The following is a 54,145-nucleotide window of genomic DNA, read 5'->3' as shown; positions in this document are numbered from 1 at the left end:
AGGCGACGATGATGCAGTCGTCGCGCTCGAGGATGGCGCGGGTGGCGGCGTGGCGCATGCGGTCGATCTGTTCGTTGATCGAGCTCTCCTTCTCGATGAAGGTATCCGAGCGCGGCACATAGGCTTCCGGCTGGTAGTAATCGTAGTAGGAGACGAAATATTCGACCGCGTTGTCGGGGAAGAAGTTCTTGAACTCGGAATAGAGCTGCGCGGCGAGCGTTTTATTGGGCGCGAGGATGACGGCGGGGCGCTGGGTCGCCTCGATCACCTTGGCCATGGTGAAGGTCTTGCCTGAACCGGTGACGCCGAGCAGGACCTGGGTGCGGTCGTCATTCTTCAAGCCCTCGACGAGGTCCTTGATGGCGGTCGGCTGGTCGCCGGCGGGCTCAAAGTCGGAGGCCATGCGGATCGCCACGCCGCCTTCGGACTTTTGCGGCCGGGCCGGGCGGTGCGGCATCCAGAGCTCGCCGTTCTTGAACAGCGGATTGCCGCTTTCGATCAGCTTGGACAAGGCGTCGACCGTGGCGGTGACGGCGCCTGTCGCCAGCGACTCGGCTTCCTCGAGCGAAACGTCCATGCCGGCGATCGGATTGAGGCCGGCGGCGGCGCGGGTCTTCGGATCGTTGGAGGCGCCGATCGATACTCCGCGAGAGGTCTTGGTCGAGGTGGTGTTTTTCGCAGTCGTTGGCTTGGCTTTTTCCAGCGCCACTTTTTCCGCGTGGCGGCGGGCCTCGATCTCGATCTTCTTGCGATGCTTGCCAGCTTTCGAGGCCAGCTCCCGCTGGCTCTCGACGGTGGACGCCTCGGCTTCCGCCTCCAATTGCTTCACCCAGTCGGAGACGGAGCCTGAGAGCGGCTCGCCTTCGAATGCGGTCTGCGGGGCTTCCTCGAAGCTATCAGAGGGGGTGGAGGATTTGGGAGACTTGGCCATGGGCGGAATATGGAGAAGGGCACCGGCAAAGGGAAGGGGCGGGGCCAGGATAATCAGAACAAAAACGCAACGGGAAGAGGTGGTTCTTGCCAGCGTGGTGGCAGGAGGGAAAGGGCGTCAGTGCTTGAAGACGTTTTCGCGATGCCAGCCGAGGTAATGGGGATGCGGACGCAGATGTGGGGCGGTCGGGACCCGCGCCTTGCCGTCCTTGACGAGCAGGTGGGAGATGTCCTCGTTCAACTGGCGGGACCGCAGGATGGTGAAGTCGTCGGCGAGTGACAGGAGGCCGCGGAACATCCAGTGCACAGTGCCTGAGAGGGCGATGCCGTTCTGGACGGAGTCGTTTCCGCCGCGTTCGACGGGCACTATATGGGCTGCCTCCACTTCTGGACGTCCTCCGCCGTTGATCAGGCGAAGGCCCGTGAAGGCGCAGGTCCTGTCATAGACCTGCCGGATATGTTGGCGGAATTTCGCGTCGCGGAACGGACGATTGATCGTCTGCTGCAGGATCGGCCGTTCATAGCCGTCTGCGACATACTCGGCTTGACCGGGCTCATCGAGTTCGAAGTAGGTCAGGGGGGCGGCCGGCAGATGGCTTTCGCATGCCTGGTCGATCCTTTGCGGCCACTCATCGGGTTCGGACAGGCCACTGTTCACCAGGGCAGCAAATTCAGCGCCACTGATCACGCGGACAGCCTGTACACTGCGCCCAGGGTTGACGCTTCCATCGGGGCTTACCAACTGTCGCTCGACCCGCCGTTTTCGCGGTAGTCCAGTGGACGGTCAAAATCGATGTAGTCAGCCAGCCTGGCGTAATGGTGGTCCGGGAGCTCTTGGTCGTCATCGATTGCAGTGACCCTGGCAAGACCGGAATAATAGCGACTCGGCATGCCTGTCAGTGGACCGTAATAGACGATCCAGTCACCTAGAGCCTGCTGCACTCGGGAGAGGTACATTTTCGGGAAGTGATAAAGCTGTCCTCTGACATCTTTATAGCCGCTGCCGTCCTTGTGGTAGAAAATCGCTTTAGCCATGGCCGTCCCGAGTCATTTCGCTTGGCCACTATGCAGCCGCGACCCGCAGATGCAACCAGCGTTCGATCACGCCACCGACAGATGTTTCGCTCTTGTCTTGCGCTTGAGCGCGGTCGGCTGGTGGTCGGTGATCCAGGTGTCGAGGGCGCTGGCGGGCATGGGGCGGGCGAAGAGGTAGCCCTGGGCGATGCTGCAGCCGAGGCGGGCGAGGATGGCAGCGTCTTCGGGCGTCTCGACGCCCTCGACGACGATGTCGAGGGAGAGGGACTGGCCGAGGCTGACCATGGCGGAGATCAGTTTCTGGTTGGTCTCGCTGCGGGCGACGTCCTTGACGAAGCTGCGGTCGATCTTGAGGCGGTCGACCTTCAGGCCGATCAGATAGGCGAGGGATGAGTGGCCCATGCCGAAATCATCGACGGCGAGCTTGTAGCCGTCCTGTTCCAGCTGCTTCAACTGTTCGTCTGCCAGAGCAGGATCGAGAATGGCTTCCTCGGTGATCTCGATCTCGAGACCAGACGGCGCCACGCCATGGGCGCTGGTGACACGCTGCAGCATGCAGGGCACGGAATAGAGCGCGAATTCGCGCGGCGAGACGTTCAGCGCCACCGTCACGTCGCCGAGGCCGAAGTCGGGCAGGCGGCGGGCGAGAAGGCAGGCATCGCGGGCGATGCTCGCGGTCAGCTGTTCGGACAGATGCACCGTGCGTGCAGCGTTGACGATTTCCGGTGGTGATACGAAGCCGAGCTGCGGATGCTGCCAGCGGACCAGCGCTTCGAAGCCGGTGATGCGGCGTGTCGTCAGGTCTACCTGGGGCTGGAACCAGGCGCCGATGGCGCCGGACTGGATGGCGCGGTCGAGGTCCTGCTCGATGATGCGTTTGCGCTCGGCATTGCGGCGCAGGTCCGGGTCGAACTCCCGCAACTGGCGACGATCGCCGCGCTTGGCATCGTAAAGCGCCATGTCTGCGCAGGCGAGCAGTTCTTCGGCATTGTCGGCGTGATCGGGATAGGCGGCGAGGCCGACGCTCAGTCCGACGACGGCCTGGCGCTGGTGCCAGTGGATCGGCCGGCGGCTTGCCTCGAGCACGGCGGCAGCATGGGTACGGGCGCGATGCAGGGCGTCCGGACCGCTGACGACCACGGCAAATTCATCGCCCCCGAGGCGCGCAATCAGGCTGCCGTCCTCGACGATCGAGGAAAGACGGTTCGCGATCTCACGCAGCAGGGCGTCGCCGGCGCTGTGGCCGAGCGTGTCGTTGATCGACTGGAAGCGCTCGACGTCGAAGATCAGCAAGGCCACCTGTTCCTTGACGACGGCGGCGCGGGCGATGTCGCCGGCGAGGCGTCCGTGAAAGAACATGCGGTTGGCAAGGCCGGTCAGCGTGTCGCGGTTGGCCAGGGCTTCGAGCCGAGAGTTCTGTCGAAGTATGTCACTATTGGCGCGGGTCAGGCTGTCCGCGAGCGCGGTCGCCTCATGACGGGCGACCTGGCTGTTAACGAACATGCGCTCCGCCCAGAGGCTGCGGCGAATGAATACGAAGATCATGAGACTGAGGCAGAGGCCGACCACCACGTCATTGAAGCGCCAGTTGCCGATCAGGTTGATCATCAAGGAGAGGAGGATCGGGATGGAGTAGTTCAAGGCGAGCGGCGTATAGCCGATCTGCTTGATGACCGATCCGGCCGCCATTCCGCCCATCATCAGAAAGAGCGGGGCGTGTCGTCCGAGCGGTTCGAAGTCGTCGACGGTCCAGGGTAGGGCGGCCCAGACGACGCCTGAGGCGAGCGCGCCGAGCGAGAGGATGGTCAGGCTGCTCTGCGGCGCCGACAACAGCTTGCCGCGCCGATTGAGCGCATTCAATGCATAGGCCCTGCACGCGACAACGACGACCGCCGCCGCGTACCAGACAAAGTTTGTCCATCCTGCCTCATTCTGGATGTGGAGGATGAACAGGCAGACTGTGAGTGTAATCAGGTTCAGGATGAGTGTGGAGCGATAGCCGTCGGCGATGTCCGCCACCTGGGCTTGCAGCACTGCCGGCACTGTTCTGCCGCTTCGGCTCTCGTTCAACCACATAAAACAAAACCCATACCAATCGCAATAAAACATCAATAACAAGAGCGACTTAACGGGGTGTTATCGCGGCTCTGCGCAATTTAACTAGAAATCATCGGCAACTTTTTGGTGGTGCTAAAATGTGAGTTCGCGTCGCTTTTTGTACCAATTCGCCCTGGCCTTTCCGGGCGCAATTCCCTCCTCAGGTTGTGAGGGCGCGCGCGGGCAGGGTGTTGGCGGCGGACGAGAATGACCCGCCCCATATTCGAGCCAATTTGATATGTAGGTATTTGCAGGCGACTCATCGGTCGTCTGCATCTCCCCCTCCATCTCACGAGTTCTCCATGCCGAGCCTCTCTCCCGCCGCTCTCTGGCCGATCCTGCTCCTGTCGCTCTCGAACGTCTTCATGACATTCGCCTGGTACGGGCATCTCAAATACAAGACGTCCGCCCTCTGGATCGCGATCGTCGCGAGCTGGGGCATCGCCTTCTTCGAATATTGCCTCGCCGTTCCTGCCAACCGGATCGGCGCGGAGGTCTATTCGGCAGCGCAGCTGAAGACCATTCAGGAGGTCATCACGCTGATCGTGTTTTCCGGCTTCTCGGTCTTCTTCCTCAAGGAGAGTCTGACGATCAATCATGCGATCGGCTTTGCCCTGATCGCTGCGGGCGCTGCCTTCGTCTTTCGCGGATGAGAAAGGCGCGGCCAATTCTTGGTCGCGCCGTCTTCTACCCTGCTTCCTCGCTGCCTCCCTTCCAGCCCGCCGTGGCGACGCGGACTGCGCCGATACGCCAGGCGGGAAGGACGATGGCTGCCAAGAGGAGAGTGTTGAGCAGGACGTTGACGCTCGCGCCGGATACAAAGGAGCCAGTGCTGTCGACGAGATACCAGGCAAATGTCGCCTCGATCATCAATAGACGGGCAAGCTTTGGATCGGCCGGCAGCAGGCGGTCGATGATTAGCCACATCATGACACCCCAGCCGACCATCACCCCGCCGCCGATCGCGGCGAGCACTCGGGCGGCCTGGGTGTCGATGGTCTGGGCGCCGTCAAAGGGCCAGAAGACCGCGTCGGCGAGAAGAGTCGCCGGCAGGGAGGTGGCCGGATGGGCGCCGAAGGCGACAAGCAGGCCCAGCAGCATGATGAAGAGGCTGGTGAGTTTCAGCCAGGTGGCGGCAAATTCATGGGACATGTTCGATCTTCCTCTATGGTTGCGATGACGTGACCATGGCGACCGGCCGGACGTCTCGCAATTACTCCCGAGGTAAGTGACGAGGCTTGTTGCGTATGTCAGATGTTCGGGCGGTTACGCGCTGTTGCGGTAGCGAGGAGGATGTCATGACGGGTGATTTTGGTGGTCAGCTGCGCAACTGGCGCGGCAAGCGACGGATGAGCCAATTGCAGCTGGCGCTGGTCGCCGATGTCTCCGCACGGCACATCGCCTTTCTCGAAACGGGGCGGGCGAGGCCGAGCCGACCCATGGTTCTGCGGCTCGGCGACGCGCTTGACGTGCCGCGGGCCGAGCGCAACCTGATGCTGGATGCGGCAGGCTATCGCGCGGCCTATGCGAAGCGGCCGCTGGACAGCGCGACCATGGCGCCGATCCGCAAGGCGATCAGCCACATGGTTGCCGGGCACATGCCTTACCCGGCCTTTGTCTTCGATCGCCACTGGACCGTGATGGACGCGAATGCCAGCGGTCATGCCATGTTGTCAGGCTTTGGGCTTGCGGCCGGCGACAGCTTCATCGACTTCCTGCTGAAGCCCGGACAGGGCGCCGAACTGGTGGAGAACTGGCATGAGGTTGCCGGGCATCTGGCGGCCCGTTTCAGACTAGAAAGCGCTCATCTCGGCGGCGATGCGATGCTGGAGTGGGCAGCCGAGGGGCTGGCTTGCGAGGCGGGAGAGGGCGATCACGGCGGAGGCGGCGACCTGCCGCCGGTTCTGGCGGTGCGATTTCGCTTCGGCGGGATGGTCTATCCGATGTTCTCGACGATCACGCAGTTCGGCACGGCTGATGACATCGCGCTGGCCGATATCAAGATCGAAATGTTCTTTCCGTCGGACGAGACCTGCGAAGCTCTCTTCCGCAGCATGGCGGGCTGAACGCGCTCAGGCCTCAGGCACCGGCGTCGGCTTGCCATCAGCATCAAGCGCGACCATGACGAAGGTCGCTTCGGTCACCTTTTCCATGACATGGGTCAGATAGCGCTGGGCCCAGGTCTCGACCTTGAGGGTCATGGAGGTGCGGCCGACCCGGCTGATTTCCGTATAGACGCAGAGCGTGTCGCCGATCTTTACCGGCATGGCAAAGGCCATTTCCTGGACGGCAGCCGTGACCACGCGACCACGGGCACGCTCTGCTGCCCGGATGCCGCAGGCAAGGTCCATCTGGGCCATGACCCAGCCCCCGAAGATATCACCTGCCGCATTGGCATCTGCCGGCATGGCCAGTGTTCTGAGCGTCAGTTCTCCGGTGGGTGTTTGCGTGCTGGCGATCATGATTCTGTTCAAACTCCATGGTGCGGACACAGAGAAGATCGTGAAGCGGCCCACGCGCCACTACTAATTTTAATGGGTGAAAATGAACCTGTCAGATTTCGCAGGTCCGCATTTACGGAGTTTAGAACTGATAAATATCAAAATTTAGCATTCCAATCAAAATGGGGGTGGAGAATATGAAATCGGTGTCTCTGTCAGTGCGGCTTTATGCACTGGTCGCACTGGCTCTGGCGGTTCTGGTGGGCGCGCTGACCTACAGCCTGTTCCAATCGTATGACACGCTGGTCCAGGAGCGCCGCATGGGTCTGGCGCAGATCAACGACAATTCGGTTGCGATCCTGAACAAGTATTACAAGATGGAGCAGGACGGCACGCTGACGCGCGAGGAGGCGCAGGAGCGAGCCAAGGACGTCATCGGTGCGATGCGCTACGAGCCCGATGGCTATATGTGGATCAACGACATGCAGCCGGCGATGGTGATGCATCCAATCAAGCCGGAACTGAACGGCAAGGATCTGAGCCAGAACAAGGACCCGAACGGCAAGTTCCTGTTCGTTGAATTCGTTAATACCGTGAAGGCCGGCCAGGAAGGCTTCGTGGATTATTACTGGCCGAAGCCGGGCTTCGAAGAGCCGGTCGAGAAGCTGTCGCATGTCATCGGCTTCCAGCCCTGGGGCTGGGTCGTCGGCACCGGCGTCTATTCGGACGACCTGGCGGCGCTCTTCCGCCAGACGGCCATTCAGTATGGCGTACTGATCCTGGTTGCGACAATCGGCATGGTGCTGTGCGCCTATCTCGTGGTCCGCAGCGTTGTGCTGCCCATCAACCGTCTGAAGGCGGCGATGAGCGATATCGCCGAGGAGCGGGTTGATATCGAGGTCGGTGGAACGGAACGCCGTGACGAAATCGGCGGCATGGCGCAAACGCTGGTAGTGCTGCGGGACAGCGTGCGCGAACGCATCGAACTGCGCGACCGCGAAGTGGAGCAGCAGGCGAGCCTGAACGGCGAACGTGAGCGCAACGAGCTGAACCTACGCACCTCATCCGAGCGGCAGAACCATGCAATCAACGCCCTGGGTTCGGCACTTGAGCGGCTGGCCGAGGGTGATCTCACCGTGCAGATCGGTGTGATCGGCTCCGAATACGAAAAGCTGCGCGACGACTTCAATCGCGCGGTGGAATCGCTCGGAAGCGTTGTTGCCGCCATTAACCAGACGAGCGATATCGTGACCTCGTCGGCCGGCAATATCAGCGAGGCGACCAACAACCTTTCGAAGCGTACCGAACAGCAGGCGGCGGCCCTCGAAGAGACGGCGGCGGCCCTCGACGAGATCACCGCAACCGTTCGCACGGCAGCTGAACGCGCCAACGAGGCACGTCAGATGGTGGCCGAGACCAAGTCGAGTGCCAACCGCTCGGGCGAGATCGTGCGCAGCGCTGTCGATGCCATGGGCCGGATCGAAGGTTCTTCGCAGAAGATCAGCCAGATCATCTCGGTGATCGACGAGATCGCCTTCCAGACCAACCTGCTGGCTTTGAACGCGGGCGTCGAGGCGGCGCGTGCGGGTGAAGCGGGTCGTGGCTTTGCGGTCGTGGCGCAGGAAGTGCGGGAACTGGCGCAGCGGTCTGCGAATGCGGCAAAGGAGATCAAGACGCTGATCAGCGCATCGGCTGCCGAAGTCGATACCGGCGTCGGCCTCGTGCGTTCGACCGGCGAGGCACTTATCGAGATCGAGGCACTGGTCAACCGCGTCAACGAAAGCGTCAACACGATCGCGACCGCTGCCAAGGAACAGGCCACGGGCCTGGCCGAGATCAATACCTCGGTCAACCATATGGACCAGATGACGCAGCAGAATGCGGCCATGGTCGAGGAAACCTCGGCTGCCGGCCAGTCGCTGGCGGAAGAGAGCTACAACCTGCGTCAGCTGCTTTCGCGCCTGAAGGTCAATGCTGCGCAGGCCGTGGCCGGACATCGCCGGGCGGCGTAAGCGTCAGGCTTGACGAACAGATGGGGGCCGGCGGAGCAATCTGCCGGCCCTCAGTTTTTGCCCTCAATTCCTTCCCCATTTCGTTCATGGCGCATTAAGCCGGGCGGTCCTATGTTGTTGGAAGTTGTCCCATAAGGGACCATCGAGGGTGAAATGAGTGTTGCGTTTTCGTCCCTTGGCAGCCGACTGACGGTTGCCGTCCTTTCGGTGCTTTTCGTCGCCGGCTGTTCCGGCAGCGACCGGATTCCTTTCGCTGACGTTGGAGGGCCGCGCGCCGGCGACCAATTGATCGGCAAGGTGGATGCCAAGCGCGACGGGCGCGTGCTTGTCGGGCGCGTCGGCGACCCGCAAGCGCAGGCTGCGGCCTATGCACCGCCGGCCGGGCCAACGAATGGCGGGGCGCAAGGGCTCGACTATCTGGACAGTCCCAACCTCGCCGACAGCGATGCGCCGCAAGCGGCGCCGATGATGGCGGCCGGCGCTGAGGCACCTATCGACAGTCAAAGCCAGACGATGGGCGCGATGGCCATTCCGGAAGGCGGCGTCAATATCGACGGCGCGCTCGGCATAGGCGCCGAGCCCGGAGTTTCCGATGTCACTTATGCGGATGCGACGAGCTCGGTCGGGGTGCAGCCGCATGTGGTGACACAAGGCGGGGCGATGGCGATTGCCGAGGGCACGACCAGCCAGCCGGTGGTCGACGGTATCGGTTTCGACGAGCCAACCCAGATCGTGACGGGGCCAAGCGCGGCACAGCAGCCCGCCATGCAGGAAACGCAGGTGGCCGCAATGCCGGAGGAGGGCGGGATCCTGCCGCTTTCGGTGGATAGCGGCAGTTCCGGCATGGATGATCCTGGTCCGGTATCGAAGCGGCGGACGGCAGCGTCTTCGAACACTTCGCCTGCGGGCAAGGACTGTTCGCTTTATCTCGACAAGCGGAACTGCCGCTGAGATCTCCGCGAGTAATTTCCCTATTTTGCGAAAAGCCTAAGCCCGGTTGGGTAAGCGCTTGCTGACGCTCTGCCCGGGCCTCGGTGATGGCGCGGGACGGTGGCGCTTGGACGTCATGTCTGGACTGTTTCGGAAAGACCCCTCCCAACCCACAAGGGGAAAGACGTCACCTGGCGGTGGGGTGTGTGTTGCTGGCAAGCTTGGAATGGCTTAGGCGTCTCGTTTGCCGATGAGGACGGCTGACGGGCGCCCGCCGTACCGGCTGAGGCTGCGGAAGGCTTGCGGGCGGGGCGGTGAGCGCCTAGAGGCTTCGAGAGGTGTGGGTTTCCAGCGCAGCCGCAACGCGCAGGGCCCATGCCCGATCCTGCCGCTTTCCTCACCGCCCGGCCGGGCGGTCTAATCTCCGGAGTGAGCCCATGCCGCCGATTGCCGATATCCTGTTTTTTGTTGCTCTTCTGGCGGTGGCGGGCGCCGTGGCGGGGTTGCTTGCCGGCGTGTTCGGCATTGGCGGCGGTGCGGTGCTGGTGCCGGTTTTCTACCAGGTCTTCGGTTATGCCGGGATCCCCGAAGAGGTGATCATGCATCTCGCCGTCGGTACCTCGACGGCGCTGATCGTGCCGACCTCGCTCCGCTCGTTCCAGGCGCATCGGAAACGCGGGGCTGTCGATATGGACCTTCTCAAAGGCTGGTTGATCGCGGTGCCGCTCGGCGCCCTTCTCGCGACCGTGGTTGCGGCCTATGTCTCCAGCGCGGGTCTGAGGCTCTTCTTCGCGGTCATGGGTCTGGTGCTCGCTGCGCGTATGCTCTTTCTCTCCAACCGGATGCATCTCGGCACCGAACTGCCCGGCCAGCCATGGCGCTTCATGACGGGCACGGCGATCGGGCTGTTTTCCGGGCTGATGGGGGTCGGCGGCGGGGTGTTCAACAACACCTTCATGACGCTCTTTGGCCGGCCGATCCACCAGGCGGTGGCGACCTCCTCGGGCGTCGGCGTGCTGATCTCGATCCCGGCCTTTTTCGGCTTCATCTATGCCGGCTGGGGCGAGGCGGGCCTGCCGCCGTTTTCGACCGGCTATGTCAACTGGATCGCCTTTGCGGTCATCTTTCCGATCGCCATGCTGGTCACGCCCTATGGCGCGCAGCTGGCGCACCGGCTGAACAAGCGGCAGCTGGAGCTGGGCTTTGCGGTGTTTCTGCTGTTTGTGTCGGCCAGGTTTTTCTGGAGTTTGGTGGGGTAAAGGGGGCGGGGCCTCGGTCCTTCGAGGCCCGCTTGCGCGGGCACCTCAGGATGAGGGGTGACGTGGGCTGCGTGGCGTCCCGTACGATCTGATTGGGCGTAGGCGCTCGGGGCAATATCCCCTCCCAAACCCTCCCCACAAGGGGGAGGGCTTAACCCGGCCTCCGCCCTGTGTGGCTCGCGCCTTTACACCACCACGCCCGTCCGATTGCTCGACATCGTGAGCTTGCGCTCCGCGCGCTCCTGCTGGGGGGAGCGGTTGTAGAGTTCGCGGTAACACTTGGAGAAGTGGGAGGCGGAGACGAAGCCGCATGCGACGGCGACTTCGACGACGGGCATGGAGGACTGGACCAGCAGGTGGCGGGCGCGGTCGAGGCGGATTTCGAGATAGTAGCGGGCGGGGGAGCGGCCCATTTCCTGTCTGAAGAGGCGTTCGATCTGGCGGCGGGAGAGGCCGGCGTCGTCGGCGATTTCCAAGAGCGACAGCGGTTCTGCGAGATTGGCTTCCATCAGCTCGATGATCTGCAGCACCTTGGAATTCTGCACGCCGAGGCGGGCCCGGAGCGGCAAGCGCTGGCGGTCGTTGGCGGAGCGGACGCGGTCCGTCAGGTGCTGTTCGCAGACACGGTTGACGAGACCTTCGCCGAAATCCTGACCGATCAGGTTCAGCATCATGTCGAGCGAGGCGGTGCCACCGGCGCAGGTGTAGAGATTGCCGTCGACTTCGTAGAGGTCGGCATAGACTTCCGCTTGGGGGAAGGTTTCGGAAAAGCCGGGCAGGTTTTCCCAGTGGATGGCGCAGCGCTTGCCATTCAACAGGCCGGCCTGGGCGAGCACATGGGCGCCGGTGCAGAGCGAGCCGACCGCGACATTGCGGTTATAGGCTTCGCGCAGCCAGGCATTGACCGACTTATTATTGAACTCCTCGACATAGATGCCGGAACAGACGATCGCCATGTTCGGGCGGTTTTCGCCGCCGAGATAACGGCGCTCGTCGGCGAGCGAGCCGTTGACCTCGATGCCGATGCCGGAGGAGGAATAGACCTTCTGGCCATCGACCGAGGCGAGGCGCCACTCATAGGCGGCATAACCCAGCATGCGGTTGGCGATGCGCAGCGTCTCGATGGCGCCGGCAAAGGGCAGAAGGGTAAAATGCGGGACGAGGAAGAAGACGATGGATCGCTTCTTGGTTTGCGGCTGTATCTTGCTCATGATGATGCCCTGATGTCCTTGCTGCCGTTCCCTTGTTTTCCAGCATGCTCCGCCTGAATCGATCGGCGCGATAGTCGTTTTACGACATTGTCATCCTATCGCGCGCCGTGACCGCATCGGCAATTGCTAAAGAACGACATTTTCCGACTTTTTTCAGGCTGCGACGCCGTGGACCAGGCGACTGCGGTGGGCAGGACGCAGGCAGTTGAAAAGCTTTGATTTCAGAGAGCGGGGTGGTCTGGGATGGGAAACGGGCGCTGCCCCGTTTGCGACGTTGTGGGCGGCTGCGTCGCAAACGGGGTGTCGGGGCGGGTGATTTTGCCGCCGGGGTGCCTGGCGCGCGTCAGTCGTTTGTGTCGCCGGCAGGCCAGCCGAGATCCTTCCGCAGGTCAAAGGGCAGGGCTTCGAGGGCGGCCGCGTCAAGACGCTGGCGGCGGTGATCTGCGAATGCGCGTGCGAGGACTTTCATGGCCGTCGCGATGCGATCGGCGGCGCGGCTGGCGCGCTCACCGAGCGTCGAGGCGGCGGAGGCGATGCGGGCGCGCTTGGCGCCGGCGATCATCCGCGGAATCGGCCGGGAACTCGACCGAGGCAAAGGGGTATCGCAGCAAACCATGGTCATGGTCGTTATCCTCTTGGTGGCGGCCCGTCTTTCGCTCTGTCGCCCGGGCCTGGCTTTGTTTTGCTCGCCTTCGTTTCATCAATCAAGCGAATGTTTCTGATGTTTGTCATTCTGAAAACTGATCAATTGCCGATGGCGGGTGAGGCCGAGATCGTCGCGCAGCGCGGGGCCGAGGATGGCGAGCGCTTGCCGAGTCTGCTTGCGCACGGCGTGGCGGCGGGTGTTGCTGAGCAGCGTCTCAAGCTTCTGCTGGACGGTCTGAAAACCCTGCTGGGTCATGTGGCAATCCTCCTCTTGGCGGTCGATGACGAGAAGGATGCGCCCGGATTGACATTCAATCAAACGCAATAGTATCGTTCTCAAGTTCAATTTTGTTGAAGGTCAACCGCCATGACTCTCATGCTGCGCCAGCCGCTTCCGCTTCTCGACAATGACGTGCTCCGAACCTTCGTGGCGATTGCCGAGACTGGCAGTTTCACCACAGCTGCCGATAGGGTCTATCGCACGCCCTCGGCCGTCTCGATGCAGATCAAGAAGCTCGAGGAGCAGCTGAATGTGACGCTGTTTCTCCGCGATGCGCGCTCGGTGACGCTGACGGAGAGTGGTGAGGTGCTGCTTCCCTATGCGCGGCGGATGCTGGCACTGTCGAACGAGGCGGTGGGGCGGTTTCGCATGCCGGAGATGAAGGGGGTCGTTCGGCTCGGCGCGCCTGATGATATCGGCGAGCGCTTCATGCCGACGATCCTCAGGCGCTTTGCCGAGCTCTATCCGCTGATCATGGTGGACCTGACGGTCGACACATCGGGCGCGCTTCGTCGCCGGCTGGCGGAGCAGCGGCTCGACCTGACACTGGTCAATTGCGCGCCGGGCCAGGTGGTGCATGAGGGCGAGGTGATCCACCAGGAGCAGCTGGTCTGGGCGGGCGCGAAATGCGGCACGGCGCATCTGCGCGATCCGCTGCCTGTGTCGATCTGGGAGGATGGCTGCTGCTGGCGGGCGGACGCGCTGGCGCGGCTCGACAAGGACAAACGGCCGTACCGGATCGCCTATCTCTCGGCGCATACAATGGCGCAGCGCGCGGCCGTGATTGCCGATCTCGCGGTGGCGCCCTTGCCGCGCAGTTACCTCACCGACGACATGACGGCGCTGGGTTCCAAGCATGGACTGCCGGAGCTGGGGTCCTTCGAGGTGCGGTTGCTGACCGGCAAGGAGACGTCGGAGACGGTCCAGGCGGTGGCCGACAGCGTGCGATATGCGTTTTCCGAGATGATCGGGATGGCGGCATGAGCGGTGATCGCTTCGGTGGTTAGGGAATTGGCTAACTAGGGATTGGCCGTTAGGCGATAGGCAGTAGGATTTTAGTACGGATGAATGGTGAGACGACAGGGCTACGGCTCGAGGATTTTGCAGGCCAAGCTTACGATAAGCTGCGTTATGGCGACACGGACCGGCAGGGGCATGTCAACAATGCGGTCTTTGCGACCTTCATGGAAACGGGTCGTGTGGAGCTGATCTACAACCCCGATGATCCGTTGCTTGAGGAGGGCTTCTCCTTCGTGCTGGCCAAGCTTGACATCAATTATATCGCCGAGGTGCTGTGGCCTGGCACGGTGGAGATCGGCACGCTGGTGACACGGGTCGGCCGGGCGTCGGTCTCCATGCAACAGGCGGTGTTTCAGGCGGGCAAGCTCTGCGCCTCGGCCGAGACGGTGGTGGTGCATTTCGACCAGACGACGCGCAAGTCGCATCCGTTTTCGGAAGGCCAGCGGGCGAAGCTCGAGGGGTGGATTTCGGCGGCGTCAGCGGTCAGCTGATGGCGGTTGCGGCAAGATGCGACCGCTATCAACGAGCAAGATCGCGCTACGGATTGACCGAGAGTGCATCGGCCAGAAAGCCGGATACGAGAAATGCCGTTTCCCGGTGGATTTCCTCGCGGTTGCGGCGTCCTCCATCCGTGCAGACGATGCCGTCGCCGGGCGTTTCTTCTTCGATCAGCGCCACCGCATTCGGCTTGCAAAGTTGCATAAAGCTGAAATGCATGGCGTCGGGAATTGTCACATAGGTGGAGGATGCTTTTGGCAGATGTTCTGCGAGGTAGCCGCTTTCGAGCTGTGCGGGCAGATCGCGTATGTCGGTGCCGGCCGCGATCACCAGGGCGGGAATCTCTATATCGGCCAGGCTCTTCTGAGAGAAGCCACGCGCCAGACCGAGGTCGAGTGAGACGAAGGCCTTGATCCGCGGATCGGCCATGTTGTGCTGCAGTTGCGGGTTGGCAAGGCCGAGCTCCGTTGAAAGCGCGCAGGCTCGAGGGCTCGTCTTCGTCCGGCAATCCCGCTCGAAACCTGCCGTGTCGAACCGCGCGCCCGCCAAGGCGGCGACGGTCCAACCGCCCAGCGAATGCCCGATTGCGGCGATGCGTTGCGGGTCGACCGTGATCTCGGTGTCGGACGACAGCGCATCGATCACTCGGCTCAGATCGCGGGGACGCTCCCATAGTCTGGCGGCCTGATCCGCATCCTTGTTGAACGTCGTCGTTCCCGGGTGATCGGGCGCGGCCACGACATAGCCGCGCTCGACCAGCGCTTTCGCCAGCCAGTTCAGATTGCGCCAGCTGCCGCCATAGCCATGCGAGAGCACCACCAGCGGATGTTCTCCGCGTGACGCGGTGGCGTTCCTGATCGCGTGGACCCCATGGAAAACGGGATTTTCTCCTATCACTTCCAGAGGGGATTGGTCGTCGGTCGGATACCAGATCACCACATTTAGCGGGCGGTTCGCGTCCTGACCGAGTTGGACGTCGCGATAGCCGATATGGTCGGCGGCGCAGGCAAATGTGGCGATCGACAGCCAAGCCAGGCTCGTCGACATCAAAGTCTTCAGCATCTTAAACTCCTCGGGTGAATGCGATGGCGACCGACATGCACCCGTCCTGGGCTGTCGGAGACCTCGAACGCGATCGAGGACGGAAAAAAGTCCGTGGCCGGGGCTAGGCGCCGATGAGATGGTCTCTCTCGCCCAGCGTCACCACGGCGCGGCTCTTCCACTGGGTGTTTTCTGCGAGATGGCTGATGCTGCCGGAGGGGACGGGGAAACTGACCCGACCGAGGCAGTCGATCGGCATGCCGATCCACCAGGCGATGACGAAGGTGAGCGCAAAGCCGTGGGTGACGATGACGAGCGTATCTGCGGGATCGGCCTGCAGCGCATCCATGGCGCCGTAGATGCGGGTGCCCGTCTGGCGGCGGTTTTCGGCACCCTCGATTCCACCGGTGTCGTCGAGGCTGCCTTCGTCCGGGACCGGCAGGCGGCGGCTGTCGAGCCAGGCCTGTGGCTTTCCTTCCGCCACGCCATAGCTCATCTCGCGCAGGCCGGGCAACAGGCGGGGCTTAAGACCGAGGCTGCGGCCGATGATTTCGGCGGTCTCGCTGCAGCGGAGGAGGTCGGAGGAGACGAGCGACGGGGTCTTACCAGCGCAGAGTTCGGCGATGCGGGTCGCGATCGCTGTCGCCTGACGCTGTCCGAGATCGGTGAGGCCGGTATCGTACCAGCCGCCGACGCGGTCTTCGACATGGTGGATCGATTGCGGATGGGTGACGACGTATAGGGTCTGCATGCGGGGCCTCGCTTTCGCTGCGCGCGCCCCGCAAGAGGGGGCACGTTCACCCCAGCTTTTCGTAGAGGCCCTGGCTCTCCGTCAAGACCTCGTCGAGGCGTCGGCCCGCTTGAAAGTGGGCGAGGTGGTCGGGATAGGTCACGCCTTCCGGCACCTTGGGGCAGATTTCGGGCGTACCGAGCCGTGTCTCGACCGGGATGACGCCGGCCCAGACGCGGGCGTCGACATCGGCGGGATCGTCGGACACGCCGCCGGCGCGGACCTTGGCCGAGGCCTCCTCGATGCGCATGCCGATGACCATGGTTCCCTTGGCTTCCTGTGGGTCGTTTTCGCGCAGCACGTTGGTGCGGTCGGGATAGAAGCGGTCGACGACGGCTTTGAGCGCCTCGGCCTTTTCCTCCGGATCGTCGATGATGTGGGCCGTGCCGAAGCACATGGCGGAGCGGTAGTTGGCGGAGTGGTGAAAGCCGGAGCGGGCGAGCACCAGGCCATCGAGATGGGCGACGGTGAGGCAGACGGGGATACCGGCCTTCTGGGTCTTCAACATGCGGCTCGCCGACGAGCCGTGCCAGAACAGCCAGTCGCCCTCGCGCCAGTGGATGGTCGGCGTGCAATAGGGCTGGCCGTCGATGACATAGGCGACGTGACAGAGAAGGGCCGCATCGAGCACGGCATAGACGGCGTCGCGGTCGTAAGCTGCGCGCTCGTGCAGGCGTTTTGCACGGTTGCGCGGGGTGACGGGGAAGGATTGCGGGTCGGGTCTGTCGTTCATGCTTGCCTCCTGACGGCTGATGCGGCAGGGATAATCGCAGTAATTGGTCCGAAGAAGATCCATGATGGCCAAAATTATCCGAACCAATTCTGACTGGTCGGCGAGCACGCCGATGTTGCCGGCGCAGGGGCCGCGGCGGCTGGCGCTCTATCGTTCGCTGCGAGGGCTGATCGAGAGCGGTCAGATGAAGCCCGGCGACAAGCTGCCGACGACGCGGGACATCGCGAAGCGTTTCGGCGTGTCGCGCGGGGCGGCCGTTGCGGCCTATGAAATGTTGGTGGCGGATGGTTTCGCCGAGGCGCGGGTGGGGGCGGGGACCTATGTGGCCGAGGCTGTGCCGTTGTTGCAGGCGGTGCCGGAGCCGAAGGTGATCGAGGTTCAAGAGGTGTCTGCGCCGCTGCCCGGGGCGCTCGGTTGTTCGACGGCGGACGAGACGACGCTCCGGATCTTCCGCATGCTGATGAACCGGCATCTGACGCAGCCATCGGCGCGACATTTTCATTATAACGATCCAGCGGGAAGCCATGCGCTCCGGGTGGAAGTGGCGGCCTACCTCAAGGCGGCGCGCGGGGTGGTCTGCGAGCCGGACCAGGTGATCATGACGGCGGGCACGCAGCAGGGGCTGGATCTGGCGGTCAGGGCGCTTCTGAAGCCTGGCGATCCCGTGTGGATCGAGGATCCTTGTTATGCGGCGGCTCGCGAATTGTTTGACGGCACGGGGCTTGCCGTGAACCCAGTGCCTGTCGATGGCGAGGGGATTGACGTTTCGGCCGGGATTGCGGCTGCGCCTGAGGCGAAGGCGGTCTATGTGACGCCGTCGCATCAATATCCGCTGGGTGTGACGCTTTCGATGGCGCGGCGGCTCGCCCTGATCGACTGGGCGCGGGCTGCGGGCGCCTACATCATTGAGGACGATTACGACAGCGAGTTCCGCTTTGCCGGGCCGCCCTTGAGCGCGCTGCAGGGCATCGATGGCGAGGGGCGGGTGATCTATCTCGGCACGTTTTCCAAGACGCTGCTGCCGGGCTTTCGCTTCGGATATCTCGTGGTGCCCCGGCATTTGCGTGAGCGGGTGCTGACCATTCGCCGGCTAACCGATCGCTTTCCCTCGACGCTTGCCGAGGATGCACTGACCGAATTCCTGCGCGACGGGCATTTTTCGGCGCATATCAAGCGGGCGCGCAAGCGGGTGAAGGCGGCGCGGGATGCGCTGGTGGAGGCTTTGGAATGCGCCCGGCTGACGGTTAGCGTGCCGGAGCAGGGGCTGCATCTGGTGGCCGAGCTCGACGGGGCGGAAGACGATGTGGCGCTGGCGGGACAGGCGCGGTCGGTCGGATTCGGTGTCAAGGCATTGTCGCCGCTTTATCATGGCGAGACGAAACGGCGCGGGCTTGTCATCGGCTTTTCCGGTTTTGCGCCTGACGTGCTGACGCAGGCGGCCCGGCGTTTCGTGTCAGGCCTTCAGAGTTTGCCGATGCGCGACGCCGTCGACCCAGATCGTCAGCATGCGGGATAACAACTCTTGCGGTGGTGCCGGGTTCGGCCGCGACTGCTTGAGCCCTTCCGACATTTCGAAGACGATCACCTCATGGAACAGCGCCTGGACACCCCGGGCATAGAGGCGGGCTTCGTCCGGCGTGAGAGCGGGATAGGCGCGGGTGAAGAGGGCGGCGACCTGATCTTCCACCTCGAAGCAGAGGCGCATGAAGGTTTCGGTATAGGGACCGGTGACGATCGCCGCCTGGCTGAGATAGAGCCCGGCAAAGGCCGGCTCGCGGCAGAAATAGGTAAGCCAGGGACTGAGCAAAGCGACGAGCTGGGTGTCGAGCGGTGTTTGAGGATCAATGCCGACGCCCTTGCGGCCGGCTTCGGCCAGCTGCTCGATCTCGGTCAGGCCGAGGGCCGCCAAGAGATTGGTCTTGTCGCCGAAATGGGCAAAAACGCTGGATTTCGCGACTTTCGCGGCCGTGGCGATCTGGTCGATGCTGGTCTGCTCATAACCCTGACGGGAAAACAGATCTGACGCGGCGGCCAGGATCTGATCCCTGGTCTGACGGCTGCGGGTTTGGCGAAGCTTCATGCGCGAATCCTTTTGGTCGAGCCTACGCCAAATATATGTTGACCACGGTCAATTTCATGTTCATAAAATGACCGTGGTCAAAAATACGAGTGTTCCTCATGTCCTTTCTGTCGCGCGATGCTCAGCCCTCGAGAGTTCTGGTCCTGAACGGCAATCCGGCCAGGGATGCCCTGTGCGGTGCCATGGCGGAAAAAATCGCCGAAGAGGCGCGGCGGCGCGGCCAGACGGTACGGCTGGTGCATTTGGAGGATCTCGATTTCGACGCCAATCTGAAACAGGGCTACCGTGCGCGCATGGAGTGGGAGCCGGATATCAAGGCCTTTGCCGATAGCCTGACCTGGTGCGACCGGCTGGTCATCGTGCATCCACTCTGGTGGGGATCGGCGCCGGCGCAGCTCAAGGGCCTGCTGGACCGTGTCCTGATGCCCGGTTTCGGCTTTGAGTATATCGAGGGCAAGGCGCTGCCGAAGCCGCTGCTTTCAGGCCGCAAGGCGCGCGTGGTCATCACCTCGGATACGCCGACCGTCTTTCTCAAATGGTTTTACGGCAATGGCTGGGTGAAGGTGCTGCGCCGGCAGATCCTGGCCTTTTGTGGCTTTAGGGATTTGAAGGTGAAGTATTTCAGCCCGGTGCGCGGGGCGAAGCCCGAGGCTCTGGCGAAGATGGTGGAGGATGCGGCGGGGATTTTGGGGTGAGGGTGAGGCGTACGCCACTGACGTCAAACGTCAGGTGATCGCCTTCCTCACCTTGGCCGAGATCCATTCCGACACCACGACCGTTCCGAGGATGACGATGAAGATCATCGTCACCTGCGGCCAGGCGAGCATGTTGAGTGAGGACTGCAGCTTCAGGCCCAAGCCGCCCGCACCGACGAGGCCGAGGATGGCCGATTCACGGATGTTGATATCCCAGCGGAAGATGGAGATGCCGAGGAAAGACGGCAGGACCTGCGGAACGATCGCATAGTCGATCACCTGCATCCGGCTCGCGCCTGTCGCCGATACCGCTTCCACCTGCTTCTCGTCGATTTCCTCGATCGCCTCGTAGAGCAGTTTGCCGACGAAGCCGATCGAGCGCAGGGCGATCGCGATGATCCCGGCCAGAAGCCCCGGACCGAGAATGGAAACCAGCAGCAGCGCCCAGATCAGAGAATTGATCGAGCGGGAGGCCACGATCAGGAAAAGGGCGATAGGGCGCACGAAAACCGCGCTCGGCGTTGTGTTGCGGGCGGCGGCAAATGCAATCGGCACGGCCAGCAGGGTGCCGGCCAGGGTGCCAAGCGTCGCCATGTTGATCGTATCCCAGAGGGGTACGAGAAGTTCGCCGATATAGGACCAGCGCGGCGGCATGGCGCGGGAGAGGATATCGCCGCCCTGCTTCGGCGCGTCATAGATGAAGGCCCAGATCGTGTCCTTGGTCATCACCTGCCAGCAGAAAACGAAGGCTGCGATGAGGAACAGCCAGGCCGCCCATTGGACGAGATCGCGGCGGGTCGACTGCTTGCGCCAGATCGGAGTACCGTCAGATGCGTGAGAAACCGGCATTCAATTGATCCGCTTGCGAATGATGCCGGAGCCGTATTCGGCGAGCATCACGATGACGATGATGAGGATGAGCACGGCGCCCGCGCTGTCGTATTCATAGCGGTCGATCGCCGTGTTCAGGGTGGCGCCGATGCCGCCGGCCCCGACGATGCCGATCACGGCGGACTCACGGAAATTGATGTCGAAGCGATAGAGAGACAGACCGATGAGGCGCGGCATGACCTGCGGCTGGACGGCGTAGTTCACCAGTTGCATCCAGCTCGCGCCCGTTGCGCGGATCGCCTCGGCCTGGCCTTCGTCGATCTCCTCGATGTCTTCCGCGAGCAACTTGGCAATGAAGCCGATGGTCGCGAAGGCCAGCGTCAGAAACCCTGCAAATGGCCCGAAGCCGAACATGGCGACGAGCAAAATAGCGATAATGATCTCCTGAAATGCCCGCGACAGCGCAATGATCGAGCGGCAGACATAATAGACGGGTGGTGGCGCGAGGTTGCGGGCCGCACCGATACCGATCGGGATCGAGATCAGGACCCCGACAATGGTCGAGCAGAAGGTCATCGTCAGGCTCTCTTCAAGCCCCTTGACGATATCGCGCCAGCGCGAGGTGAAATCGGGAACCAGAAAGCCCTGCAGAAAGCGCCAGCCCCGGTCGAGGCCTTCATAGACGCGAGCCCAGTTGACCTCGACGGTCCAGAGCGCTGCGACGAGGTAGACGAGCGCCCCGCCATAGATCGCCAGGCGCATCGTCCGGCTCTGGATAAAGAGCGGTGGGCGCTTCCAGCTGGATGGATAGGTATCAAGGGCGGTGCGGCTCATGCGATCCCCGCCATGCGCTCTTCGCTGCGCGTGCGCTCGATTGCGGCCTCGCGCTCTTCATCGGCGTCATCGGAGGCCTGCTTGCGCATGGCTTCCCAATCTTCTTCGCCGTAGATACGGGTGAGTGCGGCTGTGTCGAGTGCCTCCGGAGGACCGTCGAAGACGACTTCACCGGCGCGGAGGCCGATAATGCGCTCGACGAAGGCCTGAGCCAGCAGCACGTCGTGAATATTGATGATCGCGGGAAGCCCGCGCTCGCGGCAGACTTCGACGATCAGGCGCATGATCTGGCGGGATGTCTTCGGATCGAGCGATGCCGTCGGTTCGTCGATGAGGAGGAGTTCCGGGTCCTGGCCGAGCGCGCGGGCAATACCCACGCGCTGACGCTGGCCGCCGGATAGAGCGTCTGCCCGCTTGTCGGCATGGGCCATCAGGCCGACACGATCCAGAAGCGCAAAGGCGTTGGCCACATAGTCTGCGGAATAGCGACGGAAGAAGCTGCGCCAGAAGGGCACATAGCCGAGACGGCCGGACAGCACGTTTTCCATGACCGTCAGCCGCTCGACGAGCGCATATTCCTGGAAGATCATGCCCATGCGCCGACGGGCAGTGCGCAATTCCGACCGGGAGAGCTTGGTCACGTTGAGAGCGCCCAGATGGATTTCGCCTTCGGTCGGTTCGATCAGGCGATTGATGCAGCGGATCAGGCTGGACTTGCCAGCGCCCGAAGGGCCGATCAGGCCGACGACTTGACCGGCCGGGATTTCCAGGCTGACATTCTTCAACGCCTTGTCCCCCGTCTTGTAGGTCTTGGTGAGGCCCGAAATCTTCAACATCAAATCGTCTCCGCTGGTAAAAAAACGACACCGGGTCTTGAAAAGACCCGGTGTCCTCTGATGTCAAAGGCTTACTTGCAGTCGTAGGAAACGCCGGTCGCTTCGTCGATCTGACGAATAACGGCCCAGTTGTCCTTGAAGGTAATCGGAATGAACTGCTCTTCACCCGACTTGTTGAATTCTTCTGCGAGCTTGGAACCTTCCCAGGGGAAGGAGAAGAAGGCGTCCTTGATCTTTTCCTGCAGGGCGGGCGTCAAGTTATGTGCAACACCGTAGCCGGTGGTCGGGAAGGTCTGCGACTTGTAGAGCGATACGATCTGGTCGGCCTTGACGACATCACGTTCGATCATGCGGGTCATGACAGAGTTTGCGATGGCGGCGGCGGGATAATCCTTGTTGGCAACACCGAGGATGGAGTTGTCGTGCTTGCCCGAGAATACCGGTTCGAAATCCGTGCCAGCGACGAGGCTGTATTCCGCCTTGAGCAAGGCGGAAGGTGCCTTGAAGCCGGAGTTCGAGGTTTCCGAGGTGAAGGCAAGCTTCTTGCCCTTCAGGTCCTCGACCTTTTCAACGCCAGAACCGGGATAGGTGATGATTTCCATCTCATAACCGAAGCTGCCATCCTTGGAGGCCATCATGGCGAAGGGGCGGAAGCCGGCACAGGCGACTGCGATTGGGTTGGAACCCGTGTTGAAGCCCGAGACGTGCAGGCGACCGGCGCGCATCGCTTCGATCTGAGCAGCGTTTTCCTGAACGGGGAAGAACTGGACCTTCTTGCCGGTCTTCTCGGCCAGGTGATCGAGGAAGCCCTTCCAGACTTCGGCATAAACTGCCGGGTCTTCGACCGGGGTGTATGCAAAGACGAGCGTGTCGGGATCGACGAGCTGGCTGGCATCCGTCGGGATGTCGGCAATCAGGTCGCCGTCGGCATCGCTGTAGCGGGCGTCGAGCTTGAATTCGGCATGGGCCGGCAGGGCGAAGGCCACCGAAATGGCGAGGGCTGCAATTAGCTTCTTCATGGAAGTCTCCGGAGTGAGCGTTGGTCGGTCCAAGTGTCCGGTGCCTTATTCGACATTTTCGCAAAGCTTTTGTGACAGAGCGTGACGGTATCGGGCAGGGCATGCGCTATCGCAGGCATTGGACGCCTGGCGCGCGGCTTGATCGCGGAAATGTTATTGACCGACGGCGCGGGGGCTCAGTGATCTGTATGCAAGGCTGCAGACCAGGCGATTACGCCCGGCATTCTTGAAAAGCAGCGTTCGGGGAGTAGTCTATAAGCTTCAACGGCCCGGCGACAGCAAGCGGAGCGGCACTTGCTCCCGTCCGTCATATGCACAGGTCAACGTCACGACTTTTGGTGCGGTACCTGTGGAGGTTTTTCTGTCACAAGGCTCGGTCCGGCGTTGCCCGTTGCCATCGCGCGCCCGTGGTCAAGCCTATTCCCTCGACCGCCTGCGTCTGCGCCCGCCACCCTCGCCATCGCCATCCGCCAGAACCTTTCGCTCCGGCAGCGTGACAACGCTCGCCAGTTTCGGAAACGGATCAACCTTGTTCGGCAGGGCCATGGCGTCGATGAAGAGTTGCTGGAAATGCGGCTCGAGGGCCGTTTCGATCTTTTCGATGCGGGTGACGGTTTCCTCGATTTCGCGGCGGTAGTCGCGGTTGAGGAGGGCCATGAGGGCGCCGGTGCCGGCGGCGTTGCCGACGGCCTTGACTTCGTTGAGGTCGCAATCGGGGATGAGGCCGAGCACCATTGCGTATTTCGGATCGATGAAGGATCCGAAGGCGCCGGCGAAGCGGATGGTATCGACGGTTTCGACGCCGAGCTTTTCCATCAGGAGCTTGATGCCGGCATAGAGGGCAGCTTTCGCGAGCTGGATGGCGCGCACATCGTTCTGCGTCACGGTGATCTTCTGGGCGCCGTCATGCAGGAGGTAGGAGAAGGTCCGGCCGTTTTCGAGAATCCTATGGCTTTTCGCGGCCATTGCGCCATCGACCACCCCATCGGCGGAGATGACGCCGGAGAGGTACATTTCCGCGACGACTTCGATGATGGCCGAGCCGCAGATGCCGGTGACGCCGGTTTTTTCCGCGGCTTCGGAAAAACCCTCTTCGTCAGACCACTGCTCGACGCCGATGACCTTGAAGCGCGGTTCGAGGGTAATGGGGTCGATGCGGACGCGCTCGATGGCGCCCGGGGCGGCGCGTTGGCCGCAGGAGATTTCGGCACCTTCGAAGGCTGGGCCCGTGGGCGAGGAGGCGGCAACGGTGCGTTCGCGGTTACCAAGTACGATCTCGGCATTGGTGCCGACATCGACGAGCAGCATCATCTTGTCCTGGCGATGCGGACCTTCCGAGAGCGTCGCGCCGGCAGCATCGGCACCGACATGGCCGGCGATGCAGGGGAGCAGATAGACGCGGGCGCCGCGATTGATGGCAAGATCGATCTCGCGCGACCAGGTGTGGACGGCACCGGAGACGGCGAGCGCAAAGGGGGCCTGGCCGAGTTCCGTCGGATCGATGCCGAGGAAGAGGTGGTGCATGATCGGATTGGCGACGAAGACGGCGTCGAGAATGCTGTCCGGCGTGATCTCCGCCTCGGCGCAGACCTTGGCCGTGAGTTCGTTGATCGCCTGGCGCACGGCCTTGGTCATCGCCTCGCGGCCGTCGGGGTTCATCATGACATAGGAGACGCGGCTCATCAGGTCTTCGCCGAAGCGGATCTGCGGGTTGGCAGCGCCCGAGGAGGCGACGACGCGGCCGGACAGAAGCGAGACCAGATGCATGGCGATGGTGGTCGAGCCGATATCACAGGCGATGCCATAGGCCTCGTTGTGCAGGCCCGGCCAAAGGGCAATCAGGTTGGGGCGCGAGGTTTCGAGATCGCGATGGATGGCGGCGGTGACGCCCCAATTGCCCTTGCGCAGGATCTTCTGGACATCGGGGAGCAGATGCTGGGCGACCAGTACGTCGCTGAGGCCCCAGTCCTTGTGCAGCATGACATTCAGGCGATCGAGATCGCCGAGCGGCTTGTGCATGTCGGGCTCGTCCACCTCGACATAACACAGCTGGACGGCGGGATTGCGCGCGATCAGCCGATCGATCGCAGCCTTGCGGATGACCTGGGCATTGACGACAGTGTCCGGCGGCACATCGACGACGAGGTCGCCCTGGATGGTGGCCGAGCAGGAGAGGCGGCGGCCTTCCGGAATGGTGCGCACCTCGGCATAGCGCTTCTCCTTCGGTCCGACCGGCGAGATGTGGTCGTTCGACGAGGTGATGCCGTGTTTGGCGAACTGGCCTTCCTGGACCTCGATCTGGCAGCGGCCACAGGTGGCGCGCCCGCCGCAGACGCTTTCGACATAGACGCCGAGTGATCGCGCCGCCTCGAGCACCGTTGTGCCGACAGGAAAACGGCCACGTTTGCCCGAGGGCATGAAGAGGACGAGGGGATCAGCGGCGTCTGTCATTCTGGTCTTTCGAAATCTGAGGGACGTCTCCCTCGTCTGTTTGCGGAGGTTTTACCCCCTTCTGTCACTGCGTGACATCTCCCCCACAAGGGGGGGAGAGTGAAGTTCAGCCGTTTACTCCGTCGCAGCACCGCCACCCACACGCGCAGCACGACCACCGCGGCGGCCGCCGCCGGTGGAGGCGGAGGCCGGCGATGCGGCAGGGGCTGCGTGCGCGCCGCCTTCGGCGGGCTTGTAGTCGCGGTAGGTCTTGATCCAGTTGTAGCAGTTCTCGTCGGTGCCATTAAGCACATTGGCGGCGCGGACGGCTTCCATTTCCTGCGGGCGGCAGGGGTTCATGATGGCCGACGTCATGCCGGCACCAATGACCATCGGGATGAAGCCGGCATTGATGCCGTGGCGGTGCGGCAGGCCGAAGGAGATGTTGGAGAGGCCGCAGGTGGTGTTGACCTTCAGCTCCTCACGCAGGCGCCGGACGAGGGCGAAGACCTGCAGGCCGGCCGAGCCGATGGCGCCGATCGGCATGACCAGCGGGTCGACGACGATGTCATGCGGCTTGATACCGTAATCCATGGCGCGCTCGACGATCTTCTTGGCGACGGCAAAGCGGACGTCCGGATCCTGGGAGATGCCGGTTTCGTCGTTGGAGATGGCAACGACCGGCACATTGTATTTGGCGCAGAGCGGCAGGATGGCTTCGAGCTTTTCTTCCTCGCCGGTGACCGAATTGATCAGCGGGCGGCCCTTGGCGACCTTGAGCGCCGCCTCGATGGCGGCGGTGACGGAGCTATCGATCGCCAGCGGCACGTCAACGAGCCCCTGGACGATTTCCATGGTCTTGACCAGAAGGCCGGGCTCGGTCTCGTTCGGATTGACGGAGGTGACGCCGGCATTGACGTCGAGCATGGTGGCGCCGGCTGCGACCTGTTCCAGCGCGTCCTTGATAACCGTGTCGAAATTGCCCTCGATCATTTCGGCTGCGAGCTTCTTGCGACCCGTGGGGTTGATGCGCTCGCCGATGACGCAGAAGGGCTGGTCGAAACCGATGATGATTTCCTTGGTGGCGGATGCGACGATGGTGCGGGTCATTTCAGTCCTCCGGTCGATGCCGGCTCTCGCACGGCGGGAATGGGATGTGCCGGCAGAAGCCGGGGAAAATCAATGGGTCTGGGTGTTGGCGGCAAGGCCTGCGAGCGTCTGCTGGTCCTGAACCGGATCGGCGCCGATTTCACGCATGCGCTCGGCAGCGATGTCATCGGCGCGGGCATGTTCGCGCTTCCAGGGCCGGCGACCCTTGAGGATGCCGGATTCATGCACGATTTCGGCGACATATTCCTCTTGGCGATAGGCCATGACATGCACGCCGGAGACGCCCTCGATCTCCTTCACCTCGTTGATGATGTCGATGCAGAGCTGCTTGCCTTCTTGTCTCTGGTCGGCAGCGCCTTCCAGGCGGGCAATGACATGATCGGGAATGTGGATGCCCGGCACGTTGGAGCGGATCCACTTGGCCGTCTTGGCCGAGGCGAGCGGGCCGACGCCGACGAGGATGTAGCATTTCTCGTGGAAGCCGAGGTCGCGGACCTTCGCCATGTAGTCGCGGAACATCGGCACGTCGAAGCAGTACTGGCTCTGGACGAATTGCGCGCCGGCTTCGATCTTCTTGCCGAGGCGATATGGGCGGAAGTCGTAAGGGGGCGCGAAGGGGTTGATGGCGGCACCGAGGAAGACCTTGGGCGGGCTGGTCAGTTTGCGGCCGGAGAGGAATTTCGATTCGTCGCGCATGGTGCGGACGGTTTCCAGAAGCGACATGCAGTCGAGGTCGAAGACGGGCTTTGCACCCGGCTGGTCACCGGCCTGCACACCGTCGCCGGTCAGGCACATGATGTTGGCGACACCCATGGCGGCGGCACCGAGAACGTCGCCCTGGATGGCAATACGGTTCTTGTCGCGGCAGGCGATCTGCATGATCGGGGCATAACCCATGCGGGTGAGCAGCGCGCAGATGCCGACGGAAGACATGTGGCAGTTGGCGCCGGATGCGTCGACCGCGTTGATGCCGTCGACCCAGCCGTCGAAGATCTTGGCCCGCTCGTAGACGTCTTCCGGATCGGCGCTGTCGGGCGGGTTGAGTTCGGCCGTGACGGCGAATTCGCCGCGACGGAGCACACGCTCCAGACGGCCGAGCGAGGAATGGCCGGGCAGGGGGTCGAGCGGAAGGTGAACCCCAAGCGGATTTTCATCGATATGGGCCATGCTCTCAGGCTTCCTTTGCCGTGTTCTTTTCGCGTTCTGCAGCGGCTTCTGCCGTCACGCGCAGCCATGACGATGTCTCGCGAAGCGACTGGTTGACCGGCTTCTGCACTTTCAGGATCGCGTCGCCAGCGACCATGTTGCGCGAGCCGTTCCAGGCCTGGACCCAGACGCAGGGCATGTCGGGCTCGACCTCGCAATTGCCATTGGCGCGCACACCGCCGCAGGGGCCATTGCGCAACTGCTTGGGACAGTTCATCGGGCAGGACATGCCGGTCGAGGACAAGACGCATTGGCCGCACATGCGACAGTCGAAGAGCAGGCCCTTCACATTGCGCTCGACGAAGGTGACTGGAGTTTCGACCCTGTGGTAGCCGAGCTTCTTCCAGACCGGGTGGAGGAAGAGGAAGGCGCTGGCGAAGTTGCGGTAGAACCATTCGAGGAAACGGGAATTCCTCACAGCCCAGAGTCGGATCGTATAGGAGCGGCGGGCGCGGCGGTTGGGCGAGACGCCGGCCGGCGTGAAAGCGCCGGTCTTCGCCTTGGCCGCTGGCGCGGCATTGCCCTTTTTCGGCGGGCCGGGATCGACGAGTACGGGCTCACCCATTGTCGCGGCCTCCGGCATGGACAAGCGCCACGAGGCGGGCCTTGTCGTAAGCGGCTTCGATTTCGGCGGCTGCCGTTTCGGCCTCGGCCTCGAGATCATCCCCGACCGGCACCGGATCGGCCTTGCGCCAGTCGGCGAGATAGGCGTCGGTTTCGGCAGCGCCTGTGCGCATCGCGGCCATGTCGATGGCCTCGGTGAAGCGCAGCGAGAGCTCACGCTTGGCCGATTTGCGACCCTGCTTGACGATCACCTGAGCCGGAATATCCCGCCAGTAAACGACGATCTTGTCTGCCATGCCACTCACTCCCTTTGGCGCCAGAATGCACGGGGGGCATTCGCCGGACTGCGCTCTTCACGACGTCGCTTGTCGCCAAAAACGACGCTGCCATGAGTCCTGCTGCTTTTACCAGATCCGGCGTGTGACGCCGCACCAGATCCACGACCAGAGTGTCGGCGGGAAGCGGAGGACGGAGGGACCTTGCGGCTCGATGGGGGCGAGGCGGCCGCTGAGCGCGTCGTCGATCGATTGGCGGGTGATCTCCAGAGCGGCAACTGTCAGCAAAAGGGGATAGGTGGAGATGAAGTCTGATGGCGCGGGTCTCGTGCGGACCTCGTAGAGCGTGCCGCCAGTATCGGTGCCGGCGTCGACGAGATGCAGGGTGGCGCCGAAATTTTGGCCGTCATTTTCCCGCAGCGACCAGTAGCCGCCCATCTGGCCGCGATAGTTGGGGTTGATGCCGGCATGCAGGTTGATGACCGGGCAGGGCATGGCGGCGAGCTGCCGGGCCGACATCAAGCGGGTCGAGACGAGCAGGATGGCGCCGGGCTTCAACTGCTTGACGAGGGCTGCCGTCTCTGCGGCATTGATCGAGGTTACTGGGTGGATCGGGACCGTTTCGGGAAGTGTGCGATCAAGGCCGTGTTCGGCAAGCAGTTCCGCGATGCGGCGGTCTGCCAAGCGACGCAGCAGGCGCGCGGCGATCATCGTGCCGAGCTGGCCGAGCGCTGGGATCCAGCCGAGCTTTCTTGCCCGACGGCGGGTGATTTCGCCCTTGCCCTCCGGGTTTTCGAGGAGAACATGGACATCCATGCCGGCCTTGGCGAGATGCTGGACGACGAGGGTGGGATTGAGTCCGCCTGCGGTCATGACGACCACGCGGCGGTCCGGTTGTTCGGTTGCGTTGATCATCAGATGACGAGCGAGACGACGGCAATGGCGGTATAGACGACGAAGGCCGCAACCGCGAGCGAGAGCACCCCGATCAGACAGCCGGCGATGACGCCGAGACCGTCACGCTGGGAATGGGCAAAGCCGAGGACTGCGAGCGCAAAGGCCGGCGGCCAGTTGCCGAGTGGGATCGGCAGGAAGACGACGATGGCGAGGATCAGCGCGAAAACGCCGATCAGTCGTTCGGCAAAGCGGCTCTCGAAAAGCCAGAAGCGCGGCACGACCAGCTTTTCGGCCCAGCGCATCCAGGGAACCAGCCGCTTGACGATCGCCTCGAAGGTCTGCGGCTCGACGCCGTAGTCGCTCACGACACGTGGAAAGAACACGCGCCCGCCCGGAGAGGCCATCATCTGCCAGGCGACGAAGATCAAGGGTAGTCCCAGGATGAAGGTGGCACCCGGTGGCATTGGCACGAGATTCGGAAGCGCGAAGACCAGAAGGAAGGCGCCGAAGGAGCGGTCCTGAAGCGCGATCGCGATGTCGCGGATCGTCACCTTGCGGTCCGTCGTGCGGGCCAGCCGGACCAGCAGATCCGAAAGGTTTTCGGGAGCATTGTGTTCACGCGCGGTGGCAAGACCTGCCACCCATGTTTCCGCCCTGTCGGTCATTCGTTTTCTCTTGGTTCTTTGTTGACCTGACACGAGGTTGGCACGGGGATGTTACAGGGGGATTAAAGCTGCGAGCGCTGCCTTTCACGCTTTCGCGAATGGTGAAGGGAGGGTGAAGAGAAGCTGGCCCGATTACCCTCCCATCGTCTTAATTCGCTGCCTTGATTTCTCCGCAGACGCTTGCCACCTAGACCGACGGTTTTTGATCAGACGGGGAATCAGGATGACTGTCGCTTTTCTTCGATTTGCGGGTGCCTTCGCTATATTGGTCAGTGTGGCGCTTGGCCTTTCCTCCTGCGGCAACACGATCCGTGGCATTGGCAATGACCTCGGCAATGCGGTCGACGCGACGCAGGATGCGGGGCGCAGCGTTGCGAATTCAGTGCGCTGACGCAGAGGTCGCCCAAATTTGAGATGATCAGGCGCCCGGTGCGGCGCTCAGTGCTGCCGCAACCAGTTCCGGCTGCAAGTCGCCATAGCCGGTGAAGCGGTACTCGTAGTCCAGCTTCAGATAGTCGGCTGCCCATTTCGCCTTGGCCTGGAGTTCGGCGTCTTCCGTCTGAGCGAGATAGACGATCTTCGTGTAATTGCCGAAAACCATGTCGCGCAGTTCGGGGTGGCGATCTAGCTTCAACGGTTCGATGACGAAGGCTTCGAACTGCCGGGTGATCAGGTCCGTGAGGTAGAAGGCCGTGAATTCAGCCTCACATTCGGCGAGGAATTTTTCGGTGCCGGTAAAGAAGGCATAACAGTGAGGGCCAGACAGGCGCTCGATGCCCTCCTCGCGACAGATCTTGTCGACCTCCCCTTGAGTGCCGCATTCGGCATAGCCGATGAAGATGTTGTCATGGCCGGCTGACTGGGCTTCCGCGATCTTTTCGCGCAGCGCCGGGGCGATCCGTTCAGGCCACACATGCCAGATGGCCGGCAGGCATTCCAGCGTCAGATGATCGAGGCCATTCAGCGCCTTCACCGCCAGGATTTCACGCGCGATCGCTCCGCACGCAATCACGTGAACCTTTTTTGATTTGCCGCGTTGTTCCATCGCAATTCACTCGTCACCCAGACAGAAGGTACATCAACATGATGTCGAAAAAACTGACAGCCGGCGCAGCCCTCGTTCTTACCGTCTTCGCGCTCTCGTCGTGTGGCAACACGATCCGCGGTGTCGGCCAGGATGCCGCCAATACGGTCAACGCTACCCAGGATGCGGCTGGCCGCGTCGAGGGTGCAGCAGCCCGATAATTCTAAGGGTGCGGGGACGTCGCACCGGACGCAATTTCCACAGGAGAGGGAGCATGACGCTCACCACGATCGCCAAGGCCAGTGCCATCTACATGATGGCGGCCATCCTGTATGCCGGGGGGCATGTCGCCTGGCAGAGCCTTGCGACCGCGCCGCAGGGATCATCCTATATAGAAGCCGGCCTTTAGGGCCGGCTTCGCTGCTTTCAGACATCTCAGGCGCGGGCGCCCATGCTGTTGTGCTTGCGGCTGATAAATTCCTTTGCCGTTTCGACGGCCACCGCCGCATCGCGGCAATAGGCATCGGCACCGACGGCCTTGCCGAACTCCTCGTTGAGCGGCGCACCGCCGACGAGCACGACGTAATCGTCGCGAATGCCCTTTTCCTTCATCGTGTCGATGACGACCTTCATATAGGGCATGGTCGTGGTCAAAAGTGCGGACATGCCGAGAATGTCCGGCTTCTCGCGCTCCAGTGCTTCCAGATAGTTTTCGACCGGATTGTTGATGCCGAGGTCGATGACGTCGAAGCCGGCCCCTTCCATCATCATGCCGACAAGGTTCTTGCCGATGTCGTGGATGTCGCCCTTGACGGTGCCGATCACCATCTTGCCCTGCTTCGGGGCGCCGGTGGCGGCGAGAAGTGGGCGCAAGATCGTCATGCCTGATTTCATGGCGTTGGCGGACAGCAGCACTTCCGGCACGAAGAGGATGCCGTCGCGGAAGTCGATGCCGACGATGCGCATGCCTTCGACGAGCGCCTGGGTGAGGATGTCATAGGGCGCCCAGCCGCGCTCGAGAAGAATCTGTGTCGCTTCCTCGATCTCTTCCTTGAGGCCGTCATAAAGGTCGTCATGCATCTGCTGCACGAGCTCTTCATCGGAGAGTTCGGAAAGAATGATGTCGTCTTCGGCCATGGTGGTGCTTCCCGCTTCTTTTCAAACGCGATTCCGGTCGCGCCGGACATGAGACTGCCCGATCGAAAGTTAAACCTCAAGTTCGTGAAAAACTCTTTTCGATTACGACGTGTCTACCCTGAAAAGCGACGGTGTGAGACCAGCCGATGGAAATGCGATGTCTGTGAGACGCAAGCGCTTGGCGCATTAAGGATGGTTTCACATGCGGATTGGAATAGCATAATGGAGGAGAGAAGCAGCGCGGACGAGCGCTCGAGCGAGGAAGCAGACATGGACGAGATCACGGCAGAACCGGGCGCAGGCCGCCGCCAACGCGGCGAAGGACGGGGGGCTGCGGCCCGCAGAGCATCGCGCAGCGGCGGCGGTGCCGGCCCGGCGATGCCCTACATCACCCGCAAGATCCGCACCTATGAGGTGCTGGACGAAGAAGGCCTCGAGCTGATCGAGCGCAATGCCGATACGGTTCTCGAAGAGATCGGCATCGAATTCCGTGAAGACGCCGAAGCGCTGGAGCTCTGGAGACAGGCCGGCGCCGATGTGCGTGGGGAGCGGGTGCATTTCCCCAAGGGACTTTGCCGCGAACTGCTGAAGTCCGCTCCTTCCGAATTCACCTGGCATGCGCGCAATCCGGAGCGCAGCGTTCGGATCGGTGGCAATGCCACGGTCTTTGCCCCGGTTTATGGTTCGCCCTTCGTGCGCGACCTGGAAGGCAATCGCCGCTATGCGACGCTTGAGGATTTCCGCAATTTCGTGAAGCTCGCCTATATGGCGCCGTCGATGCATTCCTCGGGTGGTACGGTCTGCGAACCGGTTGATATTCCGGTGAACAAGCGTCACCTCGACATGGTCTACAGCCATATCAAGTATTCCGACAAGCCGTTCATGGGGTCGGTGACGGCACCGGAACGGGCGGAAGATTCGGTGGCCATGGCCAAGCTCGTCTTCGGCGACGATTTCGTCGAAAACAATTGCGTCATGCTCAACCTGATCAACGCCAACTCGCCGATGGTCTTCGACGAGACGATGCTCGGCGCGGCCAAGGTCTATGCCCGTCACGGTCAGGCTTCGGTCATCTCGCCCTTCATCCTCTCCGGTGCCATGAGCCCGGTCACGGTTGCGGGTACGCTCACGCAGATCCTGGCGGAAGTGCTGGCGGGTGCCTCGTTCACCCAGCTCATCCGTCCGGGTGCGCCGGTTCTTTTCGGCACATTCGCCGCTTCGATCTCGATGCAGTCGGGTGCGCCGACCTTCGGTACGCCGGAGCCGGCGCTGGTGTCCTATGGGGCCGCACAGCTCGCGCGACGCATGGGTCTGCCCTTCCGTACCGGCGGCTCGCTCTGTGCGTCTAAGGTTCCGGATGCGCAGGCAGCCCACGAGAGTGCGAATACGCTCAACATGACGCTGCTCGCCGGTGCGAACTTCGTCCTGCACGCAGCCGGCTGGCTCGAGGGTGGTCTGGCCGCCTGCTACGAGAAGTTCATGATCGACCAGGATCAGCTCGGCATGATGCAGAAGATGGCGCAAGGCGTCGATCTGACCGAAGACGGGCAGGCGATGGATGCTATTCGGGAAGTGGGACCGGGTGCGCACTATCTCGGCTGCGCTCACACGCAGGCGAATTTCCAGACGGCCTTCTATCGTTCTGCACTCGCCGACAACAATTCCTTCGAGCAGTGGGAAATCGAAGGTCGCAAGCGGATCGAGGATCGCGCCAATGCGCTGTGCCGCTCGTGGCTCGACAGTTACGAGGCGCCGGCGCTCGATCCTGACATCGACGAGGCCTTGCTGGCGTTCATCGCCAGCCGCAAGAACTCGATGCCCGACGCCTTCACCTGAAAGGGTCCCGTTGCCAGGGAGCAAGGCGGAGCCAGCAGGGTTGCCGACATGATCCAGGAGGAGGTCTGGCGACCCCATTACAAGATCGAGGGGCCGCGATGAGCGGCCCTTCATCCGTTGTGGCGGTACTCGATGCGCGGTTCGCCGAGCAGGGGCTTTCCTGTCGTGGTCTCGTTCAGTTCGGGGTGGCGGCCGAGGCGCCGATGCTGGGGGACGGCACGCCAGCCGCCGCCGTTGTGCTCATCGGCGTTGCGGGCGCAACGATGTGGCCGCATTTCGAGCGCTGGCGAATGGCGCAAGCCGATCACGGTGGTGCCGATCCGCTCGATCGCTGGTCGAAGATGGTGATCGATCAGGTCGCCAATGAAGTCGGGGCTGAAGCCCGTTATCCGTCAGAGGCGCCTTACCAACCCTTTCAGCGTTGGGCGATGCGAGCCGAAGGGCTGAAACCCTCGCCGCTCGGCATCCTGATCCATCCGCGATGCGGTCTCTGGCACAGTTATCGCGGGGCACTGCTGTTCCGGACCTGGGACGAGGCCCAAGAGGAGCAGGCTGTGACAGCACTGCATCCCTGCGAGACCTGTGTCGAAAAGCCCTGTCTGACGGCGTGCCCTGCCGGCGCGATCTCGCTGGATGGGTTCGATGTCGCGGCGTGCCGCGCGCATCTGGCGACGCCGCAAGGGCAGGGCGGTTGCATGGTGTCAGGCTGTCTCGCCCGCAATGCCTGTCCGATCGGGGTCGGGTATCGCTATCCGGATTCTCAGCTGCGCTTTCACATGCAGGCGCTGATGTTGCCGGGTTGACGGGTCTGGCCCGGTCTTCGGAATTTTCGCGGGAGCGGCCTTCACATTGCCGGGATTAGCGGCCAAGAAGCGCGCTCACGAACAAGGGGCCTGCGTGCGAAAATTTCTCTCCATTCTAGGTCTGCTGATCGGCTCGACCCTGCCGTCGCTGGCGCAGGCCGCCTGCGCGGACGTCATCGACGGGGATGCCCGTTATCTCGCCTGCCGATTCGATCCGGGTCGGGAGGACATACGGCTGCATCTGTCCGGGCCCGACGGCAAAGCCTATGGCGGCTTCGCGAAACTCCGGCGCCAACTCTGGGCCGAACGGCGCGTCCTGACATTTGCGATGAATGCCGGCATGTATCACAACGACCTATCGCCGGTCGGCTATTTCGCCGAATATGGCAAGGTGCTGAAACCGGCTGTTACCGGTGGTGGATGGGGGAATTTTCACCTGCTGCCGAACGGTGTTTTCCTGATGACGGATGGCAAGGCGTCGGTGATGGAGACGAAGGCCTTCGTCGCCAGTGGATTGACGCCTGACTTCGGCACCCAGTCCGGACCGATGCTGGTCATTGACGGAGAACTGCATCCGCGTTTCCTGGCTGATAGCGACAGCTTCAAGATCCGCAACGGCGTCGGCGTCGATGCCGAGGGGCACGTGCACATGGTGGTGTCGCGGGTGCCGGTCCGGTTTTACGACTTCGCCCGACTGTTTCGCGACAGGCTCGGTTGCGCCAACGCACTCTATCTCGACGGCACGATTTCGAGCGTGTTCATCGCCGAAGAGAAGCGGATGGACCGGCTCTTTCCGATGGGGCCGATCCTTTCGGTCAGCATGCCGATCCCGCAGTGAGACGGTCGTCAGACCGCCGCTTTGGGATAGGCGCGCTCGAGTCCGCCGGAACGGTTGAGGCCGGTGCGGAAGGCAGCGAAAGCCGGATGCTGGCTGGAGCGAGCGGCTTCCATCAGGCGGATCTGCAGGCGCGCCGGGGCATGCTCACCGATCCACTCGCCATTGCGCTCCAGCTTCAGGGAGTTCAAGAATTTCCCTTCGGAGGCGATGTCGAGATAGAGATAAAGGCCGTCGAGCAAGGCATCGTCCTGGGCCGGGTTCTCGAACAGGAGCTTCAGGAAAGCCTGGTCGGGCTCCTGCATCGAGGCGATCTTGGCGGCGACGGTGTCGCGGTCCGGAAAGGCGGACATGGGCTTACTCCCTCTGCTGGTCAAACTACTCATGCACGCATAGCCGGGCCAAGCGTCCATTAGATCAAGCTACAGCATGCCAAGTTTGCCCCAAGCTGGTCCCGTAGTTCCGGACCGGCCGTCACTCGTGGCGGAGTGCGTCGATCGGGTTCATCTGCGCGGCGCGGCGGGCGGGGAAATAGCCGAAGACCATGCCGATTGCGGCAGAAAAGGCGAAGGCGAGCAGGATGATCGAGGGGCTCGCGACAAAGGGCACGGACATCAGCGTGACGGCCGTATAGGCGATGGCGAGGCCAAGCGCGATGCCGACCACGCCGCCGAAGACGGAGAGCGTCACCGCTTCGACGAGAAACTGCATCAGCACCTGGCGCTCCACGGCGCCGATCGCCAGCCGGATTCCGATCTCGCGGGTGCGCTCGGTGACCGAGACCAGCATGATGTTCATGATGCCGATGCCACCGACGAGCAGGGAGACTGCGGCGACCGCGCCGAGCAGGCCCGTCATCAGGGTCGTGGTGCCGGTGAGTGTCGCTGCCATCTGGGTCATGTCGTTGACGGTGAAATCATCGTCGCGACCCGCAATAATCTTGCGGCGCTCGCGCAGCAGTCGTTCCACATCCGCCTGGACCTTTGCCGTGGATACGCCGTCTTCGGCCGAGAGCATGATGCTGGAAATATCCGTCGAGCCGCCGATGCGGCGCTGGAAGACCTTGAGCGGCATCATCACGACATCGTCCTGGTCGCTGCCCATGCCGCTCTGGCCCTTCTTGTCGAGAAGGCCGATCACCTGGCAGGCGACATTGCCGACGCGGATGGTCTGGTCGACGGCAGGGGTCGAGCCGAACAGCCTGGAACGCACAGTCTCGCCGATCAGACAGACGGCCTGTCCGCCGCGCTCTTCCGATGGCAGAAAACTGCGGCCGGAGGCGAGTTCCCAGTTCTGGGCCACGAGATAATCGTTACCCGAACCGATGATCGTCGTTTGCCGGCTCTGGCCGCTGAAGACCACCGTCTGGCTGGACTGGTTGATGGCGGCCACGGCGCGCAGGCCCGGGATCTGCTCGCGGATTGCGTCAAGGTCGCGGATGGTGAACTTCTTGGCATCGGTCGCGGCGCGGCCGGGGCCGAACTGGCCGGGGCGGACGAAGAGAAGATTGGTGCCGAGCTTGGAGATTTCCGTCGTCACCTGAGCCGTCGTGCCATTGCCGATGGTCACCATGGCGATGACGGCGGCGACACCGATGACGACGCCAAGCACAGTGAGGAAGGAGCGCAGGAGATTGCGGCGGATGGCGCGGAGCGCGAGCTTCAGGGTTTCACCGAACATCGGCCGTCTCCTTCGCGGTCAGGCTGTCGGACTGGATGTGGCCATCGACGAAACGCAATGTGCGCTTGGCATAGGCTGCAATATCGTCTTCGTGGGTGACCATGATGACCGTGATCCCATGGTCGCGGTTGAGGCCGGTGATCAGTTCCATGATCTCGCGGCTGGTCTTCGTGTCGAGATTGCCGGTCGGCTCGTCGGCCAGGAGCACGGAAGGGCTGGTGACGATCGCCCGGGCAATGGCAACGCGTTGCTGCTGGCCGCCGGAGAGTTCCTGGGTCGTGTGGTTTTCACGGCCGGCGAGACCCACCTGCGACAGCGCGGTCAAGGCGCGGGTTCGCCGTTCACGGGCATCCATGCCACGATAGACCAGGGGCAGCTCGACATTTTCGACGGCCGAGGTGCGGGCGAGGAGGTTGAAACCCTGAAAGACGAAGCCGAGCATGTGACGACGAAGCAACGTATATTGCGCGCGGTCGAAGCCCGTGGTGTCGATGCCCTGAAAGAGGTACTGGCCGGAGGTCGGCACATCCAGGCAGCCGAGGATGTTCATGGCCGTCGATTTGCCGGAGCCGGACGGGCCCATGATCGCGACGAATTCATGCCGATCGATCGTCAGGTCGACCCGGTCCAGCGCGCGGATGGTCGCTTCGCCGCGGCCGTAGACGCGGGAGATCTGGCGAAACTCGATGAGTGGGGCCACTGCCATCCTGTGCCTCAACCGTTTCGAACCGTTTGATCGGTGATCACCCGGTCGCCTTCCTTCACATCGCCCGTGACGATCACCGTATTCTGCCCGTCGGAAGAACCGATCTCGATGTTGACGGCGACCGGCTGGCCATCGCGCAACAGCCAGATGGTGCGTTCGCTGCCCCTCGGCTCCGGCGCGCTGGCGGGCGCCATGCGGGGCGGGCGAAACAGGCTGAAGACGCCGCTGCCACCTTCGGAGGTCTCGGTCTGCGTGGCCGGGGGCGAGTAGCGCAGGGCGGCATTGGGGATCAGCAGGCCGTTCTCGACCGACTGAACGACGATATCGGCCGTCGCCGTCATGCCCTGGCGCAACAGCAATTCGTCATTGGCGACCGACAGGATGCCCTTGTAGGTGACGACGTCGTTCACCGTTTCGGCCGCATAGCGGATCGAGGTGATCTCGGCCGGAAAGCGCTGTTCGGGGAAGGCGTCGACCGTGAAGGTGGCGGCCTGGCCGACGGCGACCTGGCCGACATCCGCCTCGTCGATCGAGACTTGCAGCTCCATCTCCCGGAGATCGCCGGCGATGGTGAAGAGTGTGGGTGCCTCCAGCGAGGCTGCCACCGTTGCGCCGGGATCGACATTGCGCGACAGAACGATTCCGTCGATCGGCGAGGCGATGGTTGCCTTCGAAAGCGACAGCTTTGCCTGCTCGAGCGCGGCTTCTGCCGCAATGACATCGGCTTCGGCGCTTTCGCGGGCGGCGGATGCTGCCTGATAGGTGAACTCGGCGGTGTCCAGATCCTGCTGGGTGGAGACGCGGCTGGAGACGAGCGCCGTCAGCCGGTCGAGCCTGGACTTGGCGGATTGCTCGTCGGCGCGGGCTTTCGACACGGCGGCGCGGGAGGAGGCGAGCGCCGCCTCCTTGGCTTTCAGATCGGCATTCAGCTTGTCGGTGTCGAGGCGGGCGAGAACGTCGCCCTTCTTCACCTCGCTGTTGTAGTCGACGAGTACCTCCCGCACGGTGCCCGATTGTTCCGAGGACACGTCGACCTGGACGGTGGGTTCGACCGATCCGGTGGCGGTGACAATGACAGTCAGATTGCCAGGTTTCAGCTCCGACGTCGTATAGCTCACCGTCGTGCCGCCGGCCGACCAGAGATAGGCGCCGTAGCCGAGACCAGCAAGCGCGACGAGGACAAGAAGCCGCAGACCCCAGCGTCGCTTTGGCCGTGCGGCATTGGCCAGGAGCGCTTTCAGCTCCTCGGCTTCGGCCGAGTTCTCCGGTTTTACGTCGTCGCTCACGTCTGCTCCCTCACACTGCATTTTCATCATGCCGGGACCATGGCCCAAGCCCGGGCCGTCGCCCTTGATCGGGGTCAAGCGGCACAATGGTTCCCTTGGCTATGCAGATAGACTTTCGCGGCGGAAAGGACAGTGAAACATTGGTAAGGTTGGGGGGAGGGAAAGGACCAAAGCCGCAGATACCTGGCAGTGCGACGGCATGAAATGGGATCATTGGCCGTGACCGTTTGGACAGAATAGGCATAACCCCTTTTCCGACTAACGCGATTTGAAAGGTAGCTGGGTCTTATTGCTCAACTTTGACTGCATCAGCTAGTCGCGAGAACCATATCAGAAAGCGTCGAACTGAAGTGCGATTGAAATCACGCCACCAACAAAACATACGTACGACATCAAGACCAGAATCAATCCGGCGAACATCCACTTGTTCGAAGTTTCAATGTGCTGCTGGTTAGATTCGTCGTCGGCCTTGTCTACGTATCGGGCCGACACAAACGCTATCGCCCAGACCAAAGCTGCAAGAAAGACTCCGCCTGCCCACGCGAGCATGCCGACTGTGAACTTGTCGAGAAGCTCCAAGGGATACAGATCAGCGAATTGGCTGAGGCAGGCCACAGCTGCACCGCCGTTTAGAATGAAACCGGCATTGATACCGCTTTGAGCGTAAGCCTGCGAGATTTCTCTGTAGTCTGCCATCTCGCTCCTTCGGAGCCCTGAGTAATCCCGCCTTTATGCCTACATGGTCTCTCGGCACAAATTCTTGACTGATACTGAGTGTTTTGTGGTGAGAGCGCAGGGGTTCGAACCCTGGACCTACTGATTAAAAGTCAGTTGCTCTACCGGCTGAGCTACGCTCTCCCGTGCGGTTTTGCGCCGCCTCAAGAAGTGCGCGGAACATAGGCAGGTGACCCCGGTCGGTCAACCGCAAAAATGCAGTTTCGGCAGCAAAATTCAGTCCTGTTGTCGCAGGCTACGCAATGGTGATTGGCAAGCACGGGGTTACGGGATTAGGAAGGGCCGGTTCGGGTTCCGGAGTTCACAGTGTCGATTGCCGATATTTCCTTTTTCAGCGCGCTTCTGGCCGGAGCCCTGTCGTTCCTTTCGCCCTGCGTGCTGCCGCTGGTTCCGCCCTATCTCTGCTATATGGCCGGTATTTCGGTCGATCAGTTCCGCGACGGAGCCCAAGCTGAAAATGCAGCCGCCCGCCGGACGGTGATGTTGACCGCGCTTGTGTTCACGCTCGGTTTTGCCACCGTCTTCGTGGCGCTCGGCGCCGGTGCCTCGACGATTGGCGGGCTTTTGCGCCAGCACATGGATCTCTTGTCCAAGATCGGCGGCGTGATCATCATCATTATGGGTCTGAATTTCCTCGGCGTCTTCCGCCTCGGGCTTCTGTCTTCGGAATATCGATTCGCAGGCGGCGGAAAGCCCGCAACGCTTTCGGGCGCCTATGTGATGGGTCTGGCTTTCGCCTTTGGTTGGACGCCCTGCATCGGCCCGGTGTTGGGCGCCATCCTCGGGGTGGCGGCCTCGAAGGAGACGGTCGGGGATGGTGCGCTGCTGCTGGCGATCTATTCGCTTGGGCTTGCTGTGCCCTTCTGGATCGCGGCCGGCTTCTCGGGCGCCTTCATGCGGTTCCTGACGCGCTTCCGCCGGCATCTGGGCGTGGTGGAGAAAGCCATGGGCGGGCTGCTCGTTCTGACAGGGCTCGCCTTCATCTTCGGTTACGTCTCCGACATGGCGATCTGGTTTCAGCAGACCTTTCCAATCCTGTCGCAAATCGGCTAAGTCCCGTTTGAACGCATTATCGCGTTCGGGGGGAAGTGAGCCATGGCGGATATCATCGCGCTGGTCTTGCCGTTTTTCGGCCTGATCCTGATCGGTTACGTGTCGGGAAAGCTTGGCGACCATTCCGCCCAGGCGCTCGGCTGGCTCAACTTCTTCGTTATTTACGTCACGCTGCCGGCGCTGTTCTTCAAGCTCGTCTCGCGCACGCCGATCGAACAGCTGACGCGCATCGACTTCATCGCGGCCTGCCTTGCGGCCACCTATTCGATCTTTGTCCTGGTCTTCGTGATCGGCCGCTATGTTCGCGGTAACAACATCGCTGAATCGACCGTCCAGGCGCTTGCCGGCGCTTATGGCAACATCGGTTATATGGGGCCGGGCCTGGCGCTGCTCGCCTTCGGTGAAAAGGCTGCCGTTCCGGTCGCGCTGGTGTTCTGCTTCGAAAACGCTGTCCATTTCATGGTTGCCCCGGCCATGATGGCCTTTGCCGGTGGCGACAAGCGGCCGCCGGCGCAACTGGCGCTCGATGTGGCCAGGAAGATCCTGACGCATCCGTTCATTATCGCGACACTCGTTGGTTTCGTCGCTGCCGCCTTTGCCTTCGAGCCGCCGCTCGCGCTGCAACGGCTGATCGACTACCTGGCCCAGGCAGCGGCGCCTTGCGCTCTCTTTGCCATGGGCGTGACGCTTGCGCTGCGGCCGCTCAAGCGCATTCCCGCCGAGATCGGCTACATCGTGCCGATCAAGCTCGTTCTGCATCCGATCCTGGTTTATGTCGTCCTGAGTTTCGTCGGAAACTTCGACCCGCTGTGGGTCTATACGGCGGTGCTGCTCGCCTCGCTGCCGACGGCGACCAATGTCTTCGTCATCGGCCAGCAATACGGGGTTTGGCAGGAGAGGGCATCTGCCACAATCCTGATCACCACTGTCATTTCGGTGTTCTCGGTGTCGGCGCTCTTGTTTGCCATCACCCAGGGTTATCTACCGGCGGACCTTTTCCCGTAACAATGACGGCAGGTTCCTCAGTCCACGCCCTGGCGCGACGCCTTCCTGCATGACGAGATTGCGCAGTGGGGCAACGCTTGCCAGCACCTGGAGGCCGGCAGCGCGCATCATCTGGACGGGCAGCAGGCCCGAGAGCAGCGATCGGTTGAGAAGATCGACGCTTGCCGTGCGGCTTGCAATATCGAGGCGTCGCTTGCGGTCGAAGCGGTCGCCCGCGTCCGCCGCAATCGGCGAAGAGCTGGGGTCGAGCAGAATGTCTTCCAGGGCTGCGATGTCGCGCAGGCTGAGGTTCAGGCCCTGGGCGCCGATCGGCGGGAAGGCATGGCCGGCTTCGCCGATGAAGGCGGCGCGGCCCTTGCCGTACTGACGGGCCGTCATGCCCGACAGCGGCCAGGCCTGGACGCCGTCCTCCACCTGGACCTTGCCCAACATGGACTGCATGCGTGCCTCGACTTCGGCCGAGAGCTGATCGGGTGACAGCGAGATCATCCTGTCGGCTTCCTGTGGGGGCAGGACCCAGACGAGGCTCGAACGCAGGCCGGGCAGGGGGACCTGGGTGAAGGGGCCCGATTCGGTGTGGAACTCTGTCGAGATGTTCTGGTGCGGCAGACTGTGGATGAAGTTCATCACCACGGCTGTCTGCGGGTAGGACCAAGTCTTGACGCCGACGCTTGCACTTTGGCGCGTCTTGGAGCGGCGACCATCGGCACCAATCGCAAAGCCGGCGGTGATTGCCTCTTCGCACTGGATGCCGATGGTGACTGCATCCGCGCCGATATGGATGCTCTCGGCGGACGAGGCGCGGCGGGTGATCAGCGGTTCGCTTGCTACCGCCTTTGCCAGCGTTTCGAGCAGCGCGGAATTCGGGATGTTGTAACCGAAGGCGTCGAGCCCGATTTCCGCACTCCGGAATGCGACCGTCGGCGCCCGCAGGAGCCGCCGCGTGCCGTCGATGATCTGCATGACGGTGAGGGCGGCTGCTGTTTCCTTCAGATCCTGCCAGAGGCCGAGGCGTTCGATCATGGCCAGCGACTGATCCATGAGCGCGGTGGTCCGCCTGTCAGAGCCGTCCGGCTGCGGGCCGACAAGAACGACACGGCGACCGCCACGGGCCATGGCGAGGGCGGCAATCTGTCCGGCGGGGCCGGCGCCAATCACGGCAATGTCGAATTCGTGGCTCATGGTGAAGGTCCCAATTGGCATGTTGTGACGCTATTTAGAGCCGCCGCACGGTAAAATCCATGGGCCGAAATGGCGCATGTGCCAAGCGGGTTCCGGGCGAAATCCGGGCATAGACCGCCACTTGTGTTGCAATGCGCGTCATTTCGTCCGATACCGTTTCCTCCGAAGTGCCGCCGACTGGAGCAGGGATGAAGATCTTCAATTACAAGCGTGTGCCCTATGCCGAGATCCGTGCCTTTTCGGTTCATATGCTCACCGCTTCCGGATCCTTCCTCGCCTTTCTCGGTGTCGTTGCGGCAGCGGAACACCGCTTCGTCGACATGTTCTGGTGGCTGGGGCTTGCGCTGCTCGTGGACGGTATCGACGGTCCCATCGCCCGCAAGATGCGCGTCAAGGAAGTCCTGCCGAACTGGTCCGGCGATACGCTCGACAACATCATCGACTATGTCACCTATGTGCTTCTGCCGGCCTTTGCACTCTATCAGAGCGGCATGATCGGCGAGCCCTGGTCATTCGTTGCCGCCGGACTGATCGTGGTGTCGAGCGCCATCTATTATGCCGACATGGGCATGAAGACGGACGAATACTTCTTTTCCGGCTTCCCCGTCGTCTGGAACATGCTGATCTTCACCCTGTTCGTGATCGACGCGAGCGCAACCACGGCCTTAGTCGCGGTGCTGGCATCGGTCGTGCTCACCTTCTTGCCGATCAACTTCCTGCACCCCGTGCGCGTCCAGCGCCTGCGGCCATTCAACATGGCCGTGTTTCTGCTCTGGTGCGCCTTTGGTGGCTACGCCCTTCTGCTGCATTTCGAATCGCCGCAATGGGTTGTCATTGGCATGATTGTCTCCGGACTCTACCTTTACGTGATCGGTGGCGTGATGCAGCTTTTCCCCGGTCTTGGTCGCCGGGGCTGACGCCCTCCTGACGCAGCTGGGCAAAACCAAAAAAAACTTTTGCCTATATATTGTGCGCTGCCGCAAACCGGTTATGAATTGAGCGATGGACCGGGCGCAAGACCTGGCCGATGCGCATGAGAGTGCAAGGGGGACCTGTGCCGCAACAACCGCCCGAGGGCGAAAAGCCGCTTTTGACCGTGCGGGGGCTGACGAAGCTGTTCGGCAGCTTCAAGGCCTGCGACGAGATCGACCTCGACATTGGCCATGGCGAGATCCACGCTCTACTCGGCGAGAACGGTGCCGGCAAATCGACCCTCGTCAAAATGCTGTTCGGCATTCTCGCGCCGTCCGCCGGCACGATCGGATGGGAGGGGCAAGACCAGGTCATCCCCAATCCTGCCGCAGCCCGGCGTCTCGGCATCGGCATGGTCTTCCAGCATTTTTCGCTTTTCGAAGCGCTGACGGTCGCCGAAAACATCGCGCTGTCGCTCGACGAAAAAATCTCGATCTCCGAGCTTTCCAAGAAGGCGGCCGAGCTTTCCGTCGCCTATGGACTGCCGCTCGATCCGAATGCCCATGTCGCCGATCTCTCGGTCGGTGAGCGCCAGCGCATCGAGATCGTCCGCGCGCTCCTCCAGAACCCCAAACTGATCATCCTCGACGAGCCGACCTCGGTGCTGACGCCGCAGGAAGCCGACAAGCTGTTCGAGACCCTGTTCAAGCTGAAGGCGGAGGGGCGTTCGGTCCTCTACATCAGCCATCGCCTTGAGGAAGTGCAGCGCATCTGCGATCGCGCCACCGTGCTCCGTCACGGCAAGGTGACGGGCGCCTGCGACCCGCGACAGGAAACGCCGGCTTCGCTTGCCCGCATGATGGTGGGCGCCGATGTCGCCGGTGTTGAGAAGGTCGAGCCGCCCACGGATGGTGCCGTACAATTGCAGGTGAGCGCTCTCTCGGTCAGTGCTCGGACACCGTTTGCCATGGCGCTCAAAAATGTGTCGATGACCGTCAAGGCCGGCGAGATCCTTGCCATTGCCGGGGTCGCCGGCAACGGTCAGAGCGAACTCTTCGATGCGCTTTCCGGCGAGTATGTGGTGCCCAATCCCGAAGCAATCCGCCTGCGCGGCAAGCCCGTCGGTCGCCTCGGGATCAACGAACGCCGGCTGCTCGGTGCCGGCTTCGTGCCGGAAGAGCGCCACGGCCATGCGGCGATCCCCGCGATGAGCCTGTCGGAAAACCTCTTTCTGTCGCGCAATGCATCCGACCGTTCGGCCTATCTCGCGGGCGGCAAGATCGGCCTTATACGCCATGGCCTGGTGCAGCAGGCGGCGCGCCGCATCTCCGAGATGATGGATGTGCGCAAGAGCGGTGAGGATCCAGCAGCCGGTTCACTCTCGGGTGGCAATCTGCAGAAATTCATCGTCGGTCGTGAACTCGACCGCCAGCCTTCTGTTCTGGTCGTCAACCAGCCCACCTGGGGTGTCGATGCAGGCGCTGCAAGCCGCATTCGCCAGGCGCTCGTCGATCTCGCCAAGTCGGGCTCGGCTGTCGTCGTCATCAGCCAGGATCTCGACGAGATTTTCGAAGTGGCAACCTCGATTGCCGCCATTTCGGAAGGCAAGCTGTCCGACGCCTATCCCGCCTCGACCATGACCCGCGAACGCATCGGTATCCTGATGGGTGGCGTCCATGGCCTGACCACTGCCCCGGAGGCGGCCCATGCGCATTGAACTTGAACGCCGGTCGCGTCAGTCCAGCCTGTTTGCCATCGTCTCGCCTCTACTGGCGCTGGCGCTAACCGTCTTCTTCGGCGGCATCATGTTTGCGATGCTTGGCAAGGACCCGGTCTCGGCACTCTTCAGCTTCTTCATCGAGCCGCTGCTCGAGGTCTGGTCGCTGCACGAGCTTGCGGTGAAGGCCGCGCCCCTGATCCTGATCGGTGTCGGCCTGTCGGTCTGTTATCGCTCGAACAACTGGAATATCGGCGCCGAAGGGCAGTTCATCGTCGGGGCCATCGTCGGCTCGATCCTGCCGATCACATTCTACGAATGGAACTCGCCGCTGCTTCTGCCGCTGATGATCATCATGGGCGCGCTCGGCGGGGCTGCCTATGCCGCGATCCCGGCGCTGTTGAAGACCCGCTTCAACACGAATGAAATCCTGACCAGCCTGATGCTGGTCTATATCGCGCAGTTGCTCCTCGACTGGCTGACCCGCGGCATCTGGAAGGACCCGGCCGGCTATAATTTCCCGCAGTCGCGTTCCTTCGTCTCGGAGGCCGTATTGCCGGAAATCCTGTCGTCGGGCCGCGCCCATCTCGGCATCATCTTTGCGCTGGTTGCAGCCGTCGCCGTCTGGTTCATGATGCGCTACACGCTGAAGGGCTTTCAGGTCGTGGTGCTCGGGCAATCGGAACGGGCAGGGCGCTTTGCCGGCTTCTCCTCGCGCAAGATGGTCTGGTTCTCGATGATGTTTTCCGGCGCGCTGGCAGGTCTTGCCGGGATTTCGGAAGTATCTGGCTCGATCGGTCACCTACAGCCGACGATTTCACCGGGCTACGGCTTTACAGCGATCATCGTTGCCTTTCTCGGCCGTCTCAATCCGCTCGGCATCATCGCCTCTGGCTTCGTGCTGGCGCTGACCTATCTGGGCGGCGAGGGCGCGCAACTGTCGATCGGTGTTTCGGACAAGGTGACCCGCGTCTTCCAGGGGCTCTTGCTGTTCTTCGTGCTCTCCTGTGACACGCTCATTCTCTACAAGGTGCGGATCGTCTTCGACCGTGCCCGCAATGCCGCGACGAAGGGGGCCTGATCATGTTCGAGGCCATCCTTCTCACCATCATCACCGCCTCGACACCGCTGGTGATCGCCGCCATGGGCGAACTCGTGGCCGAGCGTTCAGGCGTGCTGAACCTCGGCGTCGAAGGCATGATGATCATCGGCGCGGTCTGCGCCTTCATTGCGACCAACATGACCGGCTCGCCCTATATCGGCGTTCTCGCGGGAATCGCGACCGGCGCGATCTTTTCGCTGTTGTTCGGGTTCCTGACGCTCACGCTGGTCGCCAATCAGGTGGCGACAGGTTTGGCGCTCACCATTCTCGGTCTCGGTGTTTCCGGCATGGTCGGCGAAAGCGTCGTCGGTGTTCCCGGCGTGAAGATGCAGCCGATCGTCATTCCGCTCTTGTCCGACCTGCCACTGATTGGCCGCGTCCTGTTCGCTCAGGACATCTTCTTCTACATGTCGATCGCACTGGTCGCCGGGGTGAACTGGTATCTGTTCAAGAGCCGCTCGGGCCTCAAACTGCGCGCCATCGGCGACAGCCATGGCTCGGCCCATACGCTCGGACTTCCCGTAATCCGGACACGCTATCTGGCGGTGATGTTCGGCGGCGCCTGTGCCGGTCTTGCCGGTGCGCAGCTGTCGCTCGTCTATACGCCGCAATGGGTCGAGAACATGTCCGCCGGCCGCGGCTGGATCGCGCTCGCCCTCGTCGTCTTCGCCGCCTGGCGTCCCTGGCGGGTGCTTGCCGGCGGCTATCTCTTCGGCGCCGTCACCATCGGGCAGCTGCATGCGCAGGCCCTTGGCATCGGCCTGCCCTCGCAGTTTCTGTCCGCGCTGCCCTATGCGGCGACCATTGTCGTGCTGATCATAATCTCCCATAATCGCCGCACGACGCTGATCAACACGCCGGCCTGCCTCGGCAAGCCGTTCGTGCCGGATAGATAATCAAAACAAAAGCTTCAACCTAACCAGACAGGGGTACACCATGAAGACTATCCTCCTCGCGCTTGCCGCTTCGGCCGCCGCCATCGTTGGCGTCGCGGCACCCGCCGCTGCCCAGGACAAGACGAAGGTCTGCTTCGTCCATGTCGGCTCGAAGACCGACGGCGGCTGGACCCAGGCGCACGATATCGGCCGCCAGCAGCTGCAGGAGCATTTCGGCGACAAGATCGAAACGCCTTACCTCGAAAACGTTCCGGAAGGCCCGGATGCCGAGCGCGCCATCGAGCGCATGGCCCGTTCCGGCTGCGCCCTGGTCTTCACGACCTCCTTCGGCTTCATGGATGCGACCCTCAAGGTTGCCGAGAAGTTTCCGGACGTGAAGTTCGAGCATGCAACCGGCTACAAGACGGCAGACAATGTCGCGACCTACAATTCGCGCTTCTATGAAGGCCGCTTCATCAACGGTCAGATCGCCGGCAAGATGTCGAAGACCGGCGTTGCCGGTTACATCGCCTCCTTCCCGATCCCGGAAGTCGTCGCCGGCATCAACGCCTTCCTGCACGGCGCCCGCACGGTGAACCCCGAGTTCAAGCTGAAGGTCATCTGGGTCAACACCTGGTTCGACCCGGGCAAGGAAGCCGATGCCGCCAAGGCTCTGTTCGACCAGGGCGTTGACGTTCTGACCCAGCATACCGACACCACGGCTCCGATGCAGGTTGCCGAAGAGCGTGGCCTCAAGGCTTTCGGTCAGGCCTCCGACATGATCGCCGCCGGCCCGACTGCGCAGCTGAGCGCCATCGTCGACACCTGGGCGCCTTACTACATCAAGCGCACCCAGGCTGTGATCGACGGCACCTGGACTTCCGCCCAGACCTTCGACGGTCTTGTCGACGGCATTCTGTCGATGGCGCCCTACACCAACATGCCCGACGACGTGAAGGCCATGGCGATGGACACCGAAGCCAAGATCAAGTCCGGTGAACTCAAGCCCTTCACCGGCCCGATCAACAAGCAGGACGGTTCGGCCTGGTTGGCGGAAGGTGAGTCGGCTGATGACGGCACCATTCTCGGCATGAACTTCTACATCGAAGGTGTGGACGACAAGCTGCCGCAGTAAACTGCGAAGAACGCAAATGGAGAGAGCGCCTTAGGGCGCTCTCTCTTGTTTAGAGTTCCGAAAATTGCAGGAATACTCAGATAGCGCCTTCACCCGCATTTGCCTTTCGTATAACAAACCCAGCAGTAAGTCAGGGTGTGAGGCAGGATGCGGAAGGAAGATGTTCGGGAACTGAAGGTCGTTTCCAATCTTCGGACGAGCCACGCGAAGGTGGTCGAGCAACTCGGCCTTGCGATCGTCGGGGGGCGATTTGGCATAGGCGAAGCCTTGCCTGGGGATGCTGAACTGGAAGCCCAGTTCGATGTGTCGCGGTCCGTGCTTCGCGAGGCGATGAAGACCCTGACCGCCAAGGGTCTGGTGGTTGCCAAATCGCGTGTCGGCACACGGGTGACCGACCGCTGTCACTGGAACCTCGTCGATGAAGACGTGCTGCGATGGCATTTCCGAACCGGCGTCACCCACGAATTTATCGATCATCTCTATGATGTCCGCCTGGTGCTGGAGCCGGCATCGGCTGCCTTTGCGGCGCTGCGCGCTTCGCCCGAGGACTGTGCCGAATTGCGTCACTACGCCATGCAGCTTGGTTCCAACGAGCTCGACTGGCCAAGTCAGGTTGAGGCGGATCTGCGCTTCCATGTCCTTCTGACCGTCGTCGGGGCTAACCCATTTCTCGAAAGCATGGTGGGTTTCATCAAGGCCTCACTCGATGGTGCCTTCACCATGGCGTTCGATCCGCAGCTCGCTGGTCGCGGGGAGGCTATCACGGAGCTGCATCTGGCGATCGTTGATGCGATCGAGCAGCGTGATCCCGAGGCTGCGAAATCGGCCACCGAACGGGCGATCGAGCAGGGGCGTGCCGCAGCGTTGAAGGCGGTCGACAGTTCCCAGAAGCGCGGCTAGTTCTCGCAACACTTGCGGGCAGCACCCGCTGGTATTAGTGAGAAGCGCCATTCTCAGCTCGGAGCCATCCATGAACCGCACCTGTCTCGCCGTCGTCCTCGCTGCTGGTGACAGCACCCGCATGAAGTCGTCGATGTCGAAGGTGCTGCATCCGGTGGGTGGGCGTCCGATGATTGCCCATGTCATGGCATCGATTGCCGCCTCCGGCGTCTCGGAGTTCTCGCTGGTTCTCGGTCGCGATGCAGAAAAGGTTGAGAAAGCCGCGTCGATCGAGGGGCTTGCAGTCGAAGGCGTGTTGCAGACCGAGCGCCTTGGCACGGGGCATGCCGTTCTGATGGCCAAGGAGGCGATTGCCCGCGGTTATGACGAAATTCTCGTTGCCTATGGCGATGTTCCGCTGATCACTGCCGCACCGCTGAAAGCTGCGCGCGACGCACTCGCTAGCGGTGCTGACGTGGCCGTCATCGGTTTTCATACGGCCAATCCGACCGGCTATGGCCGCTTGCTGGTCGAAGATGGCGAGCTGGTCGCCATCCGCGAGGAAAAGGATGCGACCGAGGCCGAACGTGCCGTCACCTGGTGCAACAGCGGACTGATGGCGATCGATGGTAAGAAGGCGCTCGATCTGCTCTCCCGGATCGGCAACCAGAACGCCAAGGGTGAATACTACCTGACCGATCTCGTCGAGATCGCGCGGTCGCTTGGCGGCAAGGCAGTTGCTGTCGACGCGCCGGAAAGTGAACTCACCGGCTGCAACAATCGCGCCGAACTCGCTGTCATCGAGCGTCTCTGGCAGGAGCGCCGCCGTCATGAACTGATGGTTTCGGGCGTGACGATGATCGCACCGGAAACGGTGTTTGTGAGCCACGACACTGTCATCGGCCAGGATGCGCTGATCGAGCCCAATGTCGTCTTCGGGCCCGGCGTCACCGTTGAGGGCGGCGCTGTCATCCATGCCTTCTCGCATCTCGAAGGCGCCCACGTTTCCGCCGGTGCGACCGTCGGGCCCTTTGCTCGCCTGCGTCCCGGTGCAAATCTCGCCGAAGGTTCCAAGGTCGGCAATTTCTGCGAAGTGAAGAAGGCCGAGATCGGCCGTGGCGCCAAGGTCAATCACCTGACCTATATCGGCGACGCTGTCGTTGGCGCCGAGACCAATATCGGTGCCGGCACCATCACCTGCAATTATGACGGCGTGAACAAGCACGAGACGCATATCGGTGCCGGGGCCTTTATCGGCTCGAATTCGTCCCTCGTCGCCCCGGTGAAGATCGGCGATGGCGCGCTCATCGCGTCCGGCAGCGTCATCACCGAGGACGTGCCCGCCGATGCACTCGCCTTCGGCCGTGCTCGCCAGGAGGTGAAGCCGGGCCGCGCTGCTGTGATCCGCGAACGTAACCTCGCAATCAAGGCTGCGAAGAAGGCCGGCAAGTAATACGACCAGTTCAGACTTCACCGCTTGTTATGCTGCGTTGCATTACGAGACGAAACGCAATTTGACCTCACGCACAATTGCCTATTGCGATGAAACCGCTAGGAAAAGCCGCGTGGTTGATACGAAACGGAGAATTTCATGTGCGGCATCGTCGGCATCGTCGGTAACAAGCCCGTGGCGGAGCGTCTGGTGGATGCCCTGAAGCGGCTCGAATATCGCGGCTATGATTCCGCCGGTGTTGCCACCATCAACGACGGCAAGCTCGATCGCCGCCGCGCTGAAGGCAAGCTCTTCAATCTCGAGACGAAGCTTGCCGGCGATCCGCTTCCCGGATCCATCGGCATTGCTCACACCCGCTGGGCAACCCATGGCGTGCCGAACGAAACCAACGCCCATCCGCATTTCGTCGAAGGCGTCGCCGTCGTTCATAACGGCATCATCGAGAATTTTTCCGAGATCAAGGAAGAACTGGCGGCCGAAGGCGCCACCTTCACCACGCAGACTGATACGGAAGTCGTCGCGCAGTTGCTCGCCAAGTATCGCCGGCAGGGTCTCGGTCGCCGCGAGGCCATGCACGAGATGCTGCGCCATGTGACCGGCGCCTATGCGCTCGCCGTCATCTTTGAGGACGATCCGTCGACGATCATGGCGGCACGCTCCGGTCCGCCGCTTGCGATCGGTTTCGGCGACGGAGAGATGTTCCTTGGGTCCGATGCGATTGCGCTCTCGCCCTTCACCAACCGCATCGCCTATCTGCATGACGGCGACTGGGCGGTCATCGGCAAGCAGGACGCCCATATCTTCGACATCGACGGCAATCCGGTCGATCGTCCGGTGCAGATCTCCTCGGCCTCCGCCTACATGATCGACAAGGGCAATCATCGCCACTTCATGGAGAAGGAGATCTACGAACAGCCGGAGGTGATTTCTCACGCCCTGTCGCATTACGTCGACTTCGCCAATCACACTGTTCGGGACGCGGCAAACGAGATCGATTTCGCCAATCTGCGTGGCCTTGCCATCTCCGCCTGCGGCACCGCCTATCTTGCTGGCCTCGTCGGCAAATACTGGTTCGAGCGTTATGCCCGCCTGCCGGTCGAAATCGATGTCGCCTCGGAATTCCGCTACCGCGAAATGCCGCTGTCGAAGGATCAGGCGGCCCTTTTCATCTCGCAGTCCGGTGAAACGGCCGACACGCTCGCCTCGCTGCGCTACTGCCGTGACAACGGGCTGAAGATCGGCGCCGTGGTCAACGTCAAGGAATCGACGATCGCCCGCGAATCGGATGCCGTCTTCCCGATCCTCGCCGGCCCGGAAATCGGGGTCGCGTCGACCAAGGCCTTCACCTGCCAGCTGGCAGTCCTTGCCTCGCTGGCGCTCGCTGCCGGCCGTGCCCGTGGCACGATTGATCAGACAGAAGAAAAGCAGCTGGTGAAGAGCCTGGCTGAAATGCCGCGCATCATGAGCCAGGTGCTGAATGCGGTGCAGCCACAGATCGAGGCCCTGTCGCGCGACCTCTCGAAGTTCAAGGATGTGCTCTATCTCGGACGTGGCACCAGCTATCCGCTGGCGCTCGAAGGCGCACTGAAGCTCAAGGAAATCTCCTATATCCACGCCGAAGGTTATGCCGCCGGCGAGCTGAAGCATGGCCCGATCGCCCTGATCGACGAGAATATGCCTGTGATCGTCATTGCACCTTTCGACCGTTTCTTCGAGAAGACCGTGTCGAACATGCAGGAAGTGGCAGCCCGCGGCGGCAAGATCATCTTCATCACCGACGAGAAGGGCGCTGCCGCCTCGAAGCTTGAGACCATGGCCACCATTGTGCTGCCCGTGGTCGCCGAGATCGTCTCGCCAATGATCTACTCGATCCCGATCCAGCTGCTCGCCTATCACACGGCGGTCTTCATGGGCACCGACGTCGACCAGCCGCGCAATCTCGCCAAGTCCGTCACGGTCGAGTGATCCCGGATCGGGGCAGTCCGCTGCCCCAATTCTTGCTCTTGCGCCATAGGTGTCACTCCGGCATTGTCCGCAGCGTTACGGCACTGCACAATGACGGTGGGCATGACCGAAGGTTCTGACAGGATTTCGATGGCGACGCGGCTCAGGAACAACTTCCTGACCGGTCTGATTATCTGCGCGCCGATGGCGATCACCATCTACCTGACCTGGACCTTCATCCACTGGGCAGACAGCTGGGTGAAACCCTATCTGCCGGATCGCTATAACCCTGAGGCCTATCTGAAATTTGCCGTTCCCGGCACCGGGCTTCTCATCGCCATTCTCTTCATCACGCTTGTCGGTTTCCTCGGGCGAAACCTGATCGGTCGCTCGATCGTCTCCTACAGCGAAAATATCCTCAACCGGATGCCGCTGGTGCGCACCGTCTACAAAAGCACCAAGCAGATCTTCGAGACCGTGCT

58 protein-coding genes and 1 tRNA gene (2 of these 59 running past the window's edge) are annotated in these 54,145 nt (G+C 62.3%); 27 read left to right on the top strand and 32 right to left on the bottom strand.

Features of this window, described 5'->3' with window-relative positions:
* From uvrB to ACQKP1_RS10645, 4 genes are all read right to left on the bottom strand, one after another.
* Positions 1-931, bottom strand: the 5' end (the start) of a protein-coding gene (gene uvrB / locus ACQKP1_RS10660) for an excinuclease ABC subunit UvrB (RefSeq protein WP_427275196.1). It extends 2,261 nt beyond the left edge of the window; the window shows 931 of its 3,192 coding nt (coding positions 1-931); it begins with the start codon at positions 929-931; its stop codon lies beyond the left edge, outside the window.
* Positions 932-1,048: 117 nt separating this feature from the next.
* Positions 1,049-1,618 carry an HNH endonuclease gene (locus ACQKP1_RS10655; RefSeq protein ID WP_427275195.1) on the bottom strand — a complete coding sequence of 190 codons (570 nt, stop codon included), beginning with the start codon at positions 1,616-1,618 and terminating at the stop codon, positions 1,049-1,051.
* Between the two features lie 47 nt (positions 1,619-1,665).
* Complete coding sequence (locus tag ACQKP1_RS10650) at positions 1,666-1,965, bottom strand: hypothetical protein (RefSeq protein ID WP_427275194.1); 300 nt, start codon at positions 1,963-1,965, stop codon at positions 1,666-1,668.
* Between the two features lie 66 nt (positions 1,966-2,031).
* On the bottom strand, positions 2,032-3,999 hold the full coding sequence (locus ACQKP1_RS10645; RefSeq protein WP_427275193.1) for a putative bifunctional diguanylate cyclase/phosphodiesterase: 1,968 nt from the start codon (positions 3,997-3,999) through the stop codon (positions 2,032-2,034).
* 365 nt (positions 4,000-4,364) lie between these two features.
* Between ACQKP1_RS10645 and ACQKP1_RS10640 the strand changes: the two genes are divergently transcribed.
* Positions 4,365-4,715, top strand: coding sequence for a DMT family protein (locus ACQKP1_RS10640; RefSeq protein WP_006727781.1), 351 nt, complete (start codon positions 4,365-4,367; stop codon positions 4,713-4,715).
* Positions 4,716-4,749: 34 nt separating this feature from the next.
* Here ACQKP1_RS10640 and ACQKP1_RS10635 read toward each other — a convergent pair whose 3' ends face one another.
* Entirely contained in the window at positions 4,750-5,214 is a 465-nt protein-coding gene (locus ACQKP1_RS10635) for a hypothetical protein (protein WP_427275192.1), read from the bottom strand.
* Positions 5,215-5,360: 146 nt separating this feature from the next.
* Between ACQKP1_RS10635 and ACQKP1_RS10630 the strand changes: the two genes are divergently transcribed.
* Positions 5,361-6,128, top strand: coding sequence for a helix-turn-helix domain-containing protein (locus ACQKP1_RS10630; protein WP_427275191.1), 768 nt, complete (start codon positions 5,361-5,363; stop codon positions 6,126-6,128).
* A 6-nt stretch (positions 6,129-6,134) separates the two neighbouring features.
* On the opposite strand, the gene ACQKP1_RS10625 is transcribed toward ACQKP1_RS10630, so the two are convergent.
* A complete protein-coding gene (locus ACQKP1_RS10625) occupies positions 6,135-6,524 on the bottom strand; it encodes an acyl-CoA thioesterase (protein ID WP_427275190.1) in 390 nt (129 codons plus the stop codon).
* Between the two features lie 176 nt (positions 6,525-6,700).
* Here ACQKP1_RS10625 and ACQKP1_RS10620 point away from each other — a divergent pair, with 176 nt between their 5' ends.
* The 3 genes from ACQKP1_RS10620 to ACQKP1_RS10610 all read left to right on the top strand — a co-directional run bounded on the left by ACQKP1_RS10620 (position 6,701) and on the right by ACQKP1_RS10610 (position 10,704).
* Positions 6,701-8,515, top strand: a complete 1,815-nt coding sequence (locus ACQKP1_RS10620) for a methyl-accepting chemotaxis protein (protein WP_427275189.1) — start codon at positions 6,701-6,703, stop codon at positions 8,513-8,515.
* Between the two features lie 153 nt (positions 8,516-8,668).
* The gene (locus tag ACQKP1_RS10615) at positions 8,669-9,466 is read left to right on the top strand and encodes a hypothetical protein (protein ID WP_427275188.1); all 798 of its coding nucleotides are present in this window, start codon (positions 8,669-8,671) and stop codon (positions 9,464-9,466) included.
* 416 nt (positions 9,467-9,882) lie between these two features.
* The gene (locus ACQKP1_RS10610; RefSeq protein WP_427275187.1) at positions 9,883-10,704 is read left to right on the top strand and encodes a sulfite exporter TauE/SafE family protein; all 822 of its coding nucleotides are present in this window, start codon (positions 9,883-9,885) and stop codon (positions 10,702-10,704) included.
* A 185-nt stretch (positions 10,705-10,889) separates the two neighbouring features.
* Here the strand turns inward: ACQKP1_RS10610 and ACQKP1_RS10605 are convergent, their stop codons facing one another.
* Together ACQKP1_RS10605 and ACQKP1_RS10600 are read right to left on the bottom strand one after the other, a co-directional pair.
* Positions 10,890-11,915, bottom strand: a complete 1,026-nt coding sequence (locus tag ACQKP1_RS10605; protein ID WP_427275186.1) for a GlxA family transcriptional regulator — start codon at positions 11,913-11,915, stop codon at positions 10,890-10,892.
* 343 nt (positions 11,916-12,258) lie between these two features.
* Positions 12,259-12,537, bottom strand: coding sequence for a hypothetical protein (locus ACQKP1_RS10600; RefSeq protein ID WP_427275185.1), 279 nt, complete (start codon positions 12,535-12,537; stop codon positions 12,259-12,261).
* A gap of 99 nt (positions 12,538-12,636) precedes the next feature.
* Between ACQKP1_RS10600 and ACQKP1_RS10595 the strand changes: the two genes are divergently transcribed.
* From ACQKP1_RS10595 to ACQKP1_RS10585, 3 genes are all read left to right on the top strand, one after another.
* Positions 12,637-12,888, top strand: coding sequence for a hypothetical protein (locus tag ACQKP1_RS10595; RefSeq protein ID WP_427275184.1), 252 nt, complete (start codon positions 12,637-12,639; stop codon positions 12,886-12,888).
* A 39-nt stretch (positions 12,889-12,927) separates the two neighbouring features.
* Positions 12,928-13,824, top strand: a complete 897-nt coding sequence (locus ACQKP1_RS10590; protein ID WP_427275183.1) for a LysR family transcriptional regulator — start codon at positions 12,928-12,930, stop codon at positions 13,822-13,824.
* An 80-nt stretch (positions 13,825-13,904) separates the two neighbouring features.
* Complete coding sequence (locus ACQKP1_RS10585; RefSeq protein WP_427275182.1) at positions 13,905-14,351, top strand: acyl-CoA thioesterase; 447 nt, start codon at positions 13,905-13,907, stop codon at positions 14,349-14,351.
* A 46-nt stretch (positions 14,352-14,397) separates the two neighbouring features.
* Here the strand turns inward: ACQKP1_RS10585 and ACQKP1_RS10580 are convergent, their stop codons facing one another.
* The 3 genes from ACQKP1_RS10580 to ACQKP1_RS10570 all read right to left on the bottom strand — a co-directional run bounded on the left by ACQKP1_RS10580 (position 14,398) and on the right by ACQKP1_RS10570 (position 16,922).
* Positions 14,398-15,420: an alpha/beta hydrolase family protein gene (locus tag ACQKP1_RS10580; protein ID WP_427275181.1), complete on the bottom strand. Its 1,023-nt coding sequence runs from the start codon at positions 15,418-15,420 to the stop codon at positions 14,398-14,400.
* A 103-nt stretch (positions 15,421-15,523) separates the two neighbouring features.
* On the bottom strand, positions 15,524-16,150 hold the full coding sequence (locus ACQKP1_RS10575; protein ID WP_427275180.1) for a histidine phosphatase family protein: 627 nt from the start codon (positions 16,148-16,150) through the stop codon (positions 15,524-15,526).
* 46 nt (positions 16,151-16,196) lie between these two features.
* The gene (locus ACQKP1_RS10570; protein WP_427275179.1) at positions 16,197-16,922 is read right to left on the bottom strand and encodes a pyridoxamine 5'-phosphate oxidase family protein; all 726 of its coding nucleotides are present in this window, start codon (positions 16,920-16,922) and stop codon (positions 16,197-16,199) included.
* A 64-nt stretch (positions 16,923-16,986) separates the two neighbouring features.
* Between ACQKP1_RS10570 and ACQKP1_RS10565 the strand changes: the two genes are divergently transcribed.
* On the top strand, positions 16,987-18,438 hold the full coding sequence (locus ACQKP1_RS10565; protein WP_427276438.1) for a PLP-dependent aminotransferase family protein: 1,452 nt from the start codon (positions 16,987-16,989) through the stop codon (positions 18,436-18,438).
* Here the strand turns inward: ACQKP1_RS10565 and ACQKP1_RS10560 are convergent.
* Positions 18,376-19,002 carry a TetR/AcrR family transcriptional regulator gene (locus ACQKP1_RS10560; RefSeq protein ID WP_427275178.1) on the bottom strand — a complete coding sequence of 209 codons (627 nt, stop codon included), beginning with the start codon at positions 19,000-19,002 and terminating at the stop codon, positions 18,376-18,378. The genes ACQKP1_RS10565 and ACQKP1_RS10560 overlap by 63 nt on opposite strands.
* A gap of 98 nt (positions 19,003-19,100) precedes the next feature.
* Here ACQKP1_RS10560 and ACQKP1_RS10555 point away from each other — a divergent pair, with 98 nt between their 5' ends.
* Positions 19,101-19,697 (top strand): NAD(P)H-dependent oxidoreductase, encoded by a 597-nt coding sequence (locus tag ACQKP1_RS10555; RefSeq protein WP_427275177.1) that lies wholly within the window; start codon positions 19,101-19,103, stop codon positions 19,695-19,697.
* Between the two features lie 30 nt (positions 19,698-19,727).
* On the opposite strand, the gene phnE (ACQKP1_RS10550) is transcribed toward ACQKP1_RS10555, so the two are convergent.
* The 11 genes from phnE (ACQKP1_RS10550) to ACQKP1_RS10500 form a co-directional block, all read right to left on the bottom strand.
* On the bottom strand, positions 19,728-20,546 hold the full coding sequence (phnE, locus tag ACQKP1_RS10550; protein WP_427275176.1) for a phosphonate ABC transporter, permease protein PhnE: 819 nt from the start codon (positions 20,544-20,546) through the stop codon (positions 19,728-19,730).
* A complete protein-coding gene (gene phnE / locus ACQKP1_RS10545) occupies positions 20,547-21,362 on the bottom strand; it encodes a phosphonate ABC transporter, permease protein PhnE (protein WP_427275175.1) in 816 nt (271 codons plus the stop codon).
* Positions 21,359-22,198, bottom strand: a complete 840-nt coding sequence (phnC, locus tag ACQKP1_RS10540) for a phosphonate ABC transporter ATP-binding protein (protein WP_427275174.1) — start codon at positions 22,196-22,198, stop codon at positions 21,359-21,361. The genes phnE (ACQKP1_RS10545) and phnC overlap by 4 nt, the downstream gene beginning before the upstream one ends.
* Before the next feature lie 71 nt (positions 22,199-22,269).
* A complete protein-coding gene (gene phnD / locus ACQKP1_RS10535; protein WP_427275173.1) occupies positions 22,270-23,217 on the bottom strand; it encodes a phosphate/phosphite/phosphonate ABC transporter substrate-binding protein in 948 nt (315 codons plus the stop codon).
* Between the two features lie 417 nt (positions 23,218-23,634).
* Positions 23,635-25,668 carry an ASKHA domain-containing protein gene (locus ACQKP1_RS10530; protein ID WP_427275172.1) on the bottom strand — a complete coding sequence of 678 codons (2,034 nt, stop codon included), beginning with the start codon at positions 25,666-25,668 and terminating at the stop codon, positions 23,635-23,637.
* A 114-nt stretch (positions 25,669-25,782) separates the two neighbouring features.
* Positions 25,783-26,757, bottom strand: coding sequence for a methyltetrahydrofolate cobalamin methyltransferase (locus ACQKP1_RS10525; protein WP_427275171.1), 975 nt, complete (start codon positions 26,755-26,757; stop codon positions 25,783-25,785).
* Between the two features lie 69 nt (positions 26,758-26,826).
* Complete coding sequence (locus ACQKP1_RS10520) at positions 26,827-27,924, bottom strand: methylenetetrahydrofolate reductase (protein ID WP_427275170.1); 1,098 nt, start codon at positions 27,922-27,924, stop codon at positions 26,827-26,829.
* Between the two features lie 4 nt (positions 27,925-27,928).
* A complete protein-coding gene (locus ACQKP1_RS10515; RefSeq protein ID WP_427275169.1) occupies positions 27,929-28,528 on the bottom strand; it encodes a methylenetetrahydrofolate reductase C-terminal domain-containing protein in 600 nt (199 codons plus the stop codon).
* Positions 28,521-28,823 carry a virulence factor gene (locus tag ACQKP1_RS10510; protein WP_006727754.1) on the bottom strand — a complete coding sequence of 101 codons (303 nt, stop codon included), beginning with the start codon at positions 28,821-28,823 and terminating at the stop codon, positions 28,521-28,523. Before ACQKP1_RS10510 ends, ACQKP1_RS10515 begins: the two co-directional genes overlap by 8 nt.
* Before the next feature lie 108 nt (positions 28,824-28,931).
* On the bottom strand, positions 28,932-29,717 hold the full coding sequence (locus ACQKP1_RS10505) for a formyl transferase (protein ID WP_427275168.1): 786 nt from the start codon (positions 29,715-29,717) through the stop codon (positions 28,932-28,934).
* Positions 29,717-30,364 (bottom strand): exopolysaccharide biosynthesis protein, encoded by a 648-nt coding sequence (locus tag ACQKP1_RS10500; protein ID WP_427275167.1) that lies wholly within the window; start codon positions 30,362-30,364, stop codon positions 29,717-29,719. Before ACQKP1_RS10500 ends, ACQKP1_RS10505 begins: the two co-directional genes overlap by 1 nt.
* Positions 30,365-30,587: 223 nt before the next feature.
* On the opposite strand from ACQKP1_RS10500, the gene ACQKP1_RS10495 reads away from it, so the two are divergent.
* Entirely contained in the window at positions 30,588-30,755 is a 168-nt protein-coding gene (locus tag ACQKP1_RS10495) for an entericidin B signal peptide protein (RefSeq protein WP_203016212.1), read from the top strand.
* A gap of 27 nt (positions 30,756-30,782) precedes the next feature.
* Here ACQKP1_RS10495 and ACQKP1_RS10490 read toward each other — a convergent pair whose 3' ends face one another.
* Entirely contained in the window at positions 30,783-31,409 is a 627-nt protein-coding gene (locus ACQKP1_RS10490) for a DUF1638 domain-containing protein (RefSeq protein WP_427275166.1), read from the bottom strand.
* Between the two features lie 38 nt (positions 31,410-31,447).
* Between ACQKP1_RS10490 and ACQKP1_RS10485 the strand changes: the two genes are divergently transcribed.
* Both ACQKP1_RS10485 and ACQKP1_RS10480 read left to right on the top strand, forming a co-directional pair.
* Positions 31,448-31,609, top strand: a complete 162-nt coding sequence (locus ACQKP1_RS10485; RefSeq protein WP_203016209.1) for an entericidin — start codon at positions 31,448-31,450, stop codon at positions 31,607-31,609.
* 53 nt (positions 31,610-31,662) lie between these two features.
* Positions 31,663-31,797, top strand: coding sequence for a hypothetical protein (locus ACQKP1_RS10480; RefSeq protein WP_281435254.1), 135 nt, complete (start codon positions 31,663-31,665; stop codon positions 31,795-31,797).
* 26 nt (positions 31,798-31,823) lie between these two features.
* Here the strand turns inward: ACQKP1_RS10480 and ACQKP1_RS10475 are convergent, their stop codons facing one another.
* The gene (locus ACQKP1_RS10475) at positions 31,824-32,525 is read right to left on the bottom strand and encodes a corrinoid protein (protein ID WP_203016208.1); all 702 of its coding nucleotides are present in this window, start codon (positions 32,523-32,525) and stop codon (positions 31,824-31,826) included.
* A gap of 270 nt (positions 32,526-32,795) precedes the next feature.
* Here ACQKP1_RS10475 and ACQKP1_RS10470 point away from each other — a divergent pair, with 270 nt between their 5' ends.
* From ACQKP1_RS10470 to ACQKP1_RS10460, 3 genes are all read left to right on the top strand, one after another.
* Positions 32,796-34,361 (top strand): trimethylamine methyltransferase family protein, encoded by a 1,566-nt coding sequence (locus ACQKP1_RS10470; protein WP_427276437.1) that lies wholly within the window; start codon positions 32,796-32,798, stop codon positions 34,359-34,361.
* Between the two features lie 98 nt (positions 34,362-34,459).
* Entirely contained in the window at positions 34,460-35,164 is a 705-nt protein-coding gene (locus ACQKP1_RS10465) for a ferredoxin (protein ID WP_427275165.1), read from the top strand.
* 94 nt (positions 35,165-35,258) lie between these two features.
* Positions 35,259-36,002: a phosphodiester glycosidase family protein gene (locus tag ACQKP1_RS10460; protein WP_427275164.1), complete on the top strand. Its 744-nt coding sequence runs from the start codon at positions 35,259-35,261 to the stop codon at positions 36,000-36,002.
* 8 nt (positions 36,003-36,010) lie between these two features.
* Here ACQKP1_RS10460 and ACQKP1_RS10455 read toward each other — a convergent pair whose 3' ends face one another.
* The 6 genes from ACQKP1_RS10455 to ACQKP1_RS10430 form a co-directional block, all read right to left on the bottom strand.
* Positions 36,011-36,352, bottom strand: coding sequence for a hypothetical protein (locus tag ACQKP1_RS10455; protein ID WP_203016200.1), 342 nt, complete (start codon positions 36,350-36,352; stop codon positions 36,011-36,013).
* 121 nt (positions 36,353-36,473) lie between these two features.
* Positions 36,474-37,679 (bottom strand): ABC transporter permease, encoded by a 1,206-nt coding sequence (locus tag ACQKP1_RS10450; RefSeq protein WP_427275163.1) that lies wholly within the window; start codon positions 37,677-37,679, stop codon positions 36,474-36,476.
* Complete coding sequence (locus ACQKP1_RS10445) at positions 37,669-38,385, bottom strand: ABC transporter ATP-binding protein (RefSeq protein WP_427275162.1); 717 nt, start codon at positions 38,383-38,385, stop codon at positions 37,669-37,671. The genes ACQKP1_RS10450 and ACQKP1_RS10445 overlap by 11 nt, the downstream gene beginning before the upstream one ends.
* 8 nt (positions 38,386-38,393) lie before the next feature.
* Positions 38,394-39,692 carry an efflux RND transporter periplasmic adaptor subunit gene (locus ACQKP1_RS10440; protein ID WP_427276436.1) on the bottom strand — a complete coding sequence of 433 codons (1,299 nt, stop codon included), beginning with the start codon at positions 39,690-39,692 and terminating at the stop codon, positions 38,394-38,396.
* A 309-nt stretch (positions 39,693-40,001) separates the two neighbouring features.
* Positions 40,002-40,367, bottom strand: a complete 366-nt coding sequence (locus tag ACQKP1_RS10435) for a hypothetical protein (RefSeq protein WP_203016197.1) — start codon at positions 40,365-40,367, stop codon at positions 40,002-40,004.
* Positions 40,368-40,453: 86 nt separating this feature from the next.
* Positions 40,454-40,529: transfer RNA gene (locus tag ACQKP1_RS10430), tRNA-Lys, on the bottom strand.
* A gap of 183 nt (positions 40,530-40,712) precedes the next feature.
* On the opposite strand from ACQKP1_RS10430, the gene ACQKP1_RS10425 reads away from it, so the two are divergent.
* Positions 40,713-41,459, top strand: coding sequence for a cytochrome c biogenesis CcdA family protein (locus ACQKP1_RS10425; RefSeq protein ID WP_054151323.1), 747 nt, complete (start codon positions 40,713-40,715; stop codon positions 41,457-41,459).
* A gap of 42 nt (positions 41,460-41,501) precedes the next feature.
* On the top strand, positions 41,502-42,464 hold the full coding sequence (locus tag ACQKP1_RS10420) for an AEC family transporter (protein WP_427275161.1): 963 nt from the start codon (positions 41,502-41,504) through the stop codon (positions 42,462-42,464).
* On the opposite strand, the gene ACQKP1_RS10415 is transcribed toward ACQKP1_RS10420, so the two are convergent.
* A complete protein-coding gene (locus ACQKP1_RS10415; protein ID WP_427275160.1) occupies positions 42,441-43,646 on the bottom strand; it encodes a UbiH/UbiF family hydroxylase in 1,206 nt (401 codons plus the stop codon). The two genes, ACQKP1_RS10420 and ACQKP1_RS10415, sit on opposite strands and share 24 nt — an antisense overlap.
* Before the next feature lie 188 nt (positions 43,647-43,834).
* On the opposite strand from ACQKP1_RS10415, the gene pcsA reads away from it, so the two are divergent.
* From pcsA to ACQKP1_RS10370, 9 genes are all read left to right on the top strand, one after another.
* Positions 43,835-44,563 carry a phosphatidylcholine synthase gene (gene pcsA, locus ACQKP1_RS10410; protein ID WP_203016194.1) on the top strand — a complete coding sequence of 243 codons (729 nt, stop codon included), beginning with the start codon at positions 43,835-43,837 and terminating at the stop codon, positions 44,561-44,563.
* 116 nt (positions 44,564-44,679) lie between these two features.
* Entirely contained in the window at positions 44,680-46,275 is a 1,596-nt protein-coding gene (locus ACQKP1_RS10405; RefSeq protein WP_427276435.1) for an ABC transporter ATP-binding protein, read from the top strand.
* Positions 46,265-47,356 (top strand): ABC transporter permease, encoded by a 1,092-nt coding sequence (locus ACQKP1_RS10400; RefSeq protein ID WP_427275159.1) that lies wholly within the window; start codon positions 46,265-46,267, stop codon positions 47,354-47,356. The genes ACQKP1_RS10405 and ACQKP1_RS10400 overlap by 11 nt, the downstream gene beginning before the upstream one ends.
* Positions 47,353-48,273, top strand: coding sequence for an ABC transporter permease (locus ACQKP1_RS10395; protein WP_427276434.1), 921 nt, complete (start codon positions 47,353-47,355; stop codon positions 48,271-48,273). Before ACQKP1_RS10400 ends, ACQKP1_RS10395 begins: the two co-directional genes overlap by 4 nt.
* A gap of 40 nt (positions 48,274-48,313) precedes the next feature.
* Positions 48,314-49,387, top strand: coding sequence for a BMP family ABC transporter substrate-binding protein (locus ACQKP1_RS10390; RefSeq protein ID WP_427275158.1), 1,074 nt, complete (start codon positions 48,314-48,316; stop codon positions 49,385-49,387).
* A 147-nt stretch (positions 49,388-49,534) separates the two neighbouring features.
* Entirely contained in the window at positions 49,535-50,287 is a 753-nt protein-coding gene (locus ACQKP1_RS10385) for a FadR/GntR family transcriptional regulator (RefSeq protein WP_427275157.1), read from the top strand.
* Between the two features lie 70 nt (positions 50,288-50,357).
* The gene (gene glmU / locus ACQKP1_RS10380) at positions 50,358-51,719 is read left to right on the top strand and encodes a bifunctional UDP-N-acetylglucosamine diphosphorylase/glucosamine-1-phosphate N-acetyltransferase GlmU (protein ID WP_427275156.1); all 1,362 of its coding nucleotides are present in this window, start codon (positions 50,358-50,360) and stop codon (positions 51,717-51,719) included.
* A 138-nt stretch (positions 51,720-51,857) separates the two neighbouring features.
* Positions 51,858-53,684, top strand: a complete 1,827-nt coding sequence (glmS, locus tag ACQKP1_RS10375; protein WP_427275155.1) for a glutamine--fructose-6-phosphate transaminase (isomerizing) — start codon at positions 51,858-51,860, stop codon at positions 53,682-53,684.
* A gap of 102 nt (positions 53,685-53,786) precedes the next feature.
* Positions 53,787-54,145 carry the start of a DUF502 domain-containing protein gene (locus ACQKP1_RS10370; protein ID WP_427275154.1) on the top strand. 370 nt of this gene lie beyond the right edge of the window, so the window shows 359 of its 729 coding nt (coding positions 1-359); it begins with the start codon at positions 53,787-53,789; the stop codon falls past the right edge of the window.

Origin of the sequence: Allorhizobium sp. NPDC080224 (assembly GCF_050281005.1) — a bacterium.
Classification (GTDB): Bacteria; Pseudomonadota; Alphaproteobacteria; order Rhizobiales; family Rhizobiaceae; genus Allorhizobium.
Note: the sequence above shows the minus strand (reverse complement) of the source record. Positions and strands in the feature narration are given on the sequence as shown.

What these genes read in the sequence shown, in the direction of transcription:
- ACQKP1_RS10650 (WP_427275194.1), bottom strand. Translation starts at nt 1,965, where the DNA reads ATGGCTAAAGCGATTTTCTACCACAAGGACGGCAGCGGCTATAAAGAT.
- ACQKP1_RS10640 (WP_006727781.1), top strand. Translation starts at nt 4,365, where the DNA reads ATGCCGAGCCTCTCTCCCGCCGCTCTCTGGCCGATCCTGCTCCTGTCG.
- ACQKP1_RS10635 (WP_427275192.1), bottom strand. Translation starts at nt 5,214, where the DNA reads ATGTCCCATGAATTTGCCGCCACCTGGCTGAAACTCACCAGCCTCTTC.
- ACQKP1_RS10630 (WP_427275191.1), top strand. Translation starts at nt 5,361, where the DNA reads ATGACGGGTGATTTTGGTGGTCAGCTGCGCAACTGGCGCGGCAAGCGA.
- ACQKP1_RS10625 (WP_427275190.1), bottom strand. Translation starts at nt 6,524, where the DNA reads ATGATCGCCAGCACGCAAACACCCACCGGAGAACTGACGCTCAGAACA.
- ACQKP1_RS10620 (WP_427275189.1), top strand. Translation starts at nt 6,701, where the DNA reads ATGAAATCGGTGTCTCTGTCAGTGCGGCTTTATGCACTGGTCGCACTG.
- ACQKP1_RS10615 (WP_427275188.1), top strand. Translation starts at nt 8,669, where the DNA reads ATGAGTGTTGCGTTTTCGTCCCTTGGCAGCCGACTGACGGTTGCCGTC.
- ACQKP1_RS10610 (WP_427275187.1), top strand. Translation starts at nt 9,883, where the DNA reads ATGCCGCCGATTGCCGATATCCTGTTTTTTGTTGCTCTTCTGGCGGTG.
- ACQKP1_RS10605 (WP_427275186.1), bottom strand. Translation starts at nt 11,915, where the DNA reads ATGAGCAAGATACAGCCGCAAACCAAGAAGCGATCCATCGTCTTCTTC.
- ACQKP1_RS10600 (WP_427275185.1), bottom strand. Translation starts at nt 12,537, where the DNA reads ATGACCATGGTTTGCTGCGATACCCCTTTGCCTCGGTCGAGTTCCCGG.
- ACQKP1_RS10595 (WP_427275184.1), top strand. Translation starts at nt 12,637, where the DNA reads ATGTTTGTCATTCTGAAAACTGATCAATTGCCGATGGCGGGTGAGGCC.
- ACQKP1_RS10590 (WP_427275183.1), top strand. Translation starts at nt 12,928, where the DNA reads ATGACTCTCATGCTGCGCCAGCCGCTTCCGCTTCTCGACAATGACGTG.
- ACQKP1_RS10585 (WP_427275182.1), top strand. Translation starts at nt 13,905, where the DNA reads ATGAATGGTGAGACGACAGGGCTACGGCTCGAGGATTTTGCAGGCCAA.
- ACQKP1_RS10580 (WP_427275181.1), bottom strand. Translation starts at nt 15,420, where the DNA reads ATGCTGAAGACTTTGATGTCGACGAGCCTGGCTTGGCTGTCGATCGCC.
- ACQKP1_RS10575 (WP_427275180.1), bottom strand. Translation starts at nt 16,150, where the DNA reads ATGCAGACCCTATACGTCGTCACCCATCCGCAATCGATCCACCATGTC.
- ACQKP1_RS10570 (WP_427275179.1), bottom strand. Translation starts at nt 16,922, where the DNA reads ATGAACGACAGACCCGACCCGCAATCCTTCCCCGTCACCCCGCGCAAC.
- ACQKP1_RS10565 (WP_427276438.1), top strand. Translation starts at nt 16,987, where the DNA reads ATGGCCAAAATTATCCGAACCAATTCTGACTGGTCGGCGAGCACGCCG.
- ACQKP1_RS10560 (WP_427275178.1), bottom strand. Translation starts at nt 19,002, where the DNA reads ATGAAGCTTCGCCAAACCCGCAGCCGTCAGACCAGGGATCAGATCCTG.
- ACQKP1_RS10555 (WP_427275177.1), top strand. Translation starts at nt 19,101, where the DNA reads ATGTCCTTTCTGTCGCGCGATGCTCAGCCCTCGAGAGTTCTGGTCCTG.
- phnE (WP_427275176.1), bottom strand. Translation starts at nt 20,546, where the DNA reads ATGCCGGTTTCTCACGCATCTGACGGTACTCCGATCTGGCGCAAGCAG.
- phnE (WP_427275175.1), bottom strand. Translation starts at nt 21,362, where the DNA reads ATGAGCCGCACCGCCCTTGATACCTATCCATCCAGCTGGAAGCGCCCA.
- phnC (WP_427275174.1), bottom strand. Translation starts at nt 22,198, where the DNA reads ATGTTGAAGATTTCGGGCCTCACCAAGACCTACAAGACGGGGGACAAG.
- phnD (WP_427275173.1), bottom strand. Translation starts at nt 23,217, where the DNA reads ATGAAGAAGCTAATTGCAGCCCTCGCCATTTCGGTGGCCTTCGCCCTG.
- ACQKP1_RS10530 (WP_427275172.1), bottom strand. Translation starts at nt 25,668, where the DNA reads ATGACAGACGCCGCTGATCCCCTCGTCCTCTTCATGCCCTCGGGCAAA.
- ACQKP1_RS10525 (WP_427275171.1), bottom strand. Translation starts at nt 26,757, where the DNA reads ATGACCCGCACCATCGTCGCATCCGCCACCAAGGAAATCATCATCGGT.
- ACQKP1_RS10520 (WP_427275170.1), bottom strand. Translation starts at nt 27,924, where the DNA reads ATGGCCCATATCGATGAAAATCCGCTTGGGGTTCACCTTCCGCTCGAC.
- ACQKP1_RS10515 (WP_427275169.1), bottom strand. Translation starts at nt 28,528, where the DNA reads ATGGGTGAGCCCGTACTCGTCGATCCCGGCCCGCCGAAAAAGGGCAAT.
- ACQKP1_RS10510 (WP_006727754.1), bottom strand. Translation starts at nt 28,823, where the DNA reads ATGGCAGACAAGATCGTCGTTTACTGGCGGGATATTCCGGCTCAGGTG.
- ACQKP1_RS10505 (WP_427275168.1), bottom strand. Translation starts at nt 29,717, where the DNA reads ATGATCAACGCAACCGAACAACCGGACCGCCGCGTGGTCGTCATGACC.
- ACQKP1_RS10500 (WP_427275167.1), bottom strand. Translation starts at nt 30,364, where the DNA reads ATGACCGACAGGGCGGAAACATGGGTGGCAGGTCTTGCCACCGCGCGT.
- ACQKP1_RS10495 (WP_203016212.1), top strand. Translation starts at nt 30,588, where the DNA reads ATGACTGTCGCTTTTCTTCGATTTGCGGGTGCCTTCGCTATATTGGTC.
- ACQKP1_RS10490 (WP_427275166.1), bottom strand. Translation starts at nt 31,409, where the DNA reads ATGGAACAACGCGGCAAATCAAAAAAGGTTCACGTGATTGCGTGCGGA.
- ACQKP1_RS10485 (WP_203016209.1), top strand. Translation starts at nt 31,448, where the DNA reads ATGATGTCGAAAAAACTGACAGCCGGCGCAGCCCTCGTTCTTACCGTC.
- ACQKP1_RS10480 (WP_281435254.1), top strand. Translation starts at nt 31,663, where the DNA reads ATGACGCTCACCACGATCGCCAAGGCCAGTGCCATCTACATGATGGCG.
- ACQKP1_RS10475 (WP_203016208.1), bottom strand. Translation starts at nt 32,525, where the DNA reads ATGGCCGAAGACGACATCATTCTTTCCGAACTCTCCGATGAAGAGCTC.
- ACQKP1_RS10470 (WP_427276437.1), top strand. Translation starts at nt 32,796, where the DNA reads ATGGACGAGATCACGGCAGAACCGGGCGCAGGCCGCCGCCAACGCGGC.
- ACQKP1_RS10465 (WP_427275165.1), top strand. Translation starts at nt 34,460, where the DNA reads ATGAGCGGCCCTTCATCCGTTGTGGCGGTACTCGATGCGCGGTTCGCC.
- ACQKP1_RS10455 (WP_203016200.1), bottom strand. Translation starts at nt 36,352, where the DNA reads ATGTCCGCCTTTCCGGACCGCGACACCGTCGCCGCCAAGATCGCCTCG.
- ACQKP1_RS10450 (WP_427275163.1), bottom strand. Translation starts at nt 37,679, where the DNA reads ATGTTCGGTGAAACCCTGAAGCTCGCGCTCCGCGCCATCCGCCGCAAT.
- ACQKP1_RS10445 (WP_427275162.1), bottom strand. Translation starts at nt 38,385, where the DNA reads ATGGCAGTGGCCCCACTCATCGAGTTTCGCCAGATCTCCCGCGTCTAC.
- ACQKP1_RS10440 (WP_427276436.1), bottom strand. Translation starts at nt 39,692, where the DNA reads ATGCAGTGTGAGGGAGCAGACGTGAGCGACGACGTAAAACCGGAGAAC.
- ACQKP1_RS10435 (WP_203016197.1), bottom strand. Translation starts at nt 40,367, where the DNA reads ATGGCAGACTACAGAGAAATCTCGCAGGCTTACGCTCAAAGCGGTATC.
- ACQKP1_RS10420 (WP_427275161.1), top strand. Translation starts at nt 41,502, where the DNA reads ATGGCGGATATCATCGCGCTGGTCTTGCCGTTTTTCGGCCTGATCCTG.
- ACQKP1_RS10415 (WP_427275160.1), bottom strand. Translation starts at nt 43,646, where the DNA reads ATGAGCCACGAATTCGACATTGCCGTGATTGGCGCCGGCCCCGCCGGA.
- pcsA (WP_203016194.1), top strand. Translation starts at nt 43,835, where the DNA reads ATGAAGATCTTCAATTACAAGCGTGTGCCCTATGCCGAGATCCGTGCC.
- ACQKP1_RS10405 (WP_427276435.1), top strand. Translation starts at nt 44,680, where the DNA reads ATGAGAGTGCAAGGGGGACCTGTGCCGCAACAACCGCCCGAGGGCGAA.
- ACQKP1_RS10400 (WP_427275159.1), top strand. Translation starts at nt 46,265, where the DNA reads ATGCGCATTGAACTTGAACGCCGGTCGCGTCAGTCCAGCCTGTTTGCC.
- ACQKP1_RS10390 (WP_427275158.1), top strand. Translation starts at nt 48,314, where the DNA reads ATGAAGACTATCCTCCTCGCGCTTGCCGCTTCGGCCGCCGCCATCGTT.
- ACQKP1_RS10385 (WP_427275157.1), top strand. Translation starts at nt 49,535, where the DNA reads ATGCGGAAGGAAGATGTTCGGGAACTGAAGGTCGTTTCCAATCTTCGG.
- glmU (WP_427275156.1), top strand. Translation starts at nt 50,358, where the DNA reads ATGAACCGCACCTGTCTCGCCGTCGTCCTCGCTGCTGGTGACAGCACC.
- glmS (WP_427275155.1), top strand. Translation starts at nt 51,858, where the DNA reads ATGTGCGGCATCGTCGGCATCGTCGGTAACAAGCCCGTGGCGGAGCGT.